Source organism: Pseudomonas sp. AC463 (genome assembly GCF_979253585.1).
In genome coordinates this window covers 1-57,671 of record NZ_CEEDDZ010000001.1, presented here as the reverse complement: position 1 = coordinate 57,671, position 57,671 = coordinate 1, and the positions used below count along the sequence as shown (strand labels likewise).

Below are 57,671 nucleotides of genomic sequence, written 5' to 3'. Positions count from 1 at the left end.
GCGTGACCGCCGGCCAACTGGCGCTGGCGTGGGTGTTGGCCCAGGGCGACTACATCATCCCGATCCCCGGGACCAAGCAGCGCAAGTACCTGGAAGAGAACGTCGCGGCGCTGTCGGTCAGCCTCAGCGCGAGCGAGCGGGCGGCACTGGAAGCAATCTTTCCCGCCGAGGCCACCGCCGGGTTGCGTTACCCCAAGGAAGTGATGGCGATGCTGGATATCTGACAAGGGGGGGCGCCGTTCAGCGGCGCCGCCATTTTCTTGCACCATGGTACCTAAAGCTCCTACAGACCAAGCCGATAGCCCGACGAAGCTCTAACAAAGCCGCGTGAATAATAAACGCTTCGTAAGGACGACCCCATGCCCCCACTGCGCTCCATCCAAGCCCGCTATACCCTGTTTCTGGTGCTGTTCGTCCTGGTGCTGATGGTGTTGACCGTCGTTGGTATCGGCCAAATGGTCGCGCCCACGTTGCGCCATACCGAAGAACAGGTAGTGCTCAACCGCGTCGCCGAAGTGGCCGAAAGGATCCAGGGCGAATTGAACAAGGTTCAGGCCCAGCAACGCAGCATTACCCAAACCATTCCCCTGCTCGACAGCGATGCCATCGACAAGGTCCTGCCCGGCCTGGTGGATCAGTATGGCGAGCTGAAAGTCTTTGGCGGCGGCATCTGGCCCCTGCCGAACCAGCGCACGCCGGGGCGCAATAAGCACAGCACCTTCTGGCACCGCGATGCTTCGGGCAAGCTGGCGGTGAACACCTTCTGGAACAGCGACCCCGCGCCCAACTACTACGACCAGAGCTGGTACAAGGGCGGCCTTGCCTCGCCGCGCGGGCAATGCGCCTGGGCCGCGGCCTACAAGGACGATGCCAGCCAGGAACCGCGCACCAACTGCGCCATGGCGATCCAGCGCGACGGCGCCGCCTACGGCGTGGCCACTATCGACGTGACCCTGGGCTTCTTCAACGAGCTGGTGGCCAGCAAGGAAAAAGACATCGGCGGGCAAATGCTGATCGTCGAAGGCGACGGCAAGATCATCAGCAACAGCACACGTTTGAGCAGCCCGGTGGTGTTGAAGAACATCAGCGAACTGGCCGGCACCTCGGCGTTTGCCACCCAGGTCAGCAAAGCCCTCGCCCACCGCGACCAGGGCCTGCAGCGCAGCGAGTTCGACAACCAGGGCGTGGCCAGCACCTTCTACATGCGCCCGATCGAAGGCACGCCGTGGTTCCTGGCGACCGCCCTGCCCACCTCGTTGATCACCGCCCAGCGTGACGACGTGCTCGGCAGCCTGGCCTTGCTGCAAATCCCCATGGTGTTGCTGCTGGTACTGCTGGCGGTGTACGCGATTCGCCAACTGGTGCAGCGCATGAAGTCGCTGAAAACCAATATCGACGCACTCTCGGCCGGCGACGCCGACCTGACGCGACGCATCACCATCCGCGCCGAAGACGAATTGGGCGCGATCGGCCATTCGGTCAACCGCTTTATCGTCTACCTGCAAAACATGATCGGCGAAGTCACCCTGGCCACTGGCGCCATGTCCACGGGACTTGAGCAGTTGCAGAAAACCTCGGCGCACACCAACCAGATCCTGGTACGCCACGCCTCGGAAACCGACCAGACCGTAACGGCCATCACCGAGATGAGCTCTACCGCCGACACGGTTGCGCAGAATGCGGCGGAAACCGCCTCGTTCACCCAGAGCGCCAACGAGCACGCTGACCGTTCCCGCGTGGTGGTGGGCGAAGCATCGAGCAGCGTCAGCGCGTTGATCGGCGAAGTCGCCAGCGCCACCCACACCGTGGAAAACATGCGCCAGGACGCCGCGCGCATCACCGAAACCCTCGGTGTTATCGGCGCGATCGCCGGCCAGACCAACCTGCTGGCCCTCAACGCCGCCATTGAAGCGGCGCGGGCCGGCGAGCAAGGTCGCGGGTTTGCGGTGGTTGCCGATGAAGTCCGCGCCCTCGCCGCGCGCACCCAGGCCAGCACCTCGCAGATCAATGAGATGCTCGCGCGCCTGACCACTGGCGTGAGTTCGTCGGTGGCAGCCATGGAAAACACCCAGGCCAGCTGCCAATCGGCGGCGGATGCCACGGCACGGGTCAACACCGGCCTGGACGAAATGGCCGGCTCGGTCAGCCATATCAACAACCTCAGCACCCAGATCGCCACGGCCGCCGAACAGCAAAGCGCGGTGACCGAAGAGATCAACCGCAGCATGGTGCAGATCCGACATATGGTCGACGAGCTGGTGCAAAGCGGCCACGCCACCGAAACCAATACGCAAAGCCTGCTGGATGCCAACGGCCGGGTGATTGCGTTGATGAGTCGATTCAAGGTGCGCTGATAAATGATTGAGACACTCCCGTGCAATGCGCGGGAGTGGGACTATTCTGACAGTTCCAAGTGTTAAGCCCCGCCACACAGGAGGTGTGCCATGCGCGCTGTCGAGCAGTCGATCCGCTTGGAGCGGATCAGTCAGGAACGCTTTATCCAGGCCCCCATCGATGCCGTTTACGACTATGTGACCCAGCCGGATCGCTGGCACGAATGGCACCCCACATCCCTCAGTGCCGACACCGGCACCACCGGCTCGCTCCCCGCCGGTACGCGCTTTACCGAAATGATCGACCTGCTGGGTGTACGCGTGCCCATGAGCTACCGCGTGCAGATCGCCCGGCGCCCCGGCGAGTTCAAGACCGTGTTCACCTCCCTTGCCGTCGATGGCTCGATTCATTACTACCTGCAACCGTTTCGTGGCGGCACGCTGTTCAAGCGGGTGTTGACCTATGAAACCGAATTGCAACTGGCCACCTTGCACGAGCGCATGATCGAGCTGTCGGCCACCGCCCTCGACCAGCTCAAGCACCGGCTGGAAAACCCGCCCTTCGTATAATTTGGAAACATTACCGTCGCGCCGCGTTGAAAAAAGCAGGGAGAATGCCCGCCTTATCGCCCCGCATTCACTGAGACCGCCAATGAAAAACCCATTGCGACTGGCCCTGCTTTCAACCCTGTTCGCCGCCACCTTCGCCCAGGCGGCCGACTTGATCCCCATCGACGTGCACCGCGACGCCAATTGCGGTTGCTGCAAGAAGTGGATCAGCCATCTGCAAAGCAACGGCTTCAAGGTCAACGACCACGTTGAAACCGACATGAGCACCGTCAAGCAACGCCTCGGCGTGGCCCCGCGCCTGGGTTCGTGCCACACCGCCGTGATCGACGGCAAGTTTGTCGAAGGCCATGTGCCGGCCGAGCAAGTACTGGCGTTGCGCAAGCGTGACGACCTGCTGGGCATTGCCGCGCCCGGTATGCCCATGGGCTCGCCGGGTATGGAGATGGACGGCATGAGCGATGCCTACCAGGTCATCGGCCTGACCCGTGACGGCAAAGACGTGGTGGTGGCCGAATACCCGGCGCGCTGACCGGTGCTGGCGGGTTACCTGGGGCTGTTTCTCGCCGCATTCGGCGCGGCGACCTTGCTGCCTTTGCAATCGGAAGCCGTGCTGGTCGGCCTGTTACTCAGCGGGCATTACAGCCTGTGGCTGCTGCTGGGGATCGCGACCCTGGGCAATGTGCTGGGTTCGGTGGTGAACTGGCTGCTCGGCCGTGGCGTGGAGCGTTTCAAGCAGCGGCGCTGGTTTCCGGTCAGCGACAAGCAATTGGACACAGCCCGTTACCATTACCAGCGCTGGGGCCATTGGACGCTATTGCTCAGCTGGGTGCCGATCATTGGTGACCCGCTGACCCTGGTGGCCGGGGTGATGCGTGAACCCTTGTGGCGGTTTCTGCTGCTGGTGACCCTGGCCAAGGGCCTGCGTTATGCCGTGGTGGCGGCGCTGACCCTGCAATGGGTGTTAATCCCTGCTTAATCCCCTCGCAACAGCATCCGGGCACCCTTCTCGGAGACCTGACAATGCCCTCGCTTCGTACGTTCTGCATCGCCGGCCTGCTGGCCGCCAGCGCCGCCCCGGCCTTCGCCGCCACCTATGGCCCTGAGCTGCAAGGCTTCCAGTACCCCTACCCGCTCCAACACTTCAACTTCCAGTCCCAGGGCAAAGCTCTGCAGATGGGCTACATGGATGTCGCGGCCACAGGCAAGCCCAACGGCCGCAGCGTGGTGCTGATGCATGGCAAGAATTTCTGCGGCGCCACTTGGGAAGGCTCGATCAAGGCCCTGAGCGACGCCGGTTACCGTGTGATCGCGCCGGATCAGATCGGCTTCTGCACCTCCAGCAAGCCCGATCACTACCAGTACAGCTTCCAGCAACTGGCCCTCAACACCCATCAATTGCTCGACAAGCTCGGCATTCAAAAGGCCACAATCCTTGGCCATTCCACCGGCGGCATGCTCGCCACGCGTTACGCGCTGATGTACCCCAAGCAGACCGAGCAACTGGCGATGGTCAACCCCATCGGCCTGGAAGACTGGAAAGCCCTGGGCGTGCCGTCTATCAGCGTCGACCAGTGGTATGAACGTGAACTCAAAGTCAGCGCCGAAGGCATTCGCAAGTATCAGCTCAACACCTATTACGTCGGGCGCTGGAAGCCGGAGTACGAGCGCTGGGTCGACATGTATGCCGGCCTGAGCAACGGCCCCGGACATACGCTGGTCGCATGGAATTCGGCGTTGATTTACGACATGATCTTCACCCAGCCGGTGTACTACGAGTTCAAGAACCTGCAGATGCCCACCCTGCTGCTGATCGGTACCGCCGATAACACCGCGATTGGCAAAGACCTGGCGCCGCCGGAGGTCAAGGCCAAGCTCGGTAACTACGAGGTATTGGGCGAGCAGGCAGCCAAGCTGATCCCCCATGCCACCCTGGTGGAGTTCCCGGGTCTTGGGCATGCACCGCAGATGGAAGAACCGGCGCAGTTTCATAAAGCGCTGTTGCAGGGTTTGAACGCCCTTTAATCCAACCTTTTTCGAGGCACGCGTGAATGTCGGTACAGATCGCAGTCATTGATGATTGGCAGAATGTGGCCAGTGGTGTGGTGGATTGGTCGGTGCTGGAATCGGTCGGCCAGGTGCATTTCCTGCACGACTACCCGGCGGATACCGCCACCATGGTTGAGCGTTTGCAGGGCTTCGAAGTGATTTGCGTGATGCGCGAACGCTCCACCTTCGACAAGGCCCTTTTGCAAGGGCTACCCAACCTCAAGCTGCTGGTGACCGGCGGCATGCGCAATGCTGCCATCGACATTCCCGCCGCCATGGCCCTGGGCATCCAGGTGTGCGGCACCGACAGCTATAAGCAGGCGGCGCCGGAACTGACCTGGGCGTTGATCATGGCCAGCACCCGCAACCTGCTGGCCGAAGCCAACTCCCTGCGCGCCGGTGGCTGGCAGATTGGCTTGGGCGGCGACCTGTACGGCAAGACCCTGGGCATTCTCGGGCTGGGCAGCATTGGCCAGAAAGTCGCGCAATTCGCCCAGGTGTTTGGCATGCGCGTGATTGCCTGGAGTGAAAACCTCACCCCCGAACGCGCGGCCGAGGCCGGGGTGACCTGGGTCAGCAAACAATCGCTGTTCGAACAGGCCGACATCCTCACCGTCCACCTGGTACTCAGCGAGCGCAGCCGTGGCCTGGTGGACGCCGAGGCGCTCGGCTGGATGAAACCCACCGCGCGCCTGGTGAACACTGCGCGCGGGCCGATTGTGGATGAGCAGGCGTTGGTGCAGGCCCTGGAAAGCGGTGGCCTGGCCGGGGCTGCTCTGGATGTGTATGGCGAGGAGCCATTGCCGCTCGAGCATCCGTTCCGCCGCCTGTCGAATGTGCTGGCCACGCCCCATGTGGGCTATGTGAGCGAGCAGAATTACCGGCAGTTCTACCAACAGATGATCGAGGACATTCAAGCCTGGGCCAACGCCGCGCCCGTTCGCGTGCTCGGCTGACGCACCATTCAAGTGCAACCGCACCCTTGTGGCGAGGGAGCTTGCTCCCGCTGGGCTACGCAGAAGCCCTAAAACAGGGCCGCTTCGCGCCCCAACGGGAGCAAGCTCCCTCGCCACAATGACCCCGCCGATCCTGCAGGATCGCCCCACGTTTTAATCCGTGTATATCGTTAAAAGTTTTTTGTCCTACAAAAAACGCCTGGAAAGCCTACAGGCTCTAGGATCTGTCCTAGACTGATGACCGATGGGTCCGTTCCAAAACAAAAACCCCGCAAAAAATCGAAACTTTCCGACGCTGCCATTGGTCCAGTTTTAAGGTAAGGCGAGCATTCGCGCTTCACAGCAAATGCCGTCCATCCAATCTTTTGATGCTTGCCGTGCAACTGGCATACGCCTTGCCAGTTTGTACAGTGCTTGTGCGCCTGGCCGCAGGATGCGGCCAATCGGAGCTAGTGGCAGCGGGCCATTAGCCGACCAACAAAATGGGAGTGCATTATGATCAGTGCCGCAGTAGATACTCAGGGAGAGCGCTTCAGTCAGCCGGCAGGGGGACCGACCTCGTTGGCCGACCTGCCCAACACTGTGCGGCCGATCGTGAGTCAGAACCCGAATCGAAAGAAAGTCCTGTTTGTAACCTCCGAGTTTGCCGACTTGGTGAAGACCGGCGGTCTGGGCGACGTGTCCGCCGCCCTGCCCCGCGCCATGGCGCATCTGCATGATGTGCGCGTGCTGATCCCCGGTTACCCGCAGGTGATGGAAAGCGACAACCCGATCCACATCATCGGTGAGCTGGGCGGCCACGCCGCATTGCCGCCGTGCAAGATCGGGCGCATGGACCTCAAGGACGGCCTGGTCATCTATGTGCTGATCTGCCCGGAGCTCTACGAGCGCGAAGGCACGCCCTACGGCGCCAACAACGGCCGCGACTGGCCGGACAACCATATCCGCTTTGCCCGCCTGGGCCTGGCCGCCGCCGACATGGCCGCCAACCTCGCACAGATCCACTGGTGCCCGGACCTGGTGCACGCCCACGACTGGCCAGCTGGCCTGGCCCCGGCCTACATGCACTGGCGTGGGTCACGCACGCCGACCCTGTTCACCATTCATAACCTGGCCTACCAAGGCGTGGTCAGCCTGGCCTCGACGCCGGAGCTGGGTATCCCGCCCCATGCCCTGCAACAGGAAGGCATGGAGTTTTACGGCAAGATGTCGTTCCTCAAGGCCGGCATGGCGTATTCCAGCCATATCACTACGGTGAGCGCCACTTACGCCCAGGAAATCACCACCCCGGAATTCGGCTGCGGCCTCGACGGCTTCCTCGCCGCCAAGACCCAGCAAGGCCTGCTCAGTGGTATCCCCAACGGCATCGATGAAAGCTGGGAAACCTCCACTGACACGCACCTGACCCACAATTTCAATATCGGCGACTGGGACGGCAAGGCCACCAACGCCGCCCATGTACGCGAACTGTTCGGCCTGCATGACTCCACCGGCCCGCTGTTTGCCGTGGTGTCGCGCCTGGTCTACCAGAAAGGCCTGGACCTGACTGAAGCGGTCGCCAGCTATATCGTCGAAAACGGCGGCCAGATTGCGATTATCGGCCGCGGCGAGCCGGAAGAAGAGCAAGCCATGCGTGAACTGGCACTGCGCTTCCCTGGCCAGGTCGGCGTGCGCATCGGCTTCAACGAAACCGATGCGCGGCGCATGTTTGCCGGCAGTGACTTTTTGCTCATGCCTTCGCGCTACGAGCCGTGCGGCCTGAGCCAGATGTACGCGCAACGCTTCGGCTCACTGCCGGTGGCGCGCAATACCGGCGGCCTGGCGGACACCATCGAAAATGGCGTCACCGGTTTCCTCTTTAATGAATCCACCGTGGAAAGCTACGAAGAAGCCCTGAGCCGCGCGCTGCGGGTATTCGCCAACAAAGGCCTGCTCAACGCCATGCGTTGCCGGGCCATGACCCAACCCTTCAACTGGTGCCAGGCGGTAGAACCCTACGCAGAACTGTATGAACAGCTGGTGGCCAAGGCCTTGGGGAAATCGAGTAAATAATCAAGGGAGGTCTTCATAGATGCCGTTACGGACTCTGGAAACCTGGCCCCACGGCGCAATCATGCTGGACGCGCAACACACGCGTTTTGCCTTGTGGGCGCCAGACGCGTTTTATGTCAGCGTTGAATTGGAAGACGGCAAATCCATCGCCATGCTGCCTCAGGCGCAGGGATGGTTCGAAACCGAAGTAAAGTGCCCCGCCGGTACGCGCTACCGCTTCAATATCGATGGAGAAATGGATGTACCCGACCCCGCGTCCAGGGCCCAGGCCCTGGACGTGCATGGTTGGAGCCTGGTAGTCGACCCGCTCGCCTACCCTTGGCGTCACAGCAACTGGCAAGGCCGCCCGTGGCATGAAGCGGTGATCTACGAGCTGCATGTGGGCGTGCTGGGGGGCTACGTCGAGGTCGAAAAACACCTGCCGCGCCTGGCCGAGCTGGGCGTCACCGCGATTGAATTGATGCCCTTGGCGCAATTCCCTGGCGAGCGCAACTGGGGCTATGACGGCGTACTGCCTTACGCGCCGCAGTCCACCTACGGTACTCCCGAACAGCTCAAGCACTTGATCGACAGCGCCCATGAGCATGGCCTGGCGGTGATCCTTGACGTCGTCTACAACCACTTCGGCCCCGATGGTAACTACCTGGGCCAATACGCGGCGGGCTTCTTCCAGGAAGACGTGCACACCCCGTGGGGCGCCGGGATTGATTTCGAACGCCGTGAGGTGCGGGACTTCTTCCTCGATAACGCGCTGATGTGGCTGCTCGAATACCGCTTCGACGGCCTGCGTTTGGATGCGGTGCACGCCATCGACAACCCGGGGTTTCTGCAGGAACTGGCGCACCGCGTGCGTGAACAGGTGGATACCGGCCGGCACGTGTGGCTGATGCTGGAAAACGAGCTGAACCAGGCCAGCCTGTTGAAGCACGATTTCGACGCGCAGTGGAATGACGACTTTCATAACGTGCTGCACGTGCTGCTCACCGGCGAAACCGATGCCTACTACAGCGACTTCGCCCAAGAGCCTACGGCCAAACTCGCCCGCTGCCTGGGCGAAGGTTTTGTCTACCAGGGCCACACCACCCGCCACGGCCACGCGCGCGGCGAGCCGAGCGGGGATCTGCCGCCCACCGCCTTCGTCGCGTTCCTGCAGAACCACGACCAGGTCGGCAACCGCGCCCTGGGCGAGCGCCTGCACCAGCTCTGCCCGCCCCAGGCGCTGGAAGCCGCTACTGCCTTGCTGCTGTTGTCGCCGATGATCCCGCTGATGTTCATGGGCGATGAAAACAACGCCGAGGAACCCTTCCTGTTCTTTACCGACCACCATGGCGAACTCGCCGAGGCGGTGCGTGAAGGCCGGCGCAACGAGTTTGCCGACTTTGCCGCCTTCAAGGACCCCGAGCGCCGTGAGCGCATCCCCGACCCCAACGCAGAGGCGACCTTCAAGCAATCGGCACCGGCCTTTGCCGACAACGAACAGGCCCGGCTCTATCACCAGTTGCTGAGCCTGCGTCACCGCCATATCGTGCCGCACCTGTCCGGCAGCCAGGCACTCGGTGCCCAGGTGCTGGCCGACGGCGCCGTCAGTGCGCGCTGGCGCCTGGGCAACGGCAGCCTGTTGCAGATCGACCTCAACCTCGGCACCGAAGCACTCGCGTATCCGGCCTGCGCACACGTCCTGTTCCAAACGCCTGCCGAGCACGGCGCCTGCCTGCCGCCGCACAGCGCGCGCGTTACCCTATCCCCTGTTGGAGAGCACCCTTGAGCGAAGCGAACCTGGAAATACTCGCCAGCCGCGCGGGCCTGGCCGTCGATTGGATCGACGCAAACGGCCGCCCGCAACGAGTGACACCCGACGCCCTGCGCGCGGTCCTCAAAGGCCTCGGCCACCCGGCCGATACCGACGCCGAGATCGACGCCAGCCTGCTGGAACTGGAGCAGGTACAAAAAGATAAACATCTGCCGCCCTTGATGACCGTCGACACCGGCCACGGCCTCGACCTCGCACGCTACTTCGAACCCGACACCCTGTGCCGGGTCAACCTCGAAAGCGGCGAAACCCTGGAGCTGCGCCTCGATGGCGACGCGGTACTGCCCGGCGTGATCGCCCTCGGTTACCACCAGGTGCATATCAACGACCAGACCTTCACCCTCGCCGTCGCGCCCAGCCACTGCTACAGCGTGGCGGAAGCAGTCGACGTCCAGCCCGCGCGCGCCTGGGGCCTCAGCGCCCAGCTGTATTCGCTGCGGCGCCTGGGCGATGGCGGTTTCGGCGACACCCTGGCGCTGGAACATCTGGCGCGTTCCGCTGCCGAGCGCGGCGCCGATGCCCTGGCGATCAGCCCGATGCATGCGATGTTCAGCGCCGACACCGGGCGCTTCAGCCCGTATTCGCCCTCGAGCCGGTTGTTCCTCAACAGCTTGTATGCCTCCCCGGGCTGCATCCTCGGCGAACGCGAAGTGCGCAACGCCATCGAGGCCCTTGGCCTGGAGGAGGAGTTGCACAGCCTGGAGCAACACACCCTGATCGACTGGCCCGCCGCCGCCAACGCCAAGCAGCGCCTGTTGCGCGCGCTGTATGAAGACTTCCGTCACGGCCACCACCCGCAGCACGCCGATTTCCTCAGCTTTCGCCAGGCCGGCGGCGAAGCCCTGGAAAACCACTGCCGCTTCGAAGCCGTGCAGGCACACCGCGCCGCTGCCGGTGAAGACCTCGACTGGCGCCACTGGCCGCAAGAGTGGCGCAGCCCGCAAAGCCCGGCGCTGGTGCAGTTCGCCGAGGATAACCGCGATGAAATCGGCTACTTCGCCTTCACCCAATGGCTGATCGCCCGTTGCCTGGAGCGCGCACAGCAAGCCGCCAAAGGCAGCGGCATGGGCGTTGGCCTGATCGCCGATCTGGCCGTGGGCGCCGACGGCGGTGGCAGCCAGGCCTGGAGCCGCCAGGATGAGCTGCTCGCCGACCTCACCGTGGGCGCACCGCCCGACATTCTCAACCGCGCCGGCCAGGGCTGGGGCATTTCCGCGTTCTCGCCCGAAGGCCTCAAGCGCAATGGCTTTCGTGCCTTTATCGAAATGCTGCGGGCCAACTTCGCGCATGCCGGCGGCCTGCGCATCGACCATGTGATGGGCCTGCAACGCCTGTGGGTGATCCCCATGGACGCCTCGCCGCGAGAAGGCGCCTACCTGTACTACCCGGTGGATGACCTGCTGCGCCTGTTGGCGCTGGAGTCCCATCGTCACCAGGCCATTGTGCTCGGCGAAGACCTCGGCACCGTGCCCGACGGCCTGCGTGAAAAACTCAGCGCCCGCTCGATTCTGGGCATGCGCGTGCTGCTGTTCGAACAGGGCCACGACGGCCAGTTCACGCCGATTCTCGACTGGCCGGACAACGCCCTGGCCACCACCAGCACCCACGATTTGCCGACCCTCAACGGTTGGTGGCACAGCCGCGACATCGACTGGAATATCCAGCTCGGCCTGATCGATGCGCCCACCGTGGAGCAATGGAGCGAACACCGCCTGCGCGAGCGCCAGGCCCTGCGCCAGGCCTTGAGCCAGGACCCGCAGAACTTCGTCGAAGAGATCCGCAATGAAACCGACCATATGATCGACGCCAGCGTGCGTTACCTCGGCCACACCCGTGCGCCACTGGTGTTGTTGCCGTTGGAAGACGCGCTGGGCGCCGAGGAACAAGCCAACCTGCCCGGCACTACCGACACCCACCCCAATTGGCGTCGGCGCTTTCCGGGCGAGGCTGCCAGCCTGCTCGACAACGCCGGTGCCGCGCGCCGCCTCGAACTCCTCGCCGTTGCGCGCAACCAGGCCCATGAGCGTGACCGATGAAAGCCCTGCCGCTACGCGCCACTCAACGCCTGCAATTCCATAAGGGCTTCACCCTCGACGATGCGGTGCCGCTGGTGCCGTACTTCGCCCAACTGGGCATCAGCCATCTCTATGCCTCACCGTTGCTCAGCGCCCGCGCCGGGTCGATGCACGGCTACGATGTGGTCGACCCCACCCGCGTCAACCCCGAGCTGGGCGGTGAAGCCGCCTTGCGCCGCCTGGTCGCCGCGTTGCGCGAGCACGAGATGGGGCTGATCCTCGATATAGTCTCCAACCATATGGCCGTGGGCGGTGCCGATAACCCCTGGTGGCTGGACCTGCTGGAATGGGGGCGCCTGAGCCCCTACAGCGAATTCTTCGATATCCAGTGGCACTCGCCCGACCCGTTGCTCAAGGGCCAGTTGCTGATGCCGTTCCTCGGCAGCGACTACGGCGAAGCCCTGCAAAGCGGCGCCCTGACCCTGCATTTTGATGCCGATCATGGCGCGTTCTACGTCGAGCACTACGAGCATCGCTTCCCGATCTGCCCACGGGATTACGCAGCGATCCTCGGCACTGACGAACAGCTCAAACCCCTCGCCGAGCGTTTCAGCGCCCTCGCCTATCAGGACGATGCCTACGCGGAGGCCGCCTGGCTCAAGCAGGCGCTGGCCGAACGCGCCACCGAAGTGCTGCCGGCCATTGAACAACGCCTGACGCAGTTTGACGGGCGCCAGCCCGAGGGTTTCCAGCGCCTGCATCAATTGCTCGAGCAGCAGGCTTACCGCCTGGCCAGCTGGCGCACGGCGGCGGACGATATCAACTGGCGGCGTTTCTTCGACGTCAACGAACTCGGCGGCCTGCGCGTGGAACGCAGCGCCGTGTTCGAAGCCACCCACGGCAAGATCTTCGAGCTGATCAGCGAAGGCCTGGTGGACGGCCTGCGCATCGACCACATCGACGGCCTTGCCGACCCACGCGGTTATTGCCGCAAGCTGCGCCGCCGCGTCGACGCGCTGGCGCCCGGGCGGCATTTGCCGATCTTCGTGGAGAAGATCCTCGGCGAAGGCGAAACCCTGCGCGAAGACTGGCAAGTGGACGGCACCACCGGCTATGAATTCATGGACCAGCTGTCGCTGCTGCAACACCACCCGGACGGTTTTGCACCCCTGGCCGCGCTGTGGACCCAGCACAGCGAACGGCCCTCGGCGTTTATCGAAGAGGCGCGGTTGGCACGCCAGCAGATCCTCAATGGCTCATTGGGCGGCGACTTTGAAAGCGTGGCACGCGCCCTGCTGCAAGTGGCCCGTGACGACGTGATGACCCGCGACCTGACCCTGGGCGCGATCCGCCGTGCCTTGCAGGAACTGATCGTGCACTTCCCGGTGTACCGCACCTATATCAGCGCGCGCGGCCGTAGCGCCGCCGACGACAAACTGTTCCAGCAGGCCATGGAGGGCGCGCGCACCACCTTGAACGAAGGCGACTGGCCGGTGCTCGAGCACCTCGCCAACTGGCTTGGCGGCCAGCCCTGGCGCGAGCGCCCGGTGGGCCGTGAGCGCAAGATTCTCAAGCATGCGTGCGTACGCTTCCAGCAACTGACCTCACCCGCTGCTGCCAAGGCCGTGGAAGACACCGCGTTCTACCGATCGGCGGTGTTGCTGTCGCGCAATGACGTGGGCTTCAGCACCGAGCAGTTCAGCGCGCCAGTGGCCGAGTTTCATCGGCTCAACCAACAGCGTTTGCAGGCCTTCCCGGACAACCTGCTGGCCACCGCCACCCACGACCACAAGCGTGGCGAAGACACCCGCGCGCGCCTGGCGGTGCTCAGCGAGTGCGCGCCCTGGTATGTCGAACAGGTGGAGCAATGGCGCCGCCTCGCCGCGCCGCTGCGCAGCGACCCGAATGCGCCCTCGGCCGGTGATGAACTGATCCTCTACCAGGTGCTGTTGGGCAGCTGGCCGTTGGACCAGGGCGACGATTTTGCCGACTATCAACAACGCCTTTGGCAGTGGCAACAAAAGGCCCTGCGCGAAGCCAAGTTGCAGAGCAGCTGGAGCGCGCCCAATGAGGCTTATGAGCAAGGTGTGGAAGCGTTCCTCTCGCGCCTTTTGCTCAGTGATGAAGGGCACCCATTGCGTACCGCCATCGGCAACGCCGCCCAGGCCATCGCCCCCGCCGGCGCCCTCAATGGGCTGGCGCAATCCTTGCTTCGCATCACCGTGCCGGGTGTGCCCGACCTGTACCAGGGCGTCGAGTTCTGGGACTTCAGCCTGGTCGACCCGGACAACCGCCGCCCGGTGGATTTCAACGCACGGCAACAGGCGTTAGACACCCCACCGGACCTTGGCGAGTTGTTGTTCAACTGGCGTGACGGGCGCATCAAACAGGCTTTGATTGCCCAGGTGCTGGCCTTGCGCAAGGCCCATCCCGAGGTGTTCCGCAGCGGCAGCTACACGCCGCTGGAAGTGGTCGGCCAACACGCCGAGCGAGTGCTCGCGTTCAGTCGCGAACACCAGGGCAAACGCGTGCTGGTGGTGGTGCCACGCTGGCCCCACAGCCTGCTTGAAAACGGTGTGTACCCCCAGATCAATGCGCAGGTTTGGGGCGATACCCGGGTGAAATTACCGTTCGCCGCGACAACCCAAAACTGGAAGGGACTTTTTCATACAGGCGCAGTCACACCAAACAAGGAGCTGTTGATCAGCGCTGCCCTGGGGGATTTCCCGGTCAATGTCTTTATCAATCCTGATGATCAAGAAAGCTGAAAATTTTCTGTGAGGAGCATTGCGATGAGTACTGAAGACAAACGCGTACGCGAGTTAGCGCATCAGATCTGGGAGTCTGAGGGCAAGCCCCATGGCGAGGACGCGCGACACTGGGAGATGGCGCGCAAGCTGGCCGAAGCCGAAGCGCTGACGCCAAGCAAACCCAAGGCTGGCGCCAAGCCCAAGACTGCGCCCAAGCCACCGGCCAAAGCCAAGCCGCCAGTTCCGGCAGCCAGCAAGCCGACGCCGCCGGCCGCGAAAAAACCACCGGCGCCGAAAAAGCCCAAGCCTTGACCTTCAAGCCTCCTGTCGGCACTGCCGGCAGGAGGCCTTTTCATCGCCCCTATTTCCAAGCTGAGCCTTCGTCAGCACGGCCGCGTTCGGCCCAAAAAAAGACCCTTGCAGGAGCAACACCATGAGCAAACCCCATAAAACCCCTTCGACGCCGGGTAACGAGCCGTCGCGGATTCGTGAAGGTTTGCCCTTCCCCCTCGGCGCCACCTGGGACGGCCTGGGCGTCAACTTTGCGCTGTTCTCGGCCAACGCCACCAAGGTCGAACTGTGCCTGTTCGATGATTCTGGCGAAGTGGAGCTGGAACGCATCGAGCTGCCCGAATACACCGATGAAACCTTCCACGGCTACCTGCCCGACGCCCACCCCGGGCTGATCTACGGCTATCGCGTGTACGGTGCCTATGACCCGGCCAACGGTCATCGCTTCAACCACAACAAATTGCTGATCGACCCCTACGCCAAACAGCTGGTGGGCGAACTCAAATGGTCCGAGGCGCTGTTCGGCTACACCATCGGCCACCCGGATGACGACCTCAGTTTTGACGAACGCGACAGCGCGCCCTTCGTGCCCAAGTGCAAGGTCATCGACCCGGCGCACACCTGGGGCAATGACCAGCCGGTGCGGGTGCCGTGGGACCGCACGATCATCTATGAAACCCACCTGCGCGGCATCAGCATGCGCCACCCTTCGGTGGGCGAGTCGGTGCGCGGCACCTGTGCCGGGCTGATGGAAGATGACGTGCTCAAACACATCCGCCAGCTGGGGATTTCCTCCGTGGAACTGCTGCCGGTGCACGCCTTTGTCAACGACCAGCACCTGCTGGAAAAAGGCATGACCAACTACTGGGGCTACAACAGCATCGCGTTCTTCGCCCCCGACCCACGCTACCTGGCCAGCGGCAAGATCGCCGAGTTCAAGGAGATGGTCGCGCACCTGCACGAACAGAAACTCGAAGTGATCCTCGACGTGGTCTACAACCACACCGCCGAAGGCAACGAGCGCGGACCGACCCTGTCCATGCGCGGCATCGACAACGCCTCGTACTACCGGCTGATGCCCGACGACAAGCGCTTCTACATCAACGATTCCGGCACCGGCAACACCCTGGATCTGAGCCACCCTTGCGTGCTGCAAATGGTCACCGACTCCCTGCGCTATTGGGCCAACGAGATGCACGTCGACGGCTTCCGCTTCGACCTGGCAACCATCCTCGGCCGTTACCGTGATGGCTTCGATGAGCGCCACAGCTTCCTGGTGGCCTGCCGCCAGGACCCGGTGCTGCGCCAGCTCAAATTGATCGCCGAACCCTGGGACTGCGGCCCCGGCGGTTACCAGGTCGGCAACTTCCCGCCGGGCTGGGTGGAATGGAACGACCGCTTCCGCGACACCGTGCGTGCGTTCTGGAAAGGCGATGACGGCCAGCTCGCCGACTTCGCCGGGCGCATGACCGCCTCGGGCGAGATGTTCAACCATCGCGGCCGTCGCCCTTACAGCTCGGTGAATTTCATCACCGCCCACGACGGTTTCACCCTGCACGACCTGGTGTCGTACAACGACAAGCACAACGAAGACAACGACGAGAACAACCAGGACGGCAGCAACAACAACCTGTCCTGGAACCACGGCGTCGAAGGCCCCACCGACGACCCGGAAATCAACGCGCTGCGCCTGCGTCAGATGCGCAATTTCTTCGCCACCCTGCTGCTGGCCCAAGGCACGCCGATGATCGTCGCCGGTGACGAGTTCGCCCGTACCCAGCATGGCAACAACAATGCCTACTGCCAGGACAGCGAGATCGGCTGGGTCAACTGGGAGCTGGACGACGACGGCAGGTCGCTGCTCAAGTTCGTCAAACGCTTGATCAAGCTGCGACTGGCCTATCCGATCCTGCGTCGCGGGCGCTTCCTGGTCGGCGACTACAACGAAGACATCGGCGTAAAAGACGTAACCTGGCTGGCGCCCGACGGCAACGAGATGACCACCGAACAGTGGGAAGACAGCCACGGCCGTTGCCTGGGCATGCTGATGGATGGCCGCGCCCAGGAAACCGGGATTCGTCGTGCCGGTGCCGACGCGACCTTGCTGCTGGTGGTCAATGCCCATCACGACATGGTCAATTTCCGCCTGCCGCCGGTGCCCGAGGGTGAGTTCTGGACCTGCATGCTCGACACCAATGACACCGCGGTACGGGCCCAGGAGCGCTTTGAGTTCGAGCACGAATACGCCGTGACCGGGCGCTCCCTGCTGTTGTTTGAACTGCAGCGCGAAGACGAGGTGTGAGATGGCTTTGCATGGATTCCTTCAGAGCTACCGGGGCTATGCGGACACGCACGCTCTCGGCGAGGCCCTGAAGGCGCTTCAGGAAGAAGGCCTGGACCAGTTGCCGTTGCCCGGTGGCGGCCAGACATTGGCGCGGTTCAGTCGCTTGGCGCAGGTTGCCGGTCATGACCTGCGCCTGTGCAAGCTGTTCGAAGGCCACACCGATGCCCTGGCGATTATTGCCGAGTTGCACAGCCCATTGCCGCCCTTGGGCAGCACCTGGGGCATGTGGGCGGCCGAACCACCGACGGCCAAGGTGCGCGTGCATCGCGAAGGTGAACGGTTAGTGCTCGAGGGGCGTAAAGCCTGGTGTTCCGGCGCGGCGGTGGTCAGCCATGGGCTGCTGACCGCCTGGGACGATCAGGACCGCCAGCAACTGGTGGCGGTGCAGATGGATCAACCGGGCATTACGGTGACGGACGAGGGGTGGAATGCCGTAGGCATGGCCGCGACCGGCAGCGTGGAAGTGCTGTTTGACGGCGCCCACGGTATTGCCGTGGGCGGGCCGGGTGACTACCTCGCCCGCCCCGGCTTCTGGCAAGGCGGCGTGGGCATCGCTGCGTGCTGGTACGGCGCGGCTCAGCGCCTGGCGGAAGTGTTGCGCGAGCACTGCGCCAAGCGCGCGGAACCCCATGCCCTCGTCCATCTGGGCGCCGTGGACAGCGTATTGAACAGCGCCGCCTGCGTGCTGCGCGCCAGTGCGCAGCAGATCGACCGCGAACCCCAGGCCGATGCCCGCCGGCTCGCCCAACAGACCCGCGCCTGTATCGAGGACACCATTGAGCAGGTGATACGTCATGTCGGCCGCGCCATGGGTGCCGGGCCTTACTGCAAGGATCCGCACTTTGCGCAGTTGATGGCCGACCTGCCGGTGTATGTGCGCCAGAGCCACGCCGAGCGCGACCTTGCCGGCCTGGGCGAGCTGGTCGCCGGTGACCCCACAGGGAGGTGGCAGTTATGAAACCCAACCCGATTGTTGGCCAAGGCACGCCGCTGCAGCACTGGCAGGCCTCGTCGCTGATCGCGGAATTGCCGCAGGTCAGCGTTGCCGAGCTGGTGCCTGACGGCCATCGCGCCGTGATCATCGCGCCGCATCCGGATGACGAAGTGCTCGGCTGTGGCGGTTTGCTGCAAGGCCTGGCCGCGTTGGGCCGGCCCATTCAGCTGATTTCGGTGACCGACGGTAGCGCCAGCCACCCGGGCTCGCGGCGCTGGCCGGTGGAGCGTTTGGGCGTGGTGCGCCCGCAGGAGTCGGCCCAGGCCCTGCATCGGCTGGGCTTGCCCTTGCACAACTTGAAGTGGCTGCGCGCGGGATTTGCCGACAGCCAGGTAGCAGCCCGGGAAGACGAGCTGGCCGCGTTTATCCAACGCTACCTCAAACCCACCGATGTGCTCTTTACCACCTGGCGCGAAGACGGCCATTGCGACCATGAAGCCGTGGGCCGTGCCAGCGCCAAGGCGGCGCTGGCGGTGGGTGCCACCCTGTACGAACTGCCGGTGTGGACCTGGCATTGGGCCAGCCCCGAAGACAGCCAGGTACCGTGGCACCGCGCGCGCAAGATTCCATTGAGCTGCGAGGCCGTCGCCCGCAAGCGCCACGCCATTCACGCATTTGCCAGCCAGTTGGAGGGCGACCCGCAGGTCGGCCTGGCGCCGGTGCTGGCACCCTATGTGGTGGAACGTTTGCTGCAACCTTTTGAGGTGGTATTCGTATGAGTGTGGCCACCGATTATTTCGATCAACTGTTTGCCGATAACGACGACCCCTGGGCGTTCCGCCAACGCTGGTACGAGCGCCGCAAGCGCGCGTTGACCCTGGCGCTGCTGACCCGCCCACGCTACGCGGCGATCTTCGAGCCCGGCTGCGCCAATGGCGAACTGAGCATTGAGCTGGCACCCCGTTGCGACCGGCTGTTGAGTTGCGACACGGCTGCCGCCGCCGTCGACCTGGCGCGCACGCGCCTGCTGGGCTTTGCCCATGCGCAGGTGGAGCAGAGCCGCCTGCCTGCCCAGTGGCCGGCGGGCCAATTCGAGCTGATCGTACTCAGTGAGCTGTGCTACTACCTCGATGCCAACGACCTGAGCCGCTTGATCGACCGCGCGCTGAGCAGCCTGACGGCAGACGGCCAAGTGCTGGCCTGCCATTGGCGCCCCGTGATCGACGGCTGCCCGCAAACCGCCGAGCAGGTTCACCACTTGCTCAATGAACGCCTGGGCATGCCCCGGGTGGCCAGCCATCACGAAGATGATTTCCTACTCGACCTGTGGAGCCGTGACGGCACTTCGGTCGCCACCCTTGAGGGCCTGCGATGATCGGCATTCTGATCCCGGTACATAACGAAGAGGCGTTGTTGGGCGACTGCCTCAAAGCAGCGTTGTTCGCGGCCAGCCACCCCGGACTGCAAGGCGAGCCGGTACAGATCCTCGTGATACTCGACAGTTGCAGCGACGCCAGTGCCACGATTGCCGAAGGGTTCGCGGTGCAACGCCTGGAACTCCAGGCGCGCAATGTGGGGCATGTACGCGGGGTGGGCGCGCGGCACCTGCTTAACCAGGGCGCACGCTGGATCGCCTGCACCGACGCCGACAGCCGCGTGGCCCCTGACTGGCTGGTGGCGCAGTTGGCCTTGGGCGCCGATGCCGTGTGCGGCACGGTGACCGTGGATGCCTGGAGCGAAGGCTTCGACCCCGCGGCGCAAATCCGCTATCACCAGGCGTACCAGGCCTGCGACGGGCATCGGCATATTCACGGCGCCAACCTGGGCATCAGTGCCGGCGCCTATGTGCGAGCCGGCGGTTTCGAGCCGCTGGCCTGCCATGAAGACGTGCAACTGGTACGCGACCTGGAGCGCTGCGGCGCGTCCATCGCCTGGAGCCACACCCCGCAAGTCATCACCAGTGCGCGCCTGGAAGCCCGTGCGCAAGGCGGCTTCGGCGATTACCTGAAGGGTTTGATGCTGGCGTCCTGAAAAAAACGACATCATTCAATGTAAAAACGACTGATCCTTGACTATGCTGATTACGCCTTACCGGCAATCCAGGGTTGGATTGCCGCGCAACCTCCACGGCGGAGCCTGTGGTGGATAGAAGAGAGTCGTCCCGTCAACGGGGCACGACCCAGCATCAATCGACAAGGACGTGACACCCATGAAGCTTGCCTCCTTAAGCGACGGCCGCCGCGGCCCCGCGCAAGTCTGGAACAGCGCCCCGCAGCTGGCGCAGATCCTGCCCATCACCCCGGCCGCACTGGTCCCCCACGGCGCACGCGTGGTGATTATCGCGCCCCATCCCGGTGACGAAGTACTGGCCTGCGGCGGGTTACTGCAATTGCTCACCACGCTGGAACACCCGCTGCAACTGATCTCCATCACCGACGGCAGCGCCAGCCACCCCGGCTCCCATGTATGGCCCGCCAGCCGCCTGAGTGTGGTGCGCCCCCAGGAAAGCGCCGAAGCCCTGCGCCGCCTGGGCATGCCCCTGCACAGCCTGAAGTGGATTCGCGGCGGCTTTTGCGATAACGCCCTCGCCGCCCGCGAGCCACAGCTGAGCCAATTTATCGCGCGTTACCTGCAACCTGGCGACGTGGTGTTTTCCACCTGGCGCAACGATGGCAATGACGACCACGACGCGGTCGGCCGCGCCAGTGCCAAGGCCTGCAGCCTGGTGGGCGCGAAGTTGTATGAGCTGCCGATCTGGGCCTGGCACTGGCCTGCCCGCGAAGGCGCGGTGATCCCCTGGCAACGGGCGCGCAAGGTGCGCCTCGACACCTGGAGCGTGGCGCGCAAACTCCACGCCGCCCATGCCTTTGCCAGCCAGCTAGTGGGTGACCCGCAGATCGGCCTGGCGCCGATGCTGGCCCAGGTGCTGTTGGAGCGCATGCGCGAGCCTTACGAGATCGTGCTTTCCTGAGCCAGCTTTGTATCGCAGTGGGTACGGGCTTGGCACAGATACACGGTCTTTAGCTCAACCGGTTTTCTTAAACAGGCCTGGGCGCCCTCAAGCACATCAAGGCCGGCCAGCGATGTGATCGACTTTATGGACGCGCTGAAAATCATGCAGGCCGTTCTCGGTGGCTACGACTGGGGCGCGAGCTTGGCAAACATCGTTTCGGCGCTGTGGCCAGAGCGAGTCAAGGCGCTGGTGTCGGTGAGCGTCTACCTGATTGAGGCGCCAGTTGGGCATTGCGTCGATCCAGTCGGGCAAGGTGTTACGCGAGGTGAAGGGACGAGCCGGGTAGCGATTCCTGGAAGCTCGGACACGTGTTGAAAAGATGGTTTCTCTATTCCGGAAAATGAAATTACAGCCTTTTCCAGCCACCGCGGAAAACAACGTAGACGCAAATGATGTCATTTTGATATCTTGCCAAGAAAACATGTCACCTCCGATTAACTATGGCTACCCCAACGAATGGAACTCTCGGCATGCCCGCTCAAATATTTCATCAAAACAAACTGTCTCTCTATAACAACCTGGTTAATGCTGATCCAGAAAGGTTATACCACGAACAGCACAAATACATCCTCGCGCACCCGGCAGACATACTTAACGATGCGCTTAAGCTGTTAGTTGACACCCATGAAAAGGCCTTCGTTTCAAGAGACGACGACACTCCGCAATTCGTTAGCGAGCCAGTCCACCTCAAGCAGCTTATCTATTCCATTGACGAGTTTCACGACGCCTTGGCACTTATAATTAAATGTTTTACCCCGCCCAGCGAAACTGACAACCAAAATGCAATACTTTGGCTAAAAGAACAAAAGTCGAACATTCATTCATCACTGCTTGGCGCTACTAACTTACTACATGAAGACTTCAAAAAAATGGCCAATCGGCTTAAACACGACCATGCAAAAATTGCGCTGACAAAACTCACCAACCACAACAATGTTGAGGTTTCTGGATTCTACATTCAGGTAGCTGTCGGTGCAGAAAACCAGCTTGGCCCAGCACCTGATATTCACAAAAAGTATAAAAGTACGGTGAGCACCGCATTTTCCCTAAACCACTTACTGCTTAGATCAATTGGCTTCGTACTCAGCTGTTTAACCGAGCTGAATAAGTCGCTTTTCCCAAAACACCTCACATCCAACAACACAACACAGCATAATTCCAGCCATTTCTTCTCACTCCTGAAAATTGGGAGCAAAATAAGTCCAGACTTTTTCCCTGACGAATACTTGCGCTCCTATGCAAAAATAAAAACTGACAACTCGACTATAACTATAGACTTTCCATTTCGCTACAAGAAACGTGCCGGCGAAAATTTTGACAAAATCATTAGTTACTGTTCTCCTATCGCAATAAACATTAGAACCAGTTCCAGCAACGCTGTGATCCCGTACCTGCCGCTGATGTATCCAGATGTCAAAAACACAGCGAACAACGTTTAAAAGAAACTTTTATTTAATCGCACGCAAGGAGCAACTGTGACACACGTTCTAACCCCCTCGGACACTACCCGCGACACAACCCCCTCGCCCTCCGACTTCCGCTTCTTCAGACGCCTCGGGATGTTTGTACTGGCGGCCCTGATCTTCACCCTGGCACCGGTTCCGGGCCTGTTGCTGACCCCGCCAGAGATGCAGCACTACGTGATGTTTATCACCAACCTCGGCGTGATTGCAGTGCTGCTGGCAGGCCTGTTCGTTGTGCAGCACCGGCGCAACCTCGCCGCGAGGTTTTACGGCAACCGCATCCGCCAACCCATGCGCCTGGGCGCGATCAGCGTCATCGCCCTCTATGCGTTGTGCGGGCTCGCCGTGATCGTGATGAACCAGCCGCGTGAAGCGTTCATGGCAGAACTGTTCAGCGGCCTGACTCAGGGGCAAACCCTGATCAAGCTCGCCTCGTTGATCATCCTTGTGCCCATCGCCGAAGAACTGATGATGCGGCACTACCTGCTTCGCCTGTTTCCGTATGAGCGCAGTGTGGTGTGGAAGTGGGTTGCGATTATCGTGACGTCAGCCTTGTTCACCGCCCTGCATACCCAATACGGCAGCTCGATCACGCTGGCCTTGATCTTCGTGGTCGGTTGCCTGTTCGCCTGGGCGCGGATTGCCAGCGGTGGCCTGCTGGTGCCGATCCTGTTGCACATGCTGGCGGAAGTGCTGGGGTCGAGCCTGGATTGGACCTGGGCGTGGGCCGGGTTTTACGGCTGATCCAACCTCCTCGGTGAAGGGGCGCCACACCCGATAGTGGCGCCCTTTCGCGTTATAGCTGGCAAATCGCCTGCACCTAAGATGTGAAAAATTCGTTAACTGATTCATCCCAAAGGCTTTTTTTATCCGCCACAGTACGGCACACTAATACGAATAATTATCAACATCTTTATTATTCGCCATGGACGGTACTTTGGGGAGAGTCCGTTCGATGTCTGTGCAACAACACGCCGCTAAAGGTTTTACACCCAGTCTGATCGCGTTGGCGGTCTGCCTTGCCACTTCCCACGCGGCCTTCGCCGCCGACACCGAAACCCCGGCCACCACGATTGAACTGGGCGCCACCCAAGTCTCCGGCGCGCCGCAACTCAGCGAGACCACCGAAGGCACACAGTCCTACACCACCGGTTCGATGAAGACCGCGACCAAGCTGCCGCTCACCCTGCGTGAAACCCCGCAGGCCGTCAGCGTGATTACGCGCCAGCGTATGGACGACCAGGCGATGACCAGCATCAATGACGTGGTCAACGCCACGCCGGGGTTGTTCCTCAACTACTCCAACGGCCCTGGCCGGGAGTCCTACACCTCGCGCGGGTTCGACATCGACAACCTGATGTATGACGGCATCCCGAGCGGCTACAACGGCGTGTCGGTGGGCGCCCAGCCGAACCTGGCGATGTTCGATCGCGTCGAAATCGTCCGTGGCGCCACCGGCCTGGTGACCGGCGCGGGCAACCCGTCGGCGGCCATCAACCTGGTGCGCAAACGCCCACTGGACGAGCAGAAAGTCACCCTCACCGGCTCCGCCGGCACCTGGGACGACTACCGTGGTGAAATCGACGCCTCCAGCCCGCTCAATGACAGCGGCACCTTGCGTGGCCGGGTGGTCGCCTCCTACGGCGATGCCAACAGCTTTATCGATGACGTCGAGTCGTATCACGGCCTGTTCTACGCCGTCACCGAGGCCGACCTGAGCGAAGACACCAGCCTGACCCTCGGTTTCTCCAACCAGAAGGACAAGACCAACTATTTCTGGGGCTCCTCGATGATCGGCCAGGATGGCCATCACCTGAACCTGCCGCGCTCCTACAACCCCGGCACCGACTGGGAGAACAAGGACCAGGAAATCAACACGGTATTCGCCGAGTTGCGCCAGCAACTGGCCAATGACTGGAAACTTCAGGTCAATGCCAACTACGCGCAGCAGAACGCGTTGTTCTCCGGTTCCTACCAGTCGCGCTGGGTCGCCAACACACTGGCGCGCACGGTGTACCAGGCCTCTTACGATGAAGACCAGGCCGGCATTGACGCCTTTGCCAGCGGCCCGTTCCAGGCGTTCGGGCGCACCCATGAACTGGTAGTGGGCGCCAGCCGCCGCATCTACGACATGACCACCCACAACTACAGCCCCTACAACCTGAACTGGCCGCTCACTGCCGGCAAGCCGGACTTCGTGCACACCGGCAACGACCGCGAAGTCACCACCCAGGACGGCGTCTACGTGACCACCCGCCTGAGCCTGGCCGACCCGTTGAAGCTGATCCTCGGCGCGCGCCTGGACTGGTACGACTACGACGCCCATGGCAGTAACGACAGCGACTACCATGTGACCCGCAACCTCACCCGCTACGCCGGGTTGATCTACGAGCTGGACGACCACCATTCGGTCTACGTCAGCTATAGCGATATCTTCACGCCGCAGACGGCCAAGGACACCTCCGCCACCCCGCTCAAGCCGATCGTCGGCAAGAACTATGAGGTCGGCATCAAGGGTGAATACCTGGGCGGTGCGTTGAATGCCAGCGTGGCATTGTTCAACGTCGACCAGGAAAACCGCGCCGTGTCGGTGATCGTCGCAAACTGCCCGCAGGCCTCCTGCTCGGAAGCCTCCGGCAAGGTGCGCAGCCAGGGTATCGACTTCGAACTGCAAGGCGCCTTGACCGAAAACTGGCAGGTCGGCGGTGGCTACACCTACGCACGTACCCACACCATCAAGGATGAGGCCAACCCGCAGTTGGTCAACAAGCAGCTCGACACGGATACGCCGGAGCAACTGTTCAAACTGACCACCAGCTACCGCTTCCAGGGCGCACTGGAACGGCTGCGAGTCGGCGGCAACCTGTCCTGGCAGAGCCGGATGTACAACGATGTGAAGCTGACCGATGGCAACACCTACCGCCTCAAACAGGGTTCCTACGCCGTCACCGACCTGATGGCCGGCTACAAGGTTAACGACCACCTGGACCTGCAGGTCAACGCCAACAACATCTTTGACCGCCGTTATTACAACGCCATCGCCAGCGACGTGAGCTATGGCGGCGACAGCTACGGCAACCCGCGCAACATGATGCTGACAGCCAAGTACAGCTTCTAAAACACAGGGAGGGCCGATAAGGCCCTCCAACTCCCCCCCGCCTAAAGTCGCTACCCGACCCGCCGATAGCCTATTGGCGTCCTTGAACCTGCAAAACGCCCTGCTTTGCTCTGTACCGGCATGCCGTAGTGGCACGCCGCATGCTTTGTTCCTGGCTCGTCCACATGGAGTAAGCGTCAATGCCCGCACGCATGCGTTTTAGGGAGTACTACCGCAAGGCCGACCGCATCATGCTGGCTTTGATCTGGCTGATGTTTGTATTTTCTGTAGGCCTGGCGTTCTGGCACGACACCCTGGTGCAGGCGCTCATCGTCGGCGGCGGCACGAGCCTGCTGCTCACCGCGCTGTACCGTGCCATCGGCGGCACCCGCGTGATGCGCTGTGCACTCGGCGCAGGCCTGATGGTCATGGCCGCATTGCACATCAACCAGGCCGAGGGCGTGATCGAATCGCACTTCGGCATTTTCGCCCTGCTGGCGGTGCTGACGTTTTACCGCGATTGGCTGCCGATCCTGGTGGCAGCACTGACCATCGCCGTGCACCACGTGGTGTTCCACGCGTTGCAGCATCAGGGTGTGCCGGTGTTTGTAATGGCGCACCATGGCGGCTGGGGCATGATTTTCGTGCACGCCTTCTACGTGGTGATGGAAACCGTCGCCCTGCTCTACCTGGCCCTGCACAGCCACAAAGACGCGGTCGAAAGCCAGGAGATGCTGGAAAAGATGCTCGCCGTCACCTCGCAATTCAGCGTCGAAACCGCCCAGGGCGAAGGCAAAGTGCATGTGTCCCTCACCAAGCGTTTCGACCACTTCCTGCAGCAGATAACCGGCCTTATCGACGGCGTCGCGCGCGACTCCCACGGCCTCGGCCAACTCGGCCAGGAACTGGCCCACGCCAGCGGCACCCTGGAAACCGGCGCCCGCCACCAACTGGCACAAATCGCGCAAATGACCGGCTCCATGCAGCGCATGGAAGACGCCATGGGCAACATTACAGTGCACGTTGAGCAAGCGGTTGAACACGCCGGCGTCGCGAGTAAACAAATCCTGCGCGGCCAGGACAGCGTCGGCCGCGCCCAGCACGAAATCACCCAACTGGCCTCACGCCTGGAAGGCACCCACCAGACCGTGCAGGGCCTGGCAGTGCAGGCCGAACAGATCGGCTCGGTGCTTGAAGTGATCAGCAGCATCGCCAACCAGACCAACCTGCTGGCCCTCAACGCCGCTATCGAAGCCGCCCGCGCTGGCGAGCAAGGCCGTGGGTTTGCCGTGGTCGCCGACGAAGTGCGCAGCCTGGCGCAGCGCACCGCCGTGTCTACCCAGGAAATCAAAACCATCATCGACGGTTTGCAACAAGGCAGCCGCCAGGCCGTCGAAGCCATGCACGACAGCCGCCAGGGCGTGGAACGCTGCGTGGAAGACAGCCAAGTCGCCGTCGAAATGCTCCGCGCGGTAGGCAACGACATCAGCCAGATCGATCAACTCAACGGGCACATCGTGAGCACCACCCGCGAACAGACGGCGGCCAACCTCGAGATTGTCGGGCGCTTGCAGTCGGTGCAGAGCATTGCACAGAGCACCGCCGACGACGTGGAAATGCTGGCCCGCAGCAGCAAGCAATTGCCCCCGATTGCCGTGCGGCTGGATGCGCTGGGGAGGAAGTTTCATCCGTGAGGCCTGAAGGGCAAATACGCTACACTCGCCCGCGTAAACAGCAGCCAAGGAGGCAACCATGGGCGTTCGCGGAAAAGACCGACAGATCGACAACATCGAACTCAACGTGGGCGACATTGCCCGCAGCAAAGCCTTCTACGGCCGCGCGTTCGGCTGGACATTCGTCGACTACGGCCCCACCTACAGCGAATTCAGCGATGGCCGCCTGACCGGTGGTTTCACCACCGGCGAGCCGGTTCGCCCGGGCGGCCCTTTAATCATCCTGTACTCGGATAACCTCGCGGACACCCAGCAGCGGCTAAAAGCCCTGGGCGCGGTGATTACCCGCGAGACGTTTGCGTTTCCGGGCGGCAGCCGGTTTCACTTCAGCGATCCGGATGGGTATGAGTTGGCGGTGTGGAGCGATCAGGGGTAGGCCTGAACGCGTTATTGCACCTTGCACAGTCCTTTTCCAAATACATCCGTGGCCTTTGTATTAGGCCAGCCTGGAAATTGCAGGTCTTGGGACAGGTTGGTTATCGCCACGTGGGCCAGGAATGGGTGAGCCTTTTTGATATCGATGACGGCTTTTGCAAAGTCGTCACGATTGGAAAGACACATCGTCAGCGCGTTTGCGTGGAAGCTGCCGATATAGACGGCGTCCCCAGGCTTGACGCTGAAGACCAGCGGTTTTTTCTGATCGGCACTGAACCCGTCATAAAAACGGTAGTACCAATGGGTGATTTCGTAGGTGCCCGCAGGTACTTCGTAAACGAAGGTGTTGCCCATTATATGCGTGTTGCCACGAACTTCGTTGTTTTGGTCCAGCGTAGTCAGCGCGATGCGCGTCGCTTTCGCTTGCGGGTTCGGATCGTGGTATTTGAGCAGCACATTCAGTCCGTGGGGTTGAGTAAGAAAACCCTCGGAAACAAAACCGACGACGATGGCTTTTTGGGAATCGATGAGCTTATGTTCATCAGCTCGATCAATCATGTTGGAACCGGTGACGCAGCCGCCCAGCGATAACATCGCAGCCAGCCCCAATATCCTCTTGAACATCCTTTATTTCCTTATGGTGAATGGCTCAATCGTTGGTAAGAAACACAGTGGTCCGCTGGCCTGCTTCGACGACGATTCGTCTTGTCAGCGAATTCATGTCAACCACGCTCCAGATGAAGTAGGCGCCCGGCGGTATTGCGTCAAACTGGAATTCGCCTGAGCTGTTGCTATGTGTGCGGCGTACTCGATACAGTTCCATTTCGGCCCGTTTTGCTCTGTGAGTCAGGGGCTTATTACTGGCATCCACGACGGCAATCCAGATCTCAATCCGCCGACAACAAGATTTTTCAGCGGTTATGCAATGCACCTCTCTTCTTGTGGTCTCTACCGTGACTGCGCAAAAGGACAGGCTACATGTCGATACGCACTGCGCTCTGCTTGCTGACCCTGCCGTTATTCGCAGGTTGCCAGTATTTCCCCCACACCGATTACTTCACCGCACCTGCAAACGAGCCCAACCCCGCCTGGATACGCATCGTCAACTTCACCCAACATGCCGACCTGTACCAATACGAAAACGGTATACGTTCGGGTGGCGTAATTCGCAGTGGGCCGCTGCCGTTCATCCATACGCAGGATCAGGGGATGCCGAAAGCAGGGCAAAACCTCACGTCGGACTATTACGAAACTCGGATCCGACCCGGCATTGAAACGCACGTGGGTATGTTCTGGAAGGGGACGCGCACGAAATCCTGCTACGTTACGACGAAGTTCACGCCCCAGGCTGGGCGTTTTTACCAGTTCAGGCTGACATCAGGTTCATCAGGCACCTGCACGTTGTACCCTTCACTGATCGAGCGCGACAAGAACGGAGACGGGTGGCATCTCACGCCAAATTCGCAGGTGACCTACAAGGGCGACGGGCCGACGGCCAAAACCCATTACAACAATAGCCGCTTCGAGGAACCCGATTACCATCCACCGGCGGACCTCTATCCAGGCATAGACCCGTTATAAAAAGGCTAACGAGTGCAGACTCATGGCTGGCAATACAACGACAAGGAATCGTTCAGTGAGTGGCAAACAGTACTGGCTAACGCTCGGCGAACGAGCATCGGAGGATCTGTTTGCATGGTCGGCTTTTGTCGCGCAAACAGAATTCCTGTGGCAAGACACGGCTTCGGTCCAGGACGCCGTCGCTTGGCAGCGCCTGTGGTTCGAACTGGAGATAGTCAATGGGCTCGCGTTGGCGCAATGGGAAGACCAGGGCAGGCCCGATGACTGGTCATGCAACTGGAACAAAGCCTATCGACAAGACGCGGCCGCCCTGGCGACTGAACTGGTAGCAATGCTCTGCGATACAGATTCACCCGCCTCCTGAATATACGAGGTCACTATGGGTTATCACGTCAGCCACAGTCTAAGCCTGCGTGCCCATCACGACGCCGTTGAATTGGCAGGCAACAGGGGCTCGCTTCAGCCCGAACTTAAGCTCTGGTGACCCGCCGCTATCGGCCACAATACTGGCCAGTCGATGACCTGCAGAGTCGACAACAGGAGGAGTCACCAAGACTTGCGGTGACTACGCCCGATCTATTCGCCCGGAGTAGCAACCCTGCTTGGCGTTGTGAACGTGAATGTAACTAACCTCTGGATTGGCAAACATCCGAGTAACGACAGGTTCTATTGCTGTTCCATCAGCGACGTCGGCGTCTAGCATCATCCCGTCATCAGTGAAAGCGCGAAGGGACAGTAGGCGGATTCGCATAGACTCGGGAACCTGGTCGACCGCGTCATAAGCTTGCGTGGCCCACTCCCGTATGAAGATCGCGTGTGAGGCATGGTATGGCGTCTTGGCTGGCTGAGAGACATGGTTGAGTAAAAGCACGCTCTGACCCAGCTCCGCATCCTTCATTTCTATTCGGTCAGGAAAACCTGGGTTGCTGTCGACGATGTAACGCTTTACCCCCAGAGACGCGAGCTCTTGGTCGGGCAGTCCAAACAGTGACTGGAATGGCTCGGGGCAAAGGCCAGTTATACGAAACACCATGGTCGAACTCCTATTGGTTTGGAGTGCTATCAGACTGGAATTCGTACAGTACCTACTATCCGATTCTTGCTGCGTTATTCAAGCCAGGCGCGCCGGAGCGCAGCATTTGAGCGACCAATCTTTAAGCCGAAAATCGTGTGAGCTTGAACGTCAGCTAAGGGGCGAATGCGGGCCGTCCTGGCATTGAGGCATCCAAGCTGGGGTCAAGCAAGCCCGATGATGATCAAGATGATTTTTTAAGGACTGCTTCGCCCCATAGCTGACATCCTGACCTTGCGGCGGCAGGCAGCATAAGTGAAGTCGGGCTTGCACTCCGGTAACAGAAAGGTTGACGGCGCTGGAGCGATGTCAAAATGACACTATCGATTGGCGGGTGTTATGCTCGGTTCCCTAACCAGCCATGCTCATGGGTAGCTTATGTTTTTACGTCATCCTCTCTCGTCGGTTCTTTTTTTTGCCTTGTTGGTTACAGGTTGCGCAAGCCAACCTGTTTCCCTGAAACCAACGGCGCCGATCCACGTGGAGCCCCTGGGCCAGAGTCTGCCTCAGACCAGTTTACGTACTGTGTTGATGAACCAGATTATCAGCAATGACCCCGTTATCATCTCGTCGCTCAAGCCGGTACTCAGTGCCAATACCGACAACGATGGGCGTATTGCCGCGCTACGAAAGAAAGACGCTGGCGTGCTGCCTGACGGTTACTGGGCCCTCTACAAGCAAAACTTGGAAGCGCTCCAGTACGAGCTGAATCACCAGCACGACGCCGCACGAACCCAGTACATAGAGACCTACCGCGACGAGTTGAGCCGAGTAGACGACGGTACACTTCAAGCCATGACCACGTCACCAAAAGCCTTGGATGAAAAAATTCGGCGCCAATGGAGTGCACGCATGAGCGATAGAGCCGCGCGCTACATGGTCACCAGTGAGCAATCACTGAACGCCGCCACTGATGCCCATCTCAACCGCATGGCGTTGATGGATCGGCAATACAACGTATGCTCGCTTAAACCCGAATGCTGGGATACACCGGTTAAAAAGTGATTTGATTCGATCGGGCTTTTTCGTAGAAAGCTACCGATCATCACGGGCCGCTTTTGGCCGAAAGTTTCCATCCATGAGCCGCGGTTTGCGGCCAACAGCGGACATTCATGAGTGACCACTCCCGCCCAGTAGCCACCGTTTACGCGGCTCAATGATCGCTATGCTTGCAGCCAGTCGGAATGAAGCTGCGGAAAACGCTTTTGCAACCACTCAATACAGTACGACTCCGAGATGGGCGGACGAAGTGCTGAACCTGACCGGAGGCAAAAGCGTGGACTTGCTACTCGATGTGGCAGGCGGCACTGGCATCAATCAATCGGTGTCAGCAACCAAGGCCCCGGGGCGTAACGATAAGGCGCGAATTTGGCGCCTTTTTTCTTGCCTGTTGCAGCAGATTCGCATCAACAACATCGCAAGAATCAGTTTCATTTCACACGCCCTCGGGCTAGCCAGGAAACAGCCTGGCGCTGGGTGATCCTGTTTCAATCAACACGCGAAAAGCTATCGAATTGACATCTTCTAAGTGCACGAAACCTTTCAATCATTTCTTACCTGTTTAAGCCAGTTCCAGAACGGGTCACTGGACTCACGCGCGTCCATGCTTGTTGTGCTTGGGATGAGATCCGATGCGCGTGCGGGGATGCTGAGGCCAAGCGTGCGTTCCACGTAGTCGCGCAATGCCTTGGGCGGTGCTGGGTAGTCATCATCGCTGTAGTGCTGTTCGCGCAGTTCGGACGGTGTGCTCGAAAACTGCTCTGGCCAGCAGTGCTCGTTGTAACCGATGGCCAGTAAGCGGATCAGGTCTTCCACACCATGGGTCAAGATGCACAGCATGTCTGATCCTGAGCCCGAGCCAAGGTGGACGATGCGCTGCTGATCGTGGTCGTCCAGCCACAACCCGGCCCACGATCCATCGCCCCCCGTCCTGAGGAATATTGAGAGCCGCTCGTTTACGCGGGGATCTTCGCTGGCAGTCCACCGGGCTGTATCGGCGGGGTCCGGGATGTGAAAGGCGGTGATGGCGCAGTCGGTGTATTCAGGTTCGGGATGCAAGGTCATGTAGCGACCGCCACTGCGGTAGTGACGGACGCAGCCTAGTGCTTGCAGAAACTCCATGGTCTGTCGCAATACCGCAGGGACCGGATTCCTTGCCGGGAAGGCGGCTACCAATTCGTCGATGAAGTTCATGTCGGTCCAAATAATGTCCTTTAGCGAGTATCGTAAATGACGCAGGACTGCTGTCCTAGCGACAAATCGCGATGCGCAGCACCTCCTCATCCCCCGCTTACAACCCCAAGGTTGCCCACCCAACCCAATGCCGCTTATAGTCCGCCCCGTCGCCCGCACGGCGATCAGGTTTGGCGACCTGTCTATCGGATGCAAAAGCCCCTCGCTTTTTTGTAGAGGCTGTTGCACGCCTGCAAAGCTGTCTCTATGGCGGCTGTGCGCGGGAGACCTTCGGGTCTGCCGGGTCCTCCGATACCGGTTCGCCAACCTGCGTACAGCTGCCACCCTTTCGTTTGGCGACGAATAAGTGGCGGTCAATAGCTGCACTTATCGGAGTTTCAATGATGGAAAGATACATCCCTCTCACCGGAATCGATCTGGTTCCTGCATCGCTGGTTATCGACTCGCAAGCGCCGCTCGATGTGCTGCAAGCCATGGCCGACTATCGCATTCGCACCGTGACTCAGGTGCTGGAAAACATTGCCTTTCGCAGCGAGATGGAAACCGACTCGGTCGTGCTTTCTGACTTCGCGCAGTTGCTGGCGATTCCTTTGCGCGATGGCTGTGACCTGATGGACATTATCGGTCGACGCTTGCGTGCGCAGGTTCCAGGCACCGAGGAAGTGGCTGCACCTTAAGTAATTCAGTAGAACGCGCGCTGGTGTCATTACGATCCAGCGCGCCAGCATGAGAGCGTCCCACACCTAACCCCCACCAACCCAGGTATCATCCCCTCTCACCCAGCCCCACTGGACCCACGCCCATGCCCGCACCCCATACCCGCCCTGCCCCCGCGCCGCTGCTGCAGCCCGGTGAAACCGTGGTGTTGTTCGACGGTGTGTGCAAGTTGTGCAATGGCTGGGCACGGTTTCTGATTCGCCATGATCATTCGAAGCGGGTGCGGTTGGCGGCCGTGCAGTCGCCAGAGGGGCAGGCGCTGTTGGCGTGGGCGGGGTTGCCGCTGGATCAGTTCGACACGCTGGCGGTGATTCGTGACCGGCAGTATTGGCTGCGTTCGGAGGCGGTGTTGGAGATCATCGGGCAACTGCCGGCCGCTTGGCGCCCATTGGGGTTGTTGCGTGTCATCCCGCGGGTGCTGCGGGATTGGGCTTATGACCGCGTCGCGCGCAAACGTTATCGGCTGTTCGGCAAATACGACACCTGCCTGTTGCCGACGGCGGACCATGAACAGCGCTTTTTGAAGGCGCCACTGTGAACACCCTGGCGCGCATCAACTGGATCGCGCGCGGCGGCCTGGCGTTCATGTTTGCCTACCATGGGCTGATACCGAAGTTGCTGTGGCTGAGCGCCGGCGAGCGGATGATGATCCAGGCCCATGGCATCGAGCAGGTGCAGTTGTTCGCCACCCTGGCGGGGGTTGGGGAGATTGCGCTGGCGTTATGGATACTGCTTGCGCCGCGCAATCCCTGGCCGATTGCGGTGGCGGCGGCGGCGCTGGTTGGGCTGCTGGTGGATGTGGCGGTGTTCAGCCCGGGGCTGCTCAAGGAGGCGTTCAATCCGGTGTCGCTGAATGTCGCAGGGCTGGCCTTATGTGCAGTGGCCTGGAGCGCCAGGCGCTAAGGGTTCAGGTGCCTGCCAACAACGCGAGCAACTGCCACGGGGTCATTTTCGTGACCATGATCAACACGATCACAAACATCCCCGCGAAGCCCAAAACCCCCATCCAGAACCATTTGCGATACACGTCACGGTAGCCCTCCTCCAGCGCTGTGCCGGTCTGTGCCGCCGTCGACGCCATCTGCTGCAGGCGCTTCTGCAGCACCAGCACCGGCAGCCACAGCGAACCCACGCACAGGAAGATCACCAGCGAGGTCAGCACCCAGTGCGTGGTCACGCCGAGCCCGGTGAGGTGGACCAGCAGCAGGCCGGTGATGATCTGGATGAAGCCCGCCGGTGTGGTGATCCACGTATCGAATTGCACCACCATGCGCGCCACATGGGCGATCACCTGGGGGTTGGCCGTACGGCTCGCGGCGATCAGGTAGAGGTAGGAGCCGATGCCGAAGCCGAACAGGAAAATCGCCGCGATGATGTGCAGGTATTTCACGCACAGGTAGAGCATCGGTCAGCCCTGCACGTCAGAGAAATGCACGGCCAGGCTCAGGTTTGCCGGGTCGTTGATGGCGGCCATGTATTCGTCGACGCTGATTTCGCCCACGCACGGGCGGGCACCGGGTTCAGGCACGTAGCCCTGGGCCATTTTTATGGCCAGGGCTACGGCCGCGCAGCTGGGGATTTCCGGGCCCTTGTCGTTCAGGGCCGTCAGCTGCACGGCCAGGGACAGAGGCTGCCCATGCGTGCCGAGGCCGTGCACGTCGATGTACATCGCACTTTTGCCATCGCCAAAACGTTCAAACCAGGTGCCCAGGCGATGCAGACGTGCGGCCCAGGCGACGTGGTTGCGTACGAGGCCCACCCGCAACGCCTGGGCCAGCAGGCCATTGGCGACGCCGCCGAGTTTCAGCCCGGCACCGGCCTTGAAACTCAGGGTATGGGCGCCGTAACGGCGGGCGAATATGTCCATGTCGGGCACGTCGACGTTGGCCAGCACCCGCGTGCCAAGTTGCGGCATCTTGCGCAGCGTCAGGTCCAGCCAGCCCAGCACCGGGTGCATCTGGCCATTTTTTAATTGCTGGATCGGTTTGCCCGCGTAGGCAAGTACGCCCTCGATGGTCGACAGCCCCGGCATTTTCGCCGAGGAAGAAATGCCATGTTCGATCGTGTCGATGCGCATGAAACGATCGCGGTATTGATCGATGAGCGCCGACGACAGCGTCGGCACCGAGCTGCACCCACTGAGAATCGCCACGCCAGCCTGCCGGGCGCTGGCATCCAGCACGCCCACGCCGTTGACGAAGGTTCGGCAGTCGGACAGGTCGCAATAGTTCACCGCCGCGTCGATGCAGGCCTGGGCGACGGCATAGGATTGCCCCTGGAACGGGCCACCGGTGTGGATCACCAACTGGATGTTCATCGCCTGCAAAACACTCGCGAACCCGGTGCCCATGGCATCGCCGCACCAGCCTTCGCAGGCGTTGCCCGACGTGGCGTTCAATTCATCGACCTTGCGTTGCAACTTGTGCGGGTCGCGGCCGGAGATCACTAGTGCAACGCCGGGCGCGCCCACCAAGTGCCGGCAAACGATGCTGCCGAAGTTGCCGTAGCCACCGACCACCATCACCTTGAGTGCCATTTCGTTCTTCCCTAAACCATCGATCATGCGCCGAGCCTGGAGCGGGCTGGCGGCTGAGGCGGCTAAAGATACCCGATTTCTTTAACCGCCTGAGCCGTGATCAACCAACACTTCGGCGCAGCGCCGGAAACGCTGAGGCTCAGCGTTTCACACACACAAACAACGCATTCCCCGTCACGCCACCCCACGGCGTGATTCGCTGGTAGTCATGCTCGAAAATATGCACCTCAAAGTGTTGCTGCAACAGCGCCTGAAGCTCGATGAAACTGACGGCGACCATGCGGTGTTCGTCCTGCCAGGCCTGGGTGACGCCCGCCGTGGTTTTCTCGATTGTCAGGCGCAACGACTGCTGCTCGCCCTCGCCCCGGTAGTGCCAGCCGGAACCAAAGGTAAAGTGGCTGCCTTCGCGCTCCACGCTATGGCGGACCAATAAGCCGTTGTCGATCTGGCCTTTGTCCACTGCGTTGAAACAGAACACGCCGTTTTCGGCGAGCGCGGCGTGCACACTCGCCAGGCACGCACGTAGCTGGGACAGCCCGGCGTTGTAATGGGTGGAGTAGAGAAAACAGGTGATCAGGTCCTGGGGTTCGTCCACGTCGAAACCGGCCATGTCCTGGCGACTGAACCGGGCCTCGGGGCAGCGCAAGCGGGCGATCTCCAGCATCGCCTGACTGATGTCCAGGCCGGCACTGTGGTAGCCAAAATCGAGGAAATGCCGCACATGCGGCCCGGTCCCGCAGGCCAGGTCCAGGTGCCGGCGCCCGCCGTTGCCAAACAATTGATGCAGCCGGCGCACGCTGTGGCTCTGCGCCGGGTAGTCGATGTCGGCGCACATCAGGTCGTAGTAGATGGACAGGTCGGTGTACAGCGCGTTGGAGAGCATAGGTGGCCAGAGCGTTCGGCGGGAAATTTCGCCGGCGCATGGTAACTCAGCCCTGCGCTAATTGAGCCGCTAGGTTTACGCCTTGGTGGCCTCCGGCAACTTGGCAATCACCTTGATTTCAAACTGGTAACCGTACAACCAAGTCACGCCCACGCCGGTCAGCGTCGGGTGTGGTGCGTCTCCCCAGAACTCCGGGACCACCTTCCAGATGGTTTCGAACCTGGATTCGGGATCAACGATAAACACCGTCACATCAATCACATCATCAAACGTGCAACCGGCGGCCTGCAGGATCGCATTCAGGTTGTTGAAGGCCAACCGCACCTGGTCTTCCAGGTCCGGCTCAGGCGAGCCGTCCTCGCGACTGCCGACCTGGCCCGACACGAACAGAAAACCATTGGACTTGATCGCCGGCGAATAACGATTGCGTTCGTAAAGCGCCTGGCGCCCGGCTGGAAAAACCACATCACGCTGTGTCATAGCGGTCTCTATCAGGGAAGTTAACGAGAGAGCAACTCTAGGGGCTTGTGCCCGCCGGATAAACGCGCAACCTTAGCTATCACTGTTTGTAAAACCCAAACAATCGGAACCCGCCATGGACCGTTTTGATGCAATGCAGGCCTTTGCCCGCGTGGTGGAAGCCGGCAGCTTTACCAAGGCCGCCGAAACCCTGCACATGAGCAAGACCACCGTGACCCAACTGGTGCAGCAGTTGGAGGCACGGTTGCGGGTTAAATTGCTCAACCGCACCACGCGCAAAGTCAACGTCACGGCGGACGGCGCGGTGTACTACGAGCGCGTGGTGCGGCTACTGGCCGATATGGACGACGCCGAAACCAGCCTGTCCGGCGCCTCCACACAACCCCGTGGCCGCCTGCGTGTGGACGTGCCAAGCCCGCTGGCCAGCCTGATCCTGGTGCCCGCCCTGCCCGACTTTTACGCGCGCTACCCCGACATCCAGATCGACATGGGCGTGAGCGACCGCATCGTCGACATCATTGATGAGAACGTCGACTGCGTGGTGCGCGGCGGCGAGCTGACGGACCAGTCGCTGATGGCCCGCCGCCTGGGCGACTTGCAACTGGGCGTGTTTGCGGCGCCGAGCTACCTGGCGCGTGTCGGCACGCCCACGCACCCACGGGAGCTGGAAGACTCCTCCCATCGTATCGTCGGCTTCCTGTGGGCTCGCACCGGCAAGGCACTGCCCTATGCCATGCGCAACCAGGCGCAAAGCCTGCAGATCAAGGGCCGCTATGCGCTGGCGGTCGACGATGGAAACGCCTACCTCGCCGCCGGCCTGGCAGGCCTGGGCGTGCTGTGGCTGCCGGCTTACATGTCCCAAGCGTACGAGGCTCGTGGCGAATTGGTGCCGCTGTTCGAAGGCTGGCGCATGGACCCGATGCCGATGTATGTGGCATTCCCGCCGAACCGGCATATCAGCACCAAGCTGCGGGTGTTTATCGATTGGGTGGTGGAGTTGTTGGGGCGCCACGCGCCGCTGGAGGAGCTGCAAGGTGTGCAGGGCTAATGGATCGCTGGCTCGAAGTTCGCAGCGCAAACCCTGTCATGCCCGCAGAGGTTGCAATATGGATGTAGTCGGGCCAAACAAAAATTTCCTCTTTTCACTTTACAGCGCACATCAGCAATACCTCTTGGCCTTCGATCGTCCGACCATGGATGAAACATTCGGTACTGATGTTCTATCGCGCTGAACCCTGGATCGTTTTTAATGAATCGCTTCACACACTGCCAAATCGCCTGAACGCCTTATCGCCACCACAAACCAGGAGCCGCCATGGACCTCGCCACCCTCGCCCTTTTCCTCCCCGCCTGCTTCGCCCTCAACATGGCGCCAGGCCCGAACAACCTGTTGTCGGTGAGCAATTCCACCCGCTACGGCTACCGCACCTCATGCCTCGCCGGTATCGGCCGCCTGCTGGCATTCGCCGGCATGATCGCACTCGCCTCCGCAGGTTTGGCGGTGGTGTTGCAAACCTCGGAGTTGCTGTTCTACGCGATCAAGATTGTGGGCGCGGCGTATCTGTTTTACCTGGCGGTTCAGCTGTGGCGGGCCAACCCGGAGGCAGAGGCGCAATCGGTTTCGGCCACGGTGGGGTTGTGGGCGTTGGCGCGTCAGGAGTTTTTGGTGGCGGCGGGCAACCCCAAGGCCATCCTGATCTTCACCGCCTTCCTCCCGCAATTCGTGGTGCCCGGCCAACCGATCATCCCACAATTCGCGGTGCTTGGAGCGCTGTTTCTGATGCTGGAATGGATCGCCATCAGCCTCTACGCCTATATGGGCGTGCACATGCGCCGCTGGTTTGCCGAGCCCAGGGGCAAGCGGATCTTCAATCGCTGCTGCGCGGGGCTGCTGTCGGCGGCGGCGTCGGTATTGCTGATGGCTCGCAGAGCCTGAGGACAAACGCATAACCCGCCTGCCCTCTGTTGGGCGGGTGTGGTCGATGATTGATACGGCCGAGGCTCGTCTAGACTCCACGCACCCGTTCACACGTGGAGCCCCATCATGACCAATAAAAATACCCTGTGCCTCTGGTACAACGGCACCGCCGAAGAGGCCGCGCGTTTCTACGCCAAGACCTTTCCCGACAGCTGCGTAAACGCCGTGCACCGTGCCCCCGGTGATTACCCGGCGGGTAAACGGGGCGACGTGTTGACCGTCGATTTCACCGTGCTGGGCATCGCCTGCATCGGCCTCAATGGCGGCCCGGCGTTTAGCCATAGCGAAGCCTTTTCGTTCCAGGTGGCCACCGATGACCAGGCCGAAACCGACCGTTACTGGAACGCCATCATCGACAATGGCGGCCAGGCCAGCGCGTGCGGCTGGTGCAAGTACAAGTGGGGATTGTCGTGGCAGATCTCCCCGCGAGTGTTGACGGACGCCGTGACCCACTCCGACCCGGCCATCGCCAAGCGCGCGTTCGACGCGATGATGACCATGGGCAAGATCGACATCGCCGCGATAGAAGCGGCCATCAAAGGCGAGTCGGGTGCTTGACACATTTGCTGACATCCCCCGATGATGGAGGCCTTCTTCAGGGTGTGTCAGCAAATGTCCGCAACCTTACGCGTTAACCGCTCCGTCATTGGCTTGATTGCCAAGGCGCAAGGTTGCGTTGCGCACGCCCTCAAATCGAAGAAACAGTCGCTCATGTGATCGGGGCGCGCTGTCCCGTCAGATGAGCTGACAGGACATTGAGCGCGGACTCCCTCCCCCCTTGCACAATTCCCCATGCCCTTCTGACGGTGACTTGATCGGTCAACCATCAGGAGAAAGTGCATGTCATCGTTTCAAGGTATCTGGGTTCCCGTGGTCACGCCGTTCCATGACGGTGCCATCGATTTTATCGGCCTGCGCCGGCTGGTCAGCCACCTGCTGGAAAAGCACGTGGCCGGGATCATGGTGTGCACCACCACCGGTGAAGCCGCGGCGCTGAGCCGTCAGGAGCAACTGGCGGTGCTGGATGCGGTGTTGCAGTTGCTGCCGGCGCACCGGGTGGTGATGGGCCTGGCGGGCAATAACCAGATTGAATTGCTGCAGTTCCAGGGCGAAATCCTCAAGCGCGCGGTCGCCGGCTTGCTGGTGCCGGCGCCGAGTTATATCCGCCCTTCCCAGGCCGGCCTTGAAGCTTTTTTTCGCACGGTGGCGGACGCCTCCAGCGTGCCGGTCATTGTGTATGACATCCCCTACCGCACCGGCGCGACCTTCGAGCAGGCGACCTTGCTGACGATCGTCGCGCACCCACGCATCGTGGCGATCAAGGACTGCGGCGGCAACCTGGGCAATACCCTGGCGCTGCTGGGCAGTGGCGAGGTGGACGTGCTGTGTGGCGAGGATCTGCAGATGTTCAACGCGCTATGCCTGGGCGCCAGCGGCGCGATTGCGGCGTCTGCGCATGTGCACACCGAGCAGTTTGTGGCGATGTGGCAGCAGGTGCGCGACAACCAACTGGCCGAAGCGCGGACGACGTTCCAGGGCCTGGTGCCGCTGATCAACGCGATGTTCATGGAGCCGAACCCGGCCCCGGTAAAAGCCGCGCTAGCCATGCAAGGTTTGATCGCCGGCGAGTTGCGTGCACCGATGCAGCAGGCCGGGGAGGCAACGGTGGCGCGCTTGCATACACTCCTCAAATGACCTGTGGCGAGCGGGCGCTCGCCACATCATTACGGCCGGGCCGTATGCAGCCGGTGCAAAGTGATCGCGCGCACCGCCTGCTTGCTCAGCTCGATATGCCGCTTGAGCAACTGCTGCGCCTGCTCACTGCGCCGTTGCAGGATCGCCGTCAGGATTTGCCCATGCTCCTCGTAGGTCGCGGCAATGCGCGGCGCCTGGGTAAAGTCGAGGCGGCGGATGATGCGGATTTTTTCCGTGATCTCGAAGTGCATGCGCGCCATTTCGCGGTTGCCGGTGGCCTCCACCAGGGCGCAGTGGAAACGCTCATCCAGCGCCGACACTGCGTGGGGGTCCTGCAAGCGTTCCCCCTCCTCCACCCGCCACGTGGCCTGCAACGTTTGCAGCACCGCGTTCGGCTGATCCATCGCACATAAACGTTCGACCGCCGCCAGTTCCAGCACGATGCGCACGTCGTACAGCTCTTCGAAGTAGGCAAAATCGAACGGCTTGACCTGCCAGCCGCTGCGGAAATACACCGACAGGTACCCTTCCTTCTCCAGGCGATACAGCGCCTGACGCACCGGCGTACGGCTGGCATTCATGCGCGTGGCCACGTCGCCTTCGCTGAAACGGTCGCCCGGCAGCAGGCGAAAATCAAAGATATCCGCCTTGAGCTGCGCGTAGATTTGCCCCGCCAGGCTCTCCGGCCGCGCCTTGGCCAACGGCATGCTCACCCCCGGCTCGCGATAAAGGCGCGCCAGCCGCCGAACTCGGTGATATCCAGCGCGTCCGCCAGTGCCCAAGGCTCGCAGATAAAGCCTTTGACGCTGCGCCCATCTGCCAGCAACAGATTGCCGATACCCAGCGGCGCCGGGATTTCGGCGACGAACTCGCCAAAGCGCGCGATGGGCATGTCCCACAACTCGACGATGATCGGCTGCCCGCTGTCCGCCTTCGCCAGCCCCGGCTTGGGCGGCACGGTACCCGGCAGCGCGTAGAGACGGTAGGTGTCGGCGGTGAGGGTTTGCTCGACCAGCACCGCGTTGCGGCCGGTGAGTTGGAAGTTCAGCGGCATGCCGGTGAGGTGCGCGCCCACCACCGCCACACGCACGCAGCCGGGGGTTTGTCGCGCCGGGGCCGGTGTGGGCAAAAAGCGCCCGGTGGCGCCTAACGGCAGGTCGAGCCCGGCCTGCCAGCGTTTGCCCAGGTGCGCCAGAGCGCTGTCATGCCAGGCCGGGGCAAGCAAGGTAATGCCGCTGGGCAAGCCATCGGCGCGCAGGCCGGCGGGCAGCGCCAGGGCCGAGAGGTCGGCGAGGTTGGTGAAGTTGGTGTAGTAGCCGAATTGCGAGTTGTAGCGCACCGGTTCCTCGGCCATCTGCGCCTGCGTGCGAATCGTCGGGGATGTGGGCACCAGCAAGGCATCGAAACCGGCCAGGCTGTCGTTGATGCGCCGGCTCAGTTCGGCGCGCAGGTATTCGGCCTTGTAGGCGTCGCAGGCGCTGTAGCTGTAACCGCTTTCGACAATGCCGCGCACCACCGGGTTGATCGCATCGGGCTGCTTTTGCAGCATGCCTTCCAGGGCCACGGTACGCTCGGCGACCCACGGCCCGAAATACAGCTGATCCGCCAACTCCTTGAACGGGGTGAAATCCACCGGCGTGATCACCGCCCCCATGGCCTTGAATCGCTCCAGCGCCTGTTCGAACACCGCCTGGTTCTGGTTATCGCCAAAAAACTCCAGGGCTGCCGGGATCGCCAGTTTGATTGCGGCCGCCACCGCGACCGGCGCCGTATTCGGGTTGGCGCGCGAATACGCATCGCTGGCGTCGTAACCCGCCGCCACCTGAGCCACTGCCTCGGCGTCGGCCACGGTCAGCGCAAACACCGAGATGCAATCCACCGTGCGGCACGCGGGCACCACGCCAGTATTGGAGAAACGCCCCTTGGTCGGTTTCAAGCCCACGATATTGTTGAACCCCGCCGGCACCCGCCCCGACCCTGCGGTGTCGGTCCCCAGGGCAAACGCCACCAGGCCACGGGCCACCACCGACGCCGAGCCGGAGCTGGAGCCACCGCTGACGTAATCCGGGTCGAAGCTGTTGCCTACCGCGCCATAGGGCGAGCGCGTGCCCACCAGGCCAGTGGCGAACTGGTCGAGGTTGGTCTTGCCCATCAAAATCGCACCGGCCGCGCGCAGCTTCTGGACCACAGATGCATCCTGCGCCGCCGAGTAGGCAAATTCGGGGCAGGCTGCCGTGGTGTCCCAACCGGCCGCGTCGATATTGTCCTTGATCGCAAAGGGCACGCCATACAGCGCCAGCCTGGCCCTGTCGCCGCCCACAGCCGCCAGGCGCTCGCTCAGTTGCGTCAACTGCTCGGCCAGTTGCGCGGGAGTGACCCGGGCGATCCAGGCGCTGTCGTCGAGAGGGTATTGGGTGGCCAGGGTCAGCAAATAATCCGGGGTAATCGCCCCGCTGCGGTAAGCATCCAACCATTCACCGAGGGTCCAGCCGAAAGCGTTTTGCATGGGAGACTCCATCTTGTATCCAAGTTTGGATTCTCTATAGCAAAGCCCAGGCCAGGTCACTTCGCCCAATGATCACAAGGAAATCGACGTAAACGGTGCTCGCAGATGGCGCACCAGGGCAGCGGCGATGCGCCAAAAAAAGACATTCAGCCGACCGCTCGGTTGCGACCCGCCGGATACGCGCCTACTGTTCAAAGCCATGCTCCACCCTTTGCTGTCCCCCCACCCCAAGCCCTCAGGTGACGACATGCCCACGCTTCCCCGCCCCGCCGTACTCGAACTGATCGGCAACACGCCACTGGTACGGGTCAGCCGCTTCGATACCGGCCCCTGCACGCTGTTCCTCAAGCTTGAATCGCAAAACCCCGGCGGCTCGATCAAGGACCGCATCGGCCTGGCGATGATCGACGCCGCCGAGCGCGATGGCCGCCTGCGCCCCGGCGGCACCATTATCGAAGCCACCGCCGGCAATACCGGCCTGGGCCTCGCGCTGGTAGGCCGGGCCAAGGGCTACCGGGTGGTGCTGGTGGTGCCCGACAAGATGTCCACGGAGAAGGTGCTGCACCTCAAGGCCATGGGCGCCGAGGTGCACATCACCCGCTCGGATGTCGGCAAGGGCCACCCCGAGTACTACCAGGATGTGGCCGCACGCCTGGCCAAGGATATTCCCGGTTCATTCTTCGCCGACCAGTTCAACAACCCGGCCAACCCCCTGGCCCACGAAACCAGCACCGCCCCGGAGATCTGGGCGCAAACCCAGCATGATGTCGACGCGATTGTGGTGGGCGTCGGCTCGGCGGGCACCCTCACCGGCCTGACGCGTTTCTTCCAGCGCGTACAGCCTGAGCTGGAAATGGTGCTGGCCGACCCGGTGGGCTCGGTGATGGCCGAATACAGCCGCAGCGGCCAGCTGGAAACCCCAGGATCATGGGCGGTGGAAGGCATCGGCGAAGACTTCATCCCCTCGATCGCCGACCTCTCCAGCGTGCGCCACGCCTATTCCATCAGCGATGAAGACAGCTTCGACCACGCCCGCCAGCTGCTCAAGGCCGAGGGCATTCTGGGCGGCTCGTCCACCGGCACCCTGCTCGCCGCAGCCCTGCGCTACTGCCGCGAACAGACCGTGCCCAAGCGCGTGGTGACCTTTGTGTGCGACACCGGCACGCGCTACCTGTCCAAGGTCTACAACGACCAATGGATGAACGACGCCGGGCTGCTCCAGTACAAGCACTACGGCGACCTGCGCGACCTCATCGCCCGGCGCTTCGAAGACGGCCGCGTGATCAGCGTGAGCCCCGACGACAGCTTGCTCACCGCGTTCCAGCGCATGCGCCTGGCCGATGTGTCGCAACTGCCGGTATTGGTGGAGGGCCGCGAGCTGGTGGGGGTGATCGATGAATCCGACATCCTGCTGGGCCTGCACCACGACGCCGCGCACTTCAGCATGACCGTCGCCAGCGCCATGACCAACACCCTGCAAACCCTGGCCCCCAGCGCCAGCCTGGCCGAGTTGCAGGCCGAACTGGATCGCGGCCTGGTCGCCATCATTGCCGACGCGTCGGGCTTTCATGGCCTGATCACCCGCGTCGATCTGCTCAACCACCTACGGAGATCCCTTGCATGAGCCAGCCCGATAAAAGCGCGTTTGCCACCCGTGTGATCCACGCAGGGCAATCCCCCGACCCGACCACGGGCGCGCTGATGCCGCCGATCTACGCCAACTCCACCTACCTGCAAGACAGCCCCGGCGTGCACAAGGGTTTTGACTACGGGCGCTCCCACAACCCCACGCGTTTTGCCCTGGAGCGTTGCGTTGCGGATTTGGAAGGCGGCAGCCAGGCGTTTGCCTTCGCCTCCGGGCTGGCGGCGATCTCCACCGTACTGGAGCTGCTGGATGCCGGCGCGCATATCGTCTCCGGCAACGACCTGTACGGCGGCACCTTCCGCCTGTTCGACAAGGTGCGCCAACGCAGCGCCGGGCATCGTTTCAGCTTTGTGGACTTAAGCGACCTGTCGGCGTTCGAAGCCTCGTTGCAGGACGACACGCGCATGGTCTGGGTCGAAACCCCGAGCAACCCGCTGCTGAGCCTGACTGACCTCGGCGCGATTGCCCGTATCTGCCGGGCGCGCGGGATTATCTGCGTGGCCGACAACACCTTTGCCAGCCCCTGGATCCAGCGCCCGCTGGAGTTCGGGTTTGATGTGGTGGTGCACTCGACCACCAAGTACCTCAACGGCCACTCGGATGTGATCGGCGGTATCGCCATCGTTGGCGACAACCCCGACCTGGCCGAACGCCTGGGCTTCCTGCAAAACTCGGTGGGCGCCATCGCCGGGCCCTTCGACGCCTTCCTGACCCTGCGCGGCGTAAAAACCCTCGCCCTGCGCATGGAGCGCCATTGCCGCAACGCCCTCGACCTCGCGACCTGGCTGGAACAGCAACCGCAAGTGGCGCGGGTGTACTACCCAGGCTTGGCGTCCCATCCACAACACGCCTTGGCCCGTCAGCAGATGCGCGGGTTTGGCGGGATGATTTCAGTGGACTTGAACAGCGACCTGGCCGGTGCCACGCGCTTCCTGGAAAACGTCAAGATCTTCGCCCTGGCCGAAAGCCTGGGCGGCGTAGAGAGTTTGATCGAACACCCGGCGATCATGACCCATGCCAGCATCCCGGCGGCCACGCGGGCGCAGTTGGGGATTGGTGATGGATTGGTGCGGTTGTCGGTGGGGGTTGAAGATGTGGAAGACCTGCGGGCGGATCTGGCGCAGGCCTTGGCGAAGATCCAGACCCTGGGCACCTGAAACCCGGTGTACTCTGGAGCACAGGCCGCGCGGGGCGCATCGTTCAAGGCACAATAAGCGATGTTTGGTAGCGGCTCGCCCTGCTCGTCCAGTAATTGGAATTCGACCCAATGCTGTTTCTGTATACCGACAATAAAGTCTTTACGGGGGTTGAGCGTATCGGTGCGGTGGTAGGGATTGTTCATGTCAGTCCTCAGACGTGATAGTTGCTGAGCAGTTGCGTGCCAACTCGGTCTAGCCGACGCCCCACTTGAGAAACTCTTCGAGTTCATCATCAAGAGACTCGGTCACTAACGAAGCCCCCCACCCCGACGCAATCCCGGCGCCCAACATCAAGCCAATGGCACAAAACGGTGCACCGGGGCCGCACACGGCCGACACGGCTGCACCTGCCAACGCTGTTCCAACCAATCCACTGCCCACAATGACGCCCTGCTTGATCGCCGCTTTCGGTTTGTTCTCAGCTGTGGCAATGTCATAGGTTGCATACGCAATGGTAACGACCACCAAAACCTTGCCTGAAACCCTCAACACTTTATTCATCGTATTGAATGTCACATTGGGCCTGGCCGAAGACTCTACGATTTCGTAATACATCAGGTTTTTCTGTTTTACATCAAGTTCAACAAACGTCCCGCCAAACTTCTTAATGGCTTTTTCATCCAAAATCTGTGCAAGACCAAGAGGAATTTTTTTCCTCGCTTCGGCAATCGCCAAACCCTGCGGTGACGTTCTTGCACGGACTTCAGCCATGATATTATTGCGCGCCTCGTAACAAAACTGCGCCGCCTCTTTAACCGTGACCTTTCCACTCTTAACTTGCTCCAGCACCGCCTCCTTGACCCGCCTGACGTTGCGATTGTAATTCTCACGCTGCGCCGCATCACTGATAGCGTCTGCAGAAAACTTGAGCGCCGCCCCCTCAAGTGATACGAGTGCTTGCTTTAGCGTTTCGTCATCAATCGGGTGATCTTTTTGCGCCAGATAGTCCCGATAAAAAACGTCCACATTGTTCACCTCGAAAGATCAATTAAAATGTAAAAACTTAGAGTTTTTAATAAAAATCAACAATACAGCCGTCAAAACAAAGCACCCAACTGCACTCAGCAATAAGTAAAAAGACAGGGCCATGCGGTATTTTATCTCTACAGGACAACGCGCCATCTCTTCAGGGTCCAGCGTGCCATTCCGCATATGCTTATTAGGGAACATGACACTGCCTATTACGACACATACCAATGTATAGCGTGCGTAAAATGCCCCCCTGCGCCACACGCTCCCATACGAACTAATAATGGTGCTTTTCTTGAAGCACTCTAAAAACTTGTCGAGATCGAACAACACGATATAAAAATTCACCCCCACAGACGCCACAAATAAAACAAAAGGAAGACCAAGCAAAAAGAACATCTTTAAAATAATCACACTCACTCCGCCAACTGCTTCAAAAGCGCCTGCGCACCGCAGTGCACAATCTCCTGCCGATCCAAGTCTTCCACTTCAAATTTGACGCAGGCATCCCCCGCAAAAGAATAAAACGTCGCTTTATTCTCATGATCAAACTCGCCTTTCAGAACCGTCCCATCGTCCATGGACGCGGTGCACTGAATGCCTGCGTAGTTCATTCCGGCGGGAGCGGAAAAGCTGATCCACTGCTCAGACTGCGGCAGCTCTATTTTCAACCCTCGCGGCACCAAGGTATGGACACTCATGGTCAAGCCATCCTTGTCCGTGGTGCCGTTGAAAATTTCACCTTGCTCAGTGGTTATTTGATAACGGGTGAATGGCATTGGTACCTGAGCTGCATCTTTCAGGCTGTACCCACCCGCATAACCTGCCGGCAACGGTGATGCCGGAGTCTCGAGCCGGGTACTGCCGAACTTGTGCACATCCGTAGCTTTAAGGTAGATGTTGCCAGGCGCCCCCAGCTCTATATCGCCGTCCTTCAAGCGGATATAGGCACCTCCACAGTTAAGTACCAGCTCTTGCGGGGCACTGATCTGGATACGGCCATCGACGCTCTCGATGTTGATGTCGGCCTTGGCTTGAACGTGGACGTCGCTGGCCTGAGCGTGCAGTTCGACCTTGCCGTGCGCCGCCTTGAGTTGCAGGTCGGCACTTTGCGCCAAGACGCTAACACCTGCCTGGGCGGTTGCGGTGATGTCGCGCCCGGCGCCGATGTCTGCGTTATGGGCGGCCATGATGCCGACGCTTTCTGTGCCGGAAGACAGGCATATGGCTTTGGGACTGAGTACGCCAATGCCCGCCGGGGCATGCAACAGTGCCCCCGGTTGCGCCAACCCCGTGAGGGCCTCAAGTAGACCCAGCTGGCTATTGAGATCACCAGGTGTCACTTCAGCCTTACGCGCTGCCTGAGCCAGGGAGCGCGCCAGTGATAGTGCGCCTTGCAACTGCTGAATGGCGGCGTCCATATCGAGCTGCTCACCGCCGGCCTTAACCTGCTCATCGGCACTGATAAAAAGCCCTTTACCACCTCGGATCGCCCCCCAACCGTCAGTGCGCAGCTCAAAACCCTCCCCACGTTTATTGCGCTCGGCATCGACCAAATGCCCCAGGTTGAGCTGGCTCTTGCCGCCATGTTCGGTACTGAGCTTGATGTGCTCCTGCCCACGTTGGTCATCCATGCGCAGCTTGTTGTTCGCCGGGGTGCGCAGCACGTTGCGTTTGTCGTTGCGCATGGTCACGTGGTCCACATGCCGGCTGTCGTGCAGGGCGTGGGCGATGTAGGGGCGGTCCGGGTCGCCTTGTTCGAAGGCGATGGCGACTTCGGTGCCGGCTATCAGCGGCAGGTGCAGGCCGTGGGTGTCGCCGGCGTACGGGCGGGCCAGGCGGAGCCAGACGCTTTCCTGGCCGGTTTTCCAGCTGTCGCGGTCGAACAGGAAGTTGACGCGGTAGCGGCCTTCCAGGTCGATATGCGCATACGGGTCGTTGACCCGCGAACTGGTGACGCGGGCCGGGACGGTGCCGGCGATTTGCGGTTTGGCCTTGAGCGGCGGGCGAAAGCACACGCTTTCCGAATAGGGCATCGCCTTGAAAGTGGCGATGAAACTGCTGTCGCGCGCGGCCGTGGTGGTCAGCCCGGTGATTACTGCGCCGAGCGTGAAGGCCTCAGGCGCACCGCCGGACACTTTGAGCACCTGCCCCGGTACCAGAATCGCACTGCTGCTGATGCCGCTGAGTCGGGTTTGCTCGTTGAGATAGCGCTCGTGACGCAAGCGGGCATAGAAGTAGCCGCTTTCGCTTAGCAGGCGTTCGTCTTGATCGAGGCGATCACCCAAGGCGCTATAGGGTTCGGCGTAGTGGTAAGCCTCGCCGTAGGTGGTGGTGGCGCCGCGTGTCTGGTCGATTTCGCCGCTCAGGTCGGCGCGGGCGTCGCGGTGCTGGTAGGCGCGGATATGCACCTGCTTCTCGACCACCGCGTGGCTCGATTGCAGTTGCCACACACCGTCCTGCCCACTGCTGCCGAGCCCGGACTGCGGGCGCAATGGCAGCTCAAGGCCGAACTGATAGAGGCGTTGATCGTCGCAGAATTCGACCACATCGATACCCAGGCGGTCGTCGGTGGAGAAGCGGTACCAGATGCCGACTTCGGCCAGCAGGCGGGCGATAAAGTCCAGGTCGCTTTCGCCGTATTGCATCACCTGTTCGCGCCGGGGGTAGTCGCGTTTCAGGCTGAACAGGAAGTCCTGGCCAAGGAAGCCGTGGCGGTTACGCAGGATGCTTTCGACGATTTCCGGCACGGATTGGTGCTGGTAGATGCGGTACTGCAGACCGCGCGCCAGCAGGGCCAGGCGCGGCTGCAAGGTGACGGCATAACTGGCCTGGTCGTTGGAGCCGGAGTTGCGTTTGAAGCCGGTGATCACGCCATACAGGGTGCGCAGCGGTTTGATTTCCTCTGCACTAAGGTCCAGAAACGAGCGTTTTTTTTGCGGCGCGGCGTGCAGGCTGAAACGGGCGTCCTGGCCGAGCAAGGTGTCTGCCGCCAGGTCACGCTCGGTGCTGGTGAATTCCACGGTGTAGGTGTAGGGCTGGCTCAGGTGTTCGTGGCCCGTGAAGGCCAAGACATCGAGCCGGGCCTCGACCTCGCGCACATTCAGAGTGTGCCGGCTGTGATCGAAAAAGACGCTCGGTAGTACGCTGGAAGTCATTCCCTTTACTCCTGGACGCGAAAGCCCAAAGAGTAAAGTTTTGCTATCGGTGAACGATGTCGGAAAAGTCGCCTTTACGAGACAGGCGCTTCCTGATCAAAACTTGGCACAAATCAAATGTGGGAGGGGGCTTGCCCCCGATAGCGGTGGACCAGTCACCTGATGCAGTGACTGACAGACTGCCATCGGGGGCAAGCCCCCTCCCACATTTCCCCCTGCGTCAGGCTGAAGTGATCTTCGCCCGCGCGCTGTGCAGCTTCTTGTAGCTATCAATCAAACGCAAATGCCGGTCGAGCCCTTCCAGCTTCATGCTGGTCGGTGTCAGCCCGTAGAAACGCACGCTGCCGTCCACCGAGCCAATCACCGCGTCCATGCGCTCCTTGCCGAACATGCGGCGGAAGTTGGCTTCGTAATCCGCCAGTTCCAGGTCGTCGTCCAGTTCCATTTCCAGCACTGCATTCATCGCCTGGTAGAACAGGCCGCGCTCGGCGGTGTTGTCGTTGTACTGCAGGAACATCTCCACGCATTCCTTGGCCTCTTCGTACTGCTTCAAGGCCAGGAAGATCAGCAGCTTCAACTCCAGGATGGTCAGTTGGCCCCAGGCGGTGTTGTCGTCGAATTCGATGCCGATCAAGGTGGTGATGTCGGTGTAGTCGTCCAGCTCGCTTTCGATCAGGCGTTCGACCAGTGCGGTCAGTTCGGCCTCGTCGAGGCGATGCAGGTTGAGGATGTCTTCGCGGAAAAACAGCGCCTTGTTGGTGTTGTCCCAGATCAGGTCGTCCACCGGGTAGATTTCCGAGTAGTCCGGCACCAGGATGCGGCACGCGGTGGCGCCGAGGTGCTCGTACACCGCCATGTAGGACTCTTTGCCCATGCCGTCAAGGATGCCGAACAGGGTCGCGGCTTCCTGGACGTTGGAGTCTTCGCCTTCGCCCGAGAAGTCCCACTCGACAAACTCATAGTCCGACTGCGCGCTGAAGAAGCGCCACGACACCACGCCGCTGGAGTCGATGAAGTGCTCGACGAAGTTGTTCGGCTCGGTCACCGCCTGCGCTTCAAACGTAGGCTGAGGCAGGTCGTTCAAGCCTTCGAAGCTGCGGCCTTGCAGCAGTTCGGTGAGGCTGCGTTCCAGCGCCACTTCCAGGCTTGGGTGCGCGCCGAACGAGGCGAACACGCCGCCGGTGCGCGGGTTCATCAGGGTCACGCACATCACCGGGAACTCACCGCCCAGGGACGCGTCCTTGACCAGCACCGGGAAGCCTTGGGCTTCGAGGCCCTGGATGCCCGCCAGGATGCCTGGATATTTGGCCAGCACCTCGGCGGGTACATCTGGCAAGGCGAATTCGCCTTCGATGATTTCGCGCTTCACCGCCCGCTCGAAAATCTCCGACAGGCATTGCACCTGGGCTTCAGCCAGGGTGTTGCCGGCGCTCATGCCATTGCTGAGGTAGAGGTTTTCGATCAGGTTGGACGGGAAATACACCACCTCGCCATCCGACTGGCGCACGAACGGCAGCGAGACAATGCCGCGTTCTTCATTGCCGGAGTTGGTGTCGAACAGGTGCGAACCGCGCAGCTCGCCCTCGCGGTTGTAGACCTTGAGGCAGTAGGCATCGAGGATTTCGTCGGGCACCGCATCGTCAGGCCCCGGCTGGAACCAGCGCTCGTCCGGATAATGCACGAACGCTGCGTTGGCGAGGTCTTCGCCCCAGAACTGGTCGTTATAGAAGAAGTTGCAGTTGAGCCGCTCGATAAACTCGCCCAACGCCGACGCCAGTGCGCCTTCCTTGGTCGCGCCCTTGCCGTTGGTGAAGCACATCGGCGAGTGCGCATCGCGGATATGCAGCGACCACACGTTGGGCACGATATTGCGCCACGAGGCGATTTCGATCTTCATGCCCAGCCCGGCCAGGATCCCGGACATGTTGGCGATGGTCTGCTCCAGCGGCAGGTCTTTGCCGGCGATGTAGGTACCCGCCTGCGACGTGCTGCTCGGCATCAACAAGGCCTGGGCATCGGCGTCGAGGTTTTCGACCTCCTCGATCACAAACTCGGGACCGGCCTGCACCACTTTCTTTACGGTGCAACGATCGATGGAACGCAGGATGCCCTGGCGATCCTTGTCGGAGATATCCGCCGGCAACTCCACCTGGATCTTGAAGATCTGGTTATAGCGGTTTTCCGGGTCGACGATGTTGTTCTGCGACAGGCGAATATTGTCGGTGGGGATATTGCGCGTCTCGCAATACAACTTCACGAAGTACGCCGCGCACAACGCCGACGACGCCAGGAAGTAATCGAAGGGGCCCGGCGCCGAACCATCGCCTTTATAGCGGATGGGTTGGTCGGCAATCACCGTGAAGTCATCGAACTTGGCTTCAAGCCGGAGGTTGTCGAGAAAGTTGACCTTAATTTCCATACGGGCACACCAGAATAACGGGCTAAACAAAAATGGCCGCCATTATGGGGTTTTTCATCGACAAGTTTCAGGCTTTTGACCAGCGGCTGGCGAAATAGCCAATGTGGATTAATCTTCTGCGAGTTGGCGCCGATGGACTGAGTGCAACCAGGGAGTAGTCGGAATGCGCAACAACCAGCCTGTAACACAACGCGAGATTTCCCTCGCGCCGCAACAAAAACTCATCTCGGCGACGGATGTTCGAGGTGTGATCACTTACTGCAATGACGCCTTTGTCGACATCAGCGGCTTTGAACGCGCCGACCTGATCGGCGCGCCGCAGAACATCGTGCGCCACCCCGATGTGCCCCCCGCCGTATTTGCGCATATGTGGGGCGCACTCAAACAGGGCTTGCCCTGGATGGGGATCGTCAAGAACCGCTCGAAAAACGGCGATCACTATTGGGTCAATGCCTACGTCACGCCGATATTCGAAGGCAGTAACGTGGTGGGCTTCGAGTCGGTGCGGGTCAAGCCGACGGCTGATGAAATCCGCCGCGCCCAAGCGCTGTACCAGCGCATCAGCCAAGGCAAGTCGGCCGTGCCAAGCCAGGACGCCTGGCTGCCGGCCGCGTTGAGTTGCGTGCCTTACGTAGCCACTGCGGTTACCGGCAGCGTCGCCGGGTTGTTCCTCGACGCGCCGATTGCCATCGCCGTCGCCGTGGCCGTTGCACTGCCGGTGGGTGTGCTGTGCTCACGCGTGCGCCATGGCGGCACCTTGCGCCTGCTGGCGGGTGTCGAGCCGTCGACCTCTGACGCCTTGATCGCGCAGATGTACAGCGACGCCCGCGGCCCCCAGGCACGTTTGGAAACCGCGTTCCTCAGCCAGACCGCACGCCTGAAAACCTGCCTCACGCGCCTGCAGGACAGCGCCGAACAACTCAGTGCCCTCGCCGGCCAATCCGACCAGTTGGCCACCGCCAGCGCCAAAGGCCTGGACCGCCAGCGCGTGGAAACCGAACAAGTCTCGGCGGCCGTCAACCAGATGGCCGCCACCACCCAGGAAGTCGCCAGCCACGTGCAGCGCACCGCCGATGCCACCCAGCAAGCCAATGCCCTCACCGGGCGTGGGCGCGAGGTCGCGCGGGACACCCGTGAAGCCATCGAGCGCCTGTCGGCGGTGGTCGGCGAAACCGGCGCCACCGTGGCGCAGTTGGCCCGCGACAGCGATGAAATCGGCAGCGTGGTGGATGTGATCAAAGGCATCGCCGATCAGACCAACCTGCTGGCCCTTAACGCCGCGATTGAAGCCGCGCGTGCTGGCGACATGGGTCGCGGCTTTGCCGTGGTGGCCGACGAGGTGCGTCAACTGGCCCAACGCACCTCGCAATCCACCACCCAGATCCACGCCCTGATCACCCAACTGCAAACCTCGTCCAACAACGCCGTGAGCAGCATGGAGCATGGCCAACGCCAGGCCCAGGAAGGCGTGGCCTGGGTGCTGGAAGCGGACAAGGCACTGGTGGGCATCAGCGAGGCGGTGTCACACATCACCGACATGACCACCCAGATCGCCGCCGCCACCGAGGAGCAAAGCGCGGTCGCCGAGGAGATCAGCCGCAACATCACCACCATCGCCGAGCTGGCCGACCAGACCTCGGTGCAAGCCCATCAATCCACCGACCTGAGCAAGGAACTGACCAACACCGCGTCCACCCAATACGCGCTGGTGGAGCGTTTCAACCGCTGAACAATCCCATTCAGGAATGCCAAGCAGGACCGCCCGTTTGCCGGGCGGTATCCAGTGGATGGACCGCACCACAGGCGTGATCTTTGTTTCGCGCCTGCCTCACCGCGCTCAATCAGCCTTAGCCGAACAGCGCGGCACCACACTCAATAACTGCGACCAGCGCTGCGCCCAGTCACTGTCATGGCGCATCCCTGGCACCAGCCGAATTTGCGTGCAATGCCCAGCCGTTGCACGTGCAAACCGCTGGGCAATGGCCGGTGGCACGACGGCGTCGTCACTGCCGCTGAAGTGCACTTGCGCCATATTGGCCAGGCGCGGAGCGATATCGATAGCATTCAAGGAATCCGGCATCGGCGTGACCCGGTGCAGGCGGTTGACTTCATCCACATCCAGATTGCCCGCCACACTGCGCAGGCTGATGACATCGCCGCGCCGTGCTGCAAGTAATGCAGCAATATTGGCGCCCCCCGAGTAGCCGACCAATTGCAACGGTTGGCCGGGCACGCGGGCGGCGTACTGATCGAGTGCCTGGTTCATCGCCACAATCACCTCTTCGGCGAAGCGCTTGCCGGTCCAGTAGCTCACGTCACAGTGCGGGTTGGCCGCCAGAGGCGTGAATTGGCAAGGCCGAGCGAGATAGACCACGTTCGGCGCCGGGTCAGCTGCGGCCAGCGACAGCCCCAGCGCCTTGATCGGCGTGGGGTTCAGTGACGGCTGGCTGCGCGTGCGCCAGGCAAAGCCATCGCCTTCGATATACACCCTCAACGGTTGGTCCGGGCGAGTGATGCGGTAAAAGCTGGTGAGTACAAAACTGTCGGTTTGAACCTGCGCCTTGTCCAATCCCCCAGCATGGGCAAGCGACTGCGCATGCTGGTTCAGTTCAGCCTGGTTCGGCACAACGGCGCACCCGCCCAGCAACACGCTGAACAGGGCCGCCAACAGGCTGCGCCGAGGCACGGTCAGAATGCCCAGCGAGCTTCAACCGAAGCGGTCTGGTTGAGGTAATCGGTGCGTTTCTCCACGTCATACCGCACGCCCAGTTGCAACTGGCCGTTGACCTGATAGTTCAACCCCGTGCCGCCACGCACCAGCCAGCGCTGCGGCTCACCCGAATCGGTGGTGAAGCCGGCGCCCGGCGCGCCGGCGAACGTGGTGCTGATCGAGTCGCGCTCGGCGAGGAAGTCATAGCCCACGCCCAGGTTGGCGCTCACGTTGAGCTGCTGGGTCAGGTCATGGCTGAGCTTGCCGTCCACGCCGAGGATGAACTGGTCGGTGGTGCGGCTTTTTGCGCTCAGGTTCAGGTCTTCGGCGCCCTTCTCGCGGTAGGCCTCGTCCTTGATCCAGGTGTAGTCGGCACGTACCGACGGCGTGAAACGCGTGGCGGTACTCAGGCTGAAGGTGCGGTCCAGGGACACGCCGGCGTGGGCGGTCCAGGCGTCGTAGTTGGACTTGGCCTGCAACCCGGCGAAGTCGATATCGCGCTTGCCTTCGTTGTGGTTCTGGCCACCATCGATCTGGAAGTTCAGGTCCGTGGTGTCGTCCAGGTGATAGGTACCGTAGCCGACCAATTGATAGACGTTGGTCTTCAATGTCTGGCGCGCGGTGTCACCGCTGTTGCGCGTGTCGACATTGGCATAGATGAATGCCGTGCCGAGCAGCCAGCGGTCGTTGAGGCTGGCATCCAGGCCGAACGCCAGGCCGCCCACCGTGGAATTGACCCCGGCGGCACCGCCACGGCTTTCCAGGTCAGCCCAGCTGCCGAAGGGTTTGATCCACAGGTGCTGGTCGGTAAACGCCACGTCGCCGGACGACAACCCGCGCACCGCCTCGCTGCGGGCCTGGACCACGCCGTTGATGCCGCTCAACGCAGTGCGCGCCGCTTCAGTGGAGGCGCCCGCCAGTAGCGGCAAGGCTTGGGAAACGGCGTTGGACACCTCGCCCTGGGTGCTTAATGGCACAAAATAGCCGGCCAGACGCCCGCCGGGGTTGCCGGCGACCACACCGTCCAGCACCCGCGCTGCGCCGCGCGCGGGCGAGTTGCCGAGGGCCTGGATGCTGCCCGAGACCGTGTTGCCAGCGCCAGTGCTGCCGCCGTTGCCGCCGCCAACAGCCGCGCCGCTCAGATTCAGGCTGACACTGTTGCCGGTGTAGGTCGGGGTGAAATCGAACAGCAAGCTATTGTCGCTCACGCTGTCGAAGGTGCCACTGATGTGGCCGGTGGTGGTCACCACATCGAGTAATTGATTGCCGATGGCGAGGGTGTTGCCGCTTTTCACATCCACATTGAGGGCACCGGCCAGGAACGCGTTGCCGGTGATGGCGAGCTTGCCGTACTGCGATGGGCTGAACGCGCCGATACTCAAGGTGCCGTGGCTGCCTTGGGTGTAATCGCTGCCCAGGGACAATGTGGCGGTGTCGCCGATGCTCAGGTGGCCGGCGTTGATCGCGCCAAGCGCAACAGAGGCTGTGCCGGAACTGACCGTGCCGGCGTTCTGAATGCCCAGCGCCCCCGCCAACTGTGTATTGTTCTCCAGCACCAGCGTGCCGGCCTTTACCAGCCAGGACGCGCGCGTGGTGTCGGTGCCGGTGAGCGTCCAGGTGCTGGTGCCGACCTTTTCAAAGTTGTCGAAGCCCTGGTACTGGTTACCCAGTTGTCCGAGATTGAAGCCATTGCGCAAGGAGTTGACATCACCCCCCAGCGCCAGCGTATCGGTGCTGCCGGGCTGGCTCACCACGTTGCCGAGAATCTCCGAGCCGGCTTCGAGGATCAGGGTGTTGCCGCTGCCGGAAAATTCGATGGCATTGGCACGCACTCCGGCGCTGAAGCCTTGGTTGGAGAAGCCGCCTGCGATGGCGCCGGCATTGCGAATGGTGGAGTTGCCGGTCGAGACGATACCGACACCGCCCGCCCCGGCACTGCCGGCAGAACCGCTGCTGCCGCTGGCGCCAGGCAGATTGGAAGTGCCAATGACGGCAGGGTCCGAGGAACCGACGCCACCGCCTTGGCCAGCCGCGCCTCCATTGCCGGCCGTACCACCATTGCCGCCGACGATCATCCCGATGTCCGTGTTGAACACCTGCATTCCGGACCCGGAAACGCCGGCACCGCCAGCCCCCCCGCTGCCACCG

At 61.6% G+C, this 57,671-nt stretch carries 51 protein-coding genes and 4 pseudogenes (1 of these 55 running past the window's edge); 40 read left to right on the top strand and 15 right to left on the bottom strand.

All coding sequences use genetic code 11. The annotated features are described in order from the left end of the window. The 25 genes and pseudogenes from AC0IYH_RS00275 to AC0IYH_RS00155 all read left to right on the top strand — a co-directional run. Positions 1-224 carry the final stretch of an aldo/keto reductase gene (locus AC0IYH_RS00275; protein ID WP_116627834.1) on the top strand. 772 nt of this gene lie to the left of the window's left edge, so 224 of the gene's 996 nt are visible here — the last part of the coding sequence; the start codon falls outside the window, past its left edge; its stop codon occupies positions 222-224. 135 nt (positions 225-359) lie between these two features. Then, positions 360-1,493: pseudogene (locus AC0IYH_RS00270) on the top strand (HAMP domain-containing protein); the annotation flags it as partial. 15 nt (positions 1,494-1,508) lie between these two features. After that, positions 1,509-2,354, top strand: coding sequence for a methyl-accepting chemotaxis protein (locus AC0IYH_RS00265; RefSeq protein ID WP_471832843.1), 846 nt, complete (start codon positions 1,509-1,511; stop codon positions 2,352-2,354). Between the two features lie 90 nt (positions 2,355-2,444). Then, positions 2,445-2,903 carry an SRPBCC family protein gene (locus tag AC0IYH_RS00260; RefSeq protein WP_116627832.1) on the top strand — a complete coding sequence of 153 codons (459 nt, stop codon included), beginning with the start codon at positions 2,445-2,447 and terminating at the stop codon, positions 2,901-2,903. Positions 2,904-2,985: 82 nt separating this feature from the next. Beyond that, positions 2,986-3,432, top strand: a complete 447-nt coding sequence (locus AC0IYH_RS00255) for a DUF411 domain-containing protein (protein ID WP_471832642.1) — start codon at positions 2,986-2,988, stop codon at positions 3,430-3,432. A 3-nt stretch (positions 3,433-3,435) separates the two neighbouring features. Continuing rightward, positions 3,436-3,879: a YqaA family protein gene (locus tag AC0IYH_RS00250; RefSeq protein ID WP_122772063.1), complete on the top strand. Its 444-nt coding sequence runs from the start codon at positions 3,436-3,438 to the stop codon at positions 3,877-3,879. 44 nt (positions 3,880-3,923) lie between these two features. Continuing rightward, positions 3,924-4,925: an alpha/beta fold hydrolase gene (locus tag AC0IYH_RS00245; protein ID WP_122772062.1), complete on the top strand. Its 1,002-nt coding sequence runs from the start codon at positions 3,924-3,926 to the stop codon at positions 4,923-4,925. A gap of 26 nt (positions 4,926-4,951) precedes the next feature. After that, positions 4,952-5,905, top strand: coding sequence for a D-2-hydroxyacid dehydrogenase family protein (locus tag AC0IYH_RS00240; RefSeq protein WP_471832641.1), 954 nt, complete (start codon positions 4,952-4,954; stop codon positions 5,903-5,905). A gap of 495 nt (positions 5,906-6,400) precedes the next feature. Further along, complete coding sequence (gene glgA, locus AC0IYH_RS00235) at positions 6,401-7,957, top strand: glycogen synthase GlgA (RefSeq protein WP_116627826.1); 1,557 nt, start codon at positions 6,401-6,403, stop codon at positions 7,955-7,957. Between the two features lie 19 nt (positions 7,958-7,976). After that, entirely contained in the window at positions 7,977-9,722 is a 1,746-nt protein-coding gene (gene treZ, locus AC0IYH_RS00230; protein ID WP_122772060.1) for a malto-oligosyltrehalose trehalohydrolase, read from the top strand. Beyond that, a complete protein-coding gene (gene malQ / locus AC0IYH_RS00225) occupies positions 9,719-11,803 on the top strand; it encodes a 4-alpha-glucanotransferase (protein WP_471832640.1) in 2,085 nt (694 codons plus the stop codon). The genes treZ and malQ overlap by 4 nt, the downstream gene beginning before the upstream one ends. Continuing rightward, positions 11,800-14,550: a malto-oligosyltrehalose synthase gene (locus tag AC0IYH_RS00220; RefSeq protein WP_471832639.1), complete on the top strand. Its 2,751-nt coding sequence runs from the start codon at positions 11,800-11,802 to the stop codon at positions 14,548-14,550. Before malQ ends, AC0IYH_RS00220 begins: the two co-directional genes overlap by 4 nt. Positions 14,551-14,574: 24 nt before the next feature. Further along, on the top strand, positions 14,575-14,844 hold the full coding sequence (locus AC0IYH_RS00215; protein WP_116627819.1) for a DUF2934 domain-containing protein: 270 nt from the start codon (positions 14,575-14,577) through the stop codon (positions 14,842-14,844). 121 nt (positions 14,845-14,965) lie between these two features. Next, entirely contained in the window at positions 14,966-17,125 is a 2,160-nt protein-coding gene (gene glgX, locus AC0IYH_RS00210) for a glycogen debranching protein GlgX (protein WP_116627816.1), read from the top strand. A gap of 1 nt (position 17,126) precedes the next feature. Next, positions 17,127-18,125, top strand: coding sequence for an acyl-CoA dehydrogenase family protein (locus AC0IYH_RS00205; protein WP_116627814.1), 999 nt, complete (start codon positions 17,127-17,129; stop codon positions 18,123-18,125). Beyond that, the gene (locus AC0IYH_RS00200; protein WP_471832638.1) at positions 18,122-18,880 is read left to right on the top strand and encodes a PIG-L deacetylase family protein; all 759 of its coding nucleotides are present in this window, start codon (positions 18,122-18,124) and stop codon (positions 18,878-18,880) included. Before AC0IYH_RS00205 ends, AC0IYH_RS00200 begins: the two co-directional genes overlap by 4 nt. After that, on the top strand, positions 18,877-19,476 hold the full coding sequence (locus AC0IYH_RS00195; protein WP_471832637.1) for an SAM-dependent methyltransferase: 600 nt from the start codon (positions 18,877-18,879) through the stop codon (positions 19,474-19,476). Before AC0IYH_RS00200 ends, AC0IYH_RS00195 begins: the two co-directional genes overlap by 4 nt. After that, the gene (locus AC0IYH_RS00190; protein WP_122772056.1) at positions 19,473-20,132 is read left to right on the top strand and encodes a glycosyltransferase; all 660 of its coding nucleotides are present in this window, start codon (positions 19,473-19,475) and stop codon (positions 20,130-20,132) included. The genes AC0IYH_RS00195 and AC0IYH_RS00190 overlap by 4 nt, the downstream gene beginning before the upstream one ends. Before the next feature lie 178 nt (positions 20,133-20,310). Beyond that, positions 20,311-21,072 (top strand): PIG-L deacetylase family protein, encoded by a 762-nt coding sequence (locus AC0IYH_RS00185; RefSeq protein WP_471832636.1) that lies wholly within the window; start codon positions 20,311-20,313, stop codon positions 21,070-21,072. 105 nt (positions 21,073-21,177) lie between these two features. After that, positions 21,178-21,327: pseudogene (locus tag AC0IYH_RS00180) on the top strand (alpha/beta fold hydrolase); the annotation flags it as partial. A 257-nt stretch (positions 21,328-21,584) separates the two neighbouring features. Next, a complete protein-coding gene (locus AC0IYH_RS00175) occupies positions 21,585-22,553 on the top strand; it encodes a hypothetical protein (RefSeq protein WP_471832635.1) in 969 nt (322 codons plus the stop codon). 36 nt (positions 22,554-22,589) lie between these two features. Continuing rightward, positions 22,590-23,321 carry a lysostaphin resistance A-like protein gene (locus tag AC0IYH_RS00170; RefSeq protein WP_471832634.1) on the top strand — a complete coding sequence of 244 codons (732 nt, stop codon included), beginning with the start codon at positions 22,590-22,592 and terminating at the stop codon, positions 23,319-23,321. A gap of 211 nt (positions 23,322-23,532) precedes the next feature. Further along, positions 23,533-25,695 carry a TonB-dependent siderophore receptor gene (locus AC0IYH_RS00165; RefSeq protein WP_471832633.1) on the top strand — a complete coding sequence of 721 codons (2,163 nt, stop codon included), beginning with the start codon at positions 23,533-23,535 and terminating at the stop codon, positions 25,693-25,695. A gap of 179 nt (positions 25,696-25,874) precedes the next feature. Then, positions 25,875-27,368, top strand: coding sequence for a methyl-accepting chemotaxis protein (locus AC0IYH_RS00160; protein WP_471832632.1), 1,494 nt, complete (start codon positions 25,875-25,877; stop codon positions 27,366-27,368). A gap of 58 nt (positions 27,369-27,426) precedes the next feature. Next, positions 27,427-27,783 (top strand): VOC family protein, encoded by a 357-nt coding sequence (locus tag AC0IYH_RS00155; RefSeq protein WP_471832631.1) that lies wholly within the window; start codon positions 27,427-27,429, stop codon positions 27,781-27,783. Between the two features lie 11 nt (positions 27,784-27,794). Here the strand turns inward: AC0IYH_RS00155 and AC0IYH_RS00150 are convergent, their stop codons facing one another. Continuing rightward, the gene (locus tag AC0IYH_RS00150; RefSeq protein WP_471832630.1) at positions 27,795-28,406 is read right to left on the bottom strand and encodes a hypothetical protein; all 612 of its coding nucleotides are present in this window, start codon (positions 28,404-28,406) and stop codon (positions 27,795-27,797) included. Positions 28,407-28,760: 354 nt separating this feature from the next. Between AC0IYH_RS00150 and AC0IYH_RS00145 the strand changes: the two genes are divergently transcribed. Both AC0IYH_RS00145 and AC0IYH_RS00140 read left to right on the top strand, forming a co-directional pair. After that, positions 28,761-29,363 (top strand): hypothetical protein, encoded by a 603-nt coding sequence (locus tag AC0IYH_RS00145; RefSeq protein ID WP_471832629.1) that lies wholly within the window; start codon positions 28,761-28,763, stop codon positions 29,361-29,363. 55 nt (positions 29,364-29,418) lie between these two features. Continuing rightward, a complete protein-coding gene (locus AC0IYH_RS00140; protein ID WP_471832628.1) occupies positions 29,419-29,727 on the top strand; it encodes a hypothetical protein in 309 nt (102 codons plus the stop codon). Positions 29,728-29,928: 201 nt separating this feature from the next. On the opposite strand, the gene AC0IYH_RS00135 is transcribed toward AC0IYH_RS00140, so the two are convergent. Beyond that, on the bottom strand, positions 29,929-30,396 hold the full coding sequence (locus AC0IYH_RS00135; RefSeq protein WP_471832627.1) for a DUF1203 domain-containing protein: 468 nt from the start codon (positions 30,394-30,396) through the stop codon (positions 29,929-29,931). 570 nt (positions 30,397-30,966) lie between these two features. Here AC0IYH_RS00135 and AC0IYH_RS00130 point away from each other — a divergent pair. Together AC0IYH_RS00130 and AC0IYH_RS00125 are read left to right on the top strand one after the other, a co-directional pair. Then, positions 30,967-31,440, top strand: a complete 474-nt coding sequence (locus AC0IYH_RS00130; RefSeq protein ID WP_471832626.1) for a hypothetical protein — start codon at positions 30,967-30,969, stop codon at positions 31,438-31,440. Positions 31,441-31,654: 214 nt separating this feature from the next. Beyond that, a pseudogene (locus AC0IYH_RS00125) lies at positions 31,655-31,786 on the top strand (NAD(P)-dependent alcohol dehydrogenase); the annotation flags it as partial. Between the two features lie 191 nt (positions 31,787-31,977). Here the strand turns inward: AC0IYH_RS00125 and AC0IYH_RS00120 are convergent. Further along, the gene (locus AC0IYH_RS00120; RefSeq protein WP_471832625.1) at positions 31,978-32,628 is read right to left on the bottom strand and encodes a hypothetical protein; all 651 of its coding nucleotides are present in this window, start codon (positions 32,626-32,628) and stop codon (positions 31,978-31,980) included. A 383-nt stretch (positions 32,629-33,011) separates the two neighbouring features. Here AC0IYH_RS00120 and AC0IYH_RS00115 point away from each other — a divergent pair, with 383 nt between their 5' ends. The 3 genes from AC0IYH_RS00115 to AC0IYH_RS00105 all read left to right on the top strand — a co-directional run bounded on the left by AC0IYH_RS00115 (position 33,012) and on the right by AC0IYH_RS00105 (position 34,248). Continuing rightward, entirely contained in the window at positions 33,012-33,305 is a 294-nt protein-coding gene (locus AC0IYH_RS00115; RefSeq protein ID WP_471832624.1) for a hypothetical protein, read from the top strand. A gap of 125 nt (positions 33,306-33,430) precedes the next feature. Further along, complete coding sequence (locus tag AC0IYH_RS00110) at positions 33,431-33,883, top strand: thiol-disulfide oxidoreductase DCC family protein (protein WP_471832623.1); 453 nt, start codon at positions 33,431-33,433, stop codon at positions 33,881-33,883. Then, positions 33,880-34,248: a DoxX-like family protein gene (locus AC0IYH_RS00105; protein ID WP_471832622.1), complete on the top strand. Its 369-nt coding sequence runs from the start codon at positions 33,880-33,882 to the stop codon at positions 34,246-34,248. The genes AC0IYH_RS00110 and AC0IYH_RS00105 overlap by 4 nt, the downstream gene beginning before the upstream one ends. A gap of 4 nt (positions 34,249-34,252) precedes the next feature. Here AC0IYH_RS00105 and AC0IYH_RS00100 read toward each other — a convergent pair whose 3' ends face one another. The 4 genes from AC0IYH_RS00100 to AC0IYH_RS00085 form a co-directional block, all read right to left on the bottom strand. Further along, entirely contained in the window at positions 34,253-34,750 is a 498-nt protein-coding gene (locus tag AC0IYH_RS00100; protein ID WP_471832621.1) for a DUF2269 family protein, read from the bottom strand. Between the two features lie 3 nt (positions 34,751-34,753). Then, positions 34,754-35,881 (bottom strand): saccharopine dehydrogenase family protein, encoded by a 1,128-nt coding sequence (locus tag AC0IYH_RS00095; RefSeq protein WP_471832842.1) that lies wholly within the window; start codon positions 35,879-35,881, stop codon positions 34,754-34,756. 139 nt (positions 35,882-36,020) lie between these two features. Continuing rightward, positions 36,021-36,764, bottom strand: a complete 744-nt coding sequence (locus tag AC0IYH_RS00090; RefSeq protein ID WP_471832620.1) for a class I SAM-dependent DNA methyltransferase — start codon at positions 36,762-36,764, stop codon at positions 36,021-36,023. A 75-nt stretch (positions 36,765-36,839) separates the two neighbouring features. After that, complete coding sequence (locus tag AC0IYH_RS00085; protein ID WP_116627761.1) at positions 36,840-37,244, bottom strand: RidA family protein; 405 nt, start codon at positions 37,242-37,244, stop codon at positions 36,840-36,842. A 115-nt stretch (positions 37,245-37,359) separates the two neighbouring features. Here AC0IYH_RS00085 and AC0IYH_RS00080 point away from each other — a divergent pair, with 115 nt between their 5' ends. The 4 genes from AC0IYH_RS00080 (at position 37,360) to dapA (ending at position 40,917) form a co-directional block, all read left to right on the top strand. Beyond that, positions 37,360-38,292: a LysR family transcriptional regulator gene (locus AC0IYH_RS00080; protein WP_116627759.1), complete on the top strand. Its 933-nt coding sequence runs from the start codon at positions 37,360-37,362 to the stop codon at positions 38,290-38,292. Positions 38,293-38,559: 267 nt separating this feature from the next. Continuing rightward, complete coding sequence (locus AC0IYH_RS00075) at positions 38,560-39,180, top strand: LysE family translocator (RefSeq protein ID WP_471832619.1); 621 nt, start codon at positions 38,560-38,562, stop codon at positions 39,178-39,180. Positions 39,181-39,288: 108 nt separating this feature from the next. Then, complete coding sequence (locus AC0IYH_RS00070; protein WP_471832618.1) at positions 39,289-39,780, top strand: VOC family protein; 492 nt, start codon at positions 39,289-39,291, stop codon at positions 39,778-39,780. 282 nt (positions 39,781-40,062) lie between these two features. Further along, positions 40,063-40,917, top strand: coding sequence for a 4-hydroxy-tetrahydrodipicolinate synthase (dapA, locus tag AC0IYH_RS00065; RefSeq protein ID WP_471832617.1), 855 nt, complete (start codon positions 40,063-40,065; stop codon positions 40,915-40,917). A gap of 29 nt (positions 40,918-40,946) precedes the next feature. Here the strand turns inward: dapA and AC0IYH_RS00060 are convergent, their stop codons facing one another. Next, on the bottom strand, positions 40,947-41,624 hold the full coding sequence (locus AC0IYH_RS00060) for a GntR family transcriptional regulator (RefSeq protein ID WP_471832841.1): 678 nt from the start codon (positions 41,622-41,624) through the stop codon (positions 40,947-40,949). A 2-nt stretch (positions 41,625-41,626) separates the two neighbouring features. Further along, positions 41,627-43,423, bottom strand: coding sequence for an allophanate hydrolase (gene atzF, locus AC0IYH_RS00055; RefSeq protein ID WP_471832616.1), 1,797 nt, complete (start codon positions 43,421-43,423; stop codon positions 41,627-41,629). Between the two features lie 247 nt (positions 43,424-43,670). Here atzF and AC0IYH_RS00050 point away from each other — a divergent pair, with 247 nt between their 5' ends. After that, complete coding sequence (locus AC0IYH_RS00050) at positions 43,671-45,047, top strand: pyridoxal-phosphate dependent enzyme (RefSeq protein WP_471832615.1); 1,377 nt, start codon at positions 43,671-43,673, stop codon at positions 45,045-45,047. Further along, on the top strand, positions 45,044-46,225 hold the full coding sequence (locus AC0IYH_RS00045) for a cystathionine gamma-synthase (protein WP_471832614.1): 1,182 nt from the start codon (positions 45,044-45,046) through the stop codon (positions 46,223-46,225). The genes AC0IYH_RS00050 and AC0IYH_RS00045 overlap by 4 nt, the downstream gene beginning before the upstream one ends. Positions 46,226-46,459: 234 nt before the next feature. Here AC0IYH_RS00045 and AC0IYH_RS00040 read toward each other — a convergent pair whose 3' ends face one another. From AC0IYH_RS00040 to AC0IYH_RS00025, 4 genes are all read right to left on the bottom strand, one after another. After that, positions 46,460-47,242: a hypothetical protein gene (locus AC0IYH_RS00040; protein WP_471832613.1), complete on the bottom strand. Its 783-nt coding sequence runs from the start codon at positions 47,240-47,242 to the stop codon at positions 46,460-46,462. 9 nt (positions 47,243-47,251) lie between these two features. Next, positions 47,252-47,656 carry a hypothetical protein gene (locus AC0IYH_RS00035; protein ID WP_471832612.1) on the bottom strand — a complete coding sequence of 135 codons (405 nt, stop codon included), beginning with the start codon at positions 47,654-47,656 and terminating at the stop codon, positions 47,252-47,254. Further along, a complete protein-coding gene (locus AC0IYH_RS00030) occupies positions 47,653-50,394 on the bottom strand; it encodes a type VI secretion system Vgr family protein (protein ID WP_471832611.1) in 2,742 nt (913 codons plus the stop codon). Before AC0IYH_RS00030 ends, AC0IYH_RS00035 begins: the two co-directional genes overlap by 4 nt. A 220-nt stretch (positions 50,395-50,614) precedes the next feature. After that, complete coding sequence (locus AC0IYH_RS00025) at positions 50,615-52,813, bottom strand: OsmC domain/YcaO domain-containing protein (RefSeq protein WP_471832610.1); 2,199 nt, start codon at positions 52,811-52,813, stop codon at positions 50,615-50,617. 163 nt (positions 52,814-52,976) lie between these two features. Between AC0IYH_RS00025 and AC0IYH_RS00020 the strand changes: the two are divergent. Together AC0IYH_RS00020 and AC0IYH_RS00015 are read left to right on the top strand one after the other, a co-directional pair. Further along, positions 52,977-53,249, top strand: a pseudogene (locus tag AC0IYH_RS00020) (PAS domain-containing protein); the annotation flags it as partial. 264 nt (positions 53,250-53,513) lie between these two features. Beyond that, on the top strand, positions 53,514-54,542 hold the full coding sequence (locus AC0IYH_RS00015; protein ID WP_471832840.1) for a methyl-accepting chemotaxis protein: 1,029 nt from the start codon (positions 53,514-53,516) through the stop codon (positions 54,540-54,542). 108 nt (positions 54,543-54,650) lie between these two features. Here AC0IYH_RS00015 and AC0IYH_RS00010 read toward each other — a convergent pair whose 3' ends face one another. Beyond that, a complete protein-coding gene (locus AC0IYH_RS00010) occupies positions 54,651-55,499 on the bottom strand; it encodes an alpha/beta hydrolase (protein ID WP_471832609.1) in 849 nt (282 codons plus the stop codon). Positions 55,500-55,501: 2 nt separating this feature from the next. Continuing rightward, a partial coding sequence (locus AC0IYH_RS00005) for an autotransporter family protein (RefSeq protein ID WP_471832608.1) occupies positions 55,502-57,671 on the bottom strand: 2,170 nt, incomplete at its 5' end.

Bases quoted from the DNA above. Each gene is read 5' to 3' on its own strand.
- AC0IYH_RS00265 (WP_471832843.1), top strand. From the start codon at position 1,509: ATGATCGGCGAAGTCACCCTGGCCACTGGCGCCATGTCCACGGGACTT.
- AC0IYH_RS00260 (WP_116627832.1), top strand. From the start codon at position 2,445: ATGCGCGCTGTCGAGCAGTCGATCCGCTTGGAGCGGATCAGTCAGGAA.
- AC0IYH_RS00255 (WP_471832642.1), top strand. From the start codon at position 2,986: ATGAAAAACCCATTGCGACTGGCCCTGCTTTCAACCCTGTTCGCCGCC.
- AC0IYH_RS00245 (WP_122772062.1), top strand. From the start codon at position 3,924: ATGCCCTCGCTTCGTACGTTCTGCATCGCCGGCCTGCTGGCCGCCAGC.
- AC0IYH_RS00240 (WP_471832641.1), top strand. From the start codon at position 4,952: ATGTCGGTACAGATCGCAGTCATTGATGATTGGCAGAATGTGGCCAGT.
- glgA (WP_116627826.1), top strand. From the start codon at position 6,401: ATGATCAGTGCCGCAGTAGATACTCAGGGAGAGCGCTTCAGTCAGCCG.
- treZ (WP_122772060.1), top strand. From the start codon at position 7,977: ATGCCGTTACGGACTCTGGAAACCTGGCCCCACGGCGCAATCATGCTG.
- AC0IYH_RS00220 (WP_471832639.1), top strand. From the start codon at position 11,800: ATGAAAGCCCTGCCGCTACGCGCCACTCAACGCCTGCAATTCCATAAG.
- AC0IYH_RS00215 (WP_116627819.1), top strand. From the start codon at position 14,575: ATGAGTACTGAAGACAAACGCGTACGCGAGTTAGCGCATCAGATCTGG.
- glgX (WP_116627816.1), top strand. From the start codon at position 14,966: ATGAGCAAACCCCATAAAACCCCTTCGACGCCGGGTAACGAGCCGTCG.
- AC0IYH_RS00205 (WP_116627814.1), top strand. From the start codon at position 17,127: ATGGCTTTGCATGGATTCCTTCAGAGCTACCGGGGCTATGCGGACACG.
- AC0IYH_RS00200 (WP_471832638.1), top strand. From the start codon at position 18,122: ATGAAACCCAACCCGATTGTTGGCCAAGGCACGCCGCTGCAGCACTGG.
- AC0IYH_RS00195 (WP_471832637.1), top strand. From the start codon at position 18,877: ATGAGTGTGGCCACCGATTATTTCGATCAACTGTTTGCCGATAACGAC.
- AC0IYH_RS00190 (WP_122772056.1), top strand. From the start codon at position 19,473: ATGATCGGCATTCTGATCCCGGTACATAACGAAGAGGCGTTGTTGGGC.
- AC0IYH_RS00185 (WP_471832636.1), top strand. From the start codon at position 20,311: ATGAAGCTTGCCTCCTTAAGCGACGGCCGCCGCGGCCCCGCGCAAGTC.
- AC0IYH_RS00175 (WP_471832635.1), top strand. From the start codon at position 21,585: ATGCCCGCTCAAATATTTCATCAAAACAAACTGTCTCTCTATAACAAC.
- AC0IYH_RS00165 (WP_471832633.1), top strand. From the start codon at position 23,533: ATGTCTGTGCAACAACACGCCGCTAAAGGTTTTACACCCAGTCTGATC.
- AC0IYH_RS00160 (WP_471832632.1), top strand. From the start codon at position 25,875: ATGCCCGCACGCATGCGTTTTAGGGAGTACTACCGCAAGGCCGACCGC.
- AC0IYH_RS00155 (WP_471832631.1), top strand. From the start codon at position 27,427: ATGGGCGTTCGCGGAAAAGACCGACAGATCGACAACATCGAACTCAAC.
- AC0IYH_RS00150 (WP_471832630.1), bottom strand. From the start codon at position 28,406: ATGTTCAAGAGGATATTGGGGCTGGCTGCGATGTTATCGCTGGGCGGC.
- AC0IYH_RS00145 (WP_471832629.1), top strand. From the start codon at position 28,761: ATGTCGATACGCACTGCGCTCTGCTTGCTGACCCTGCCGTTATTCGCA.
- AC0IYH_RS00135 (WP_471832627.1), bottom strand. From the start codon at position 30,396: ATGGTGTTTCGTATAACTGGCCTTTGCCCCGAGCCATTCCAGTCACTG.
- AC0IYH_RS00130 (WP_471832626.1), top strand. From the start codon at position 30,967: ATGAACCAGATTATCAGCAATGACCCCGTTATCATCTCGTCGCTCAAG.
- AC0IYH_RS00120 (WP_471832625.1), bottom strand. From the start codon at position 32,628: ATGAACTTCATCGACGAATTGGTAGCCGCCTTCCCGGCAAGGAATCCG.
- AC0IYH_RS00115 (WP_471832624.1), top strand. From the start codon at position 33,012: ATGGAAAGATACATCCCTCTCACCGGAATCGATCTGGTTCCTGCATCG.
- AC0IYH_RS00110 (WP_471832623.1), top strand. From the start codon at position 33,431: ATGCCCGCACCCCATACCCGCCCTGCCCCCGCGCCGCTGCTGCAGCCC.
- AC0IYH_RS00100 (WP_471832621.1), bottom strand. From the start codon at position 34,750: ATGCTCTACCTGTGCGTGAAATACCTGCACATCATCGCGGCGATTTTC.
- AC0IYH_RS00095 (WP_471832842.1), bottom strand. From the start codon at position 35,881: ATGGCACTCAAGGTGATGGTGGTCGGTGGCTACGGCAACTTCGGCAGC.
- AC0IYH_RS00090 (WP_471832620.1), bottom strand. From the start codon at position 36,764: ATGCTCTCCAACGCGCTGTACACCGACCTGTCCATCTACTACGACCTG.
- AC0IYH_RS00085 (WP_116627761.1), bottom strand. From the start codon at position 37,244: ATGACACAGCGTGATGTGGTTTTTCCAGCCGGGCGCCAGGCGCTTTAC.
- AC0IYH_RS00080 (WP_116627759.1), top strand. From the start codon at position 37,360: ATGGACCGTTTTGATGCAATGCAGGCCTTTGCCCGCGTGGTGGAAGCC.
- AC0IYH_RS00075 (WP_471832619.1), top strand. From the start codon at position 38,560: ATGGACCTCGCCACCCTCGCCCTTTTCCTCCCCGCCTGCTTCGCCCTC.
- AC0IYH_RS00070 (WP_471832618.1), top strand. From the start codon at position 39,289: ATGACCAATAAAAATACCCTGTGCCTCTGGTACAACGGCACCGCCGAA.
- dapA (WP_471832617.1), top strand. From the start codon at position 40,063: ATGTCATCGTTTCAAGGTATCTGGGTTCCCGTGGTCACGCCGTTCCAT.
- AC0IYH_RS00060 (WP_471832841.1), bottom strand. From the start codon at position 41,624: ATGCCGTTGGCCAAGGCGCGGCCGGAGAGCCTGGCGGGGCAAATCTAC.
- atzF (WP_471832616.1), bottom strand. From the start codon at position 43,423: ATGCAAAACGCTTTCGGCTGGACCCTCGGTGAATGGTTGGATGCTTAC.
- AC0IYH_RS00050 (WP_471832615.1), top strand. From the start codon at position 43,671: ATGCCCACGCTTCCCCGCCCCGCCGTACTCGAACTGATCGGCAACACG.
- AC0IYH_RS00045 (WP_471832614.1), top strand. From the start codon at position 45,044: ATGAGCCAGCCCGATAAAAGCGCGTTTGCCACCCGTGTGATCCACGCA.
- AC0IYH_RS00030 (WP_471832611.1), bottom strand. From the start codon at position 50,394: ATGACTTCCAGCGTACTACCGAGCGTCTTTTTCGATCACAGCCGGCAC.
- AC0IYH_RS00025 (WP_471832610.1), bottom strand. From the start codon at position 52,813: ATGGAAATTAAGGTCAACTTTCTCGACAACCTCCGGCTTGAAGCCAAG.